At 65.4% G+C, this 54,873-nt stretch carries 59 protein-coding genes, 1 tRNA gene and 1 other annotated feature (2 of these 61 running past the window's edge); of the genes, 40 read left to right on the top strand and 20 right to left on the bottom strand.

What is annotated here, in order from left to right; all coding sequences use genetic code 11:
• Window positions 1-717, top strand: the 3' portion of a protein-coding gene (locus tag ACVXZ4_RS14395) for an HNH endonuclease signature motif containing protein (protein WP_461795504.1). The gene continues 642 nt to the left of window position 1, outside the view; the window shows 717 of its 1,359 coding nt (coding positions 643-1,359); its start codon lies off the left edge, out of view; its stop codon occupies window positions 715-717.
• Between the two features lie 157 nt (window positions 718-874).
• Here ACVXZ4_RS14395 and ACVXZ4_RS14390 read toward each other — a convergent pair whose 3' ends face one another.
• Window positions 875-1,471, bottom strand: a complete 597-nt coding sequence (locus tag ACVXZ4_RS14390; RefSeq protein WP_461795503.1) for a helix-turn-helix domain-containing protein — start codon at window positions 1,469-1,471, stop codon at window positions 875-877.
• A 76-nt stretch (window positions 1,472-1,547) separates the two neighbouring features.
• Between ACVXZ4_RS14390 and ACVXZ4_RS14385 the strand changes: the two genes are divergently transcribed.
• Window positions 1,548-2,468 carry an NAD(P)/FAD-dependent oxidoreductase gene (locus ACVXZ4_RS14385; protein WP_461795502.1) on the top strand — a complete coding sequence of 307 codons (921 nt, stop codon included), beginning with the start codon at window positions 1,548-1,550 and terminating at the stop codon, window positions 2,466-2,468.
• Window positions 2,469-2,509: 41 nt separating this feature from the next.
• Here ACVXZ4_RS14385 and ACVXZ4_RS14380 read toward each other — a convergent pair whose 3' ends face one another.
• Window positions 2,510-3,265: an SDR family NAD(P)-dependent oxidoreductase gene (locus ACVXZ4_RS14380; protein WP_461795501.1), complete on the bottom strand. Its 756-nt coding sequence runs from the start codon at window positions 3,263-3,265 to the stop codon at window positions 2,510-2,512.
• Between the two features lie 105 nt (window positions 3,266-3,370).
• Entirely contained in the window at window positions 3,371-4,204 is an 834-nt protein-coding gene (locus ACVXZ4_RS14375; RefSeq protein WP_461795500.1) for a DUF1206 domain-containing protein, read from the bottom strand.
• Window positions 4,205-4,279: 75 nt separating this feature from the next.
• Between ACVXZ4_RS14375 and ACVXZ4_RS14370 the strand changes: the two genes are divergently transcribed.
• Complete coding sequence (locus tag ACVXZ4_RS14370) at window positions 4,280-5,731, top strand: MDR family MFS transporter (protein ID WP_461795499.1); 1,452 nt, start codon at window positions 4,280-4,282, stop codon at window positions 5,729-5,731.
• Between the two features lie 18 nt (window positions 5,732-5,749).
• Here ACVXZ4_RS14370 and ACVXZ4_RS14365 read toward each other — a convergent pair whose 3' ends face one another.
• On the bottom strand, window positions 5,750-7,750 hold the full coding sequence (locus tag ACVXZ4_RS14365; protein WP_461795498.1) for an acyltransferase family protein: 2,001 nt from the start codon (window positions 7,748-7,750) through the stop codon (window positions 5,750-5,752).
• A 163-nt stretch (window positions 7,751-7,913) separates the two neighbouring features.
• A complete protein-coding gene (locus ACVXZ4_RS14360; protein ID WP_461795497.1) occupies window positions 7,914-8,684 on the bottom strand; it encodes a CPBP family intramembrane glutamic endopeptidase in 771 nt (256 codons plus the stop codon).
• Between the two features lie 76 nt (window positions 8,685-8,760).
• Here ACVXZ4_RS14360 and ACVXZ4_RS14355 point away from each other — a divergent pair, with 76 nt between their 5' ends.
• From ACVXZ4_RS14355 to ACVXZ4_RS14315, 9 genes are all read left to right on the top strand, one after another.
• A complete protein-coding gene (locus ACVXZ4_RS14355; protein WP_461795496.1) occupies window positions 8,761-9,450 on the top strand; it encodes a MazG family protein in 690 nt (229 codons plus the stop codon).
• 306 nt (window positions 9,451-9,756) lie between these two features.
• Window positions 9,757-10,368: a TetR/AcrR family transcriptional regulator gene (locus ACVXZ4_RS14350; RefSeq protein ID WP_461795495.1), complete on the top strand. Its 612-nt coding sequence runs from the start codon at window positions 9,757-9,759 to the stop codon at window positions 10,366-10,368.
• Window positions 10,361-11,671, top strand: a complete 1,311-nt coding sequence (gene hisS, locus ACVXZ4_RS14345; RefSeq protein WP_461795494.1) for a histidine--tRNA ligase — start codon at window positions 10,361-10,363, stop codon at window positions 11,669-11,671. The genes ACVXZ4_RS14350 and hisS overlap by 8 nt, the downstream gene beginning before the upstream one ends.
• A 74-nt stretch (window positions 11,672-11,745) precedes the next feature.
• A complete protein-coding gene (gene eno, locus ACVXZ4_RS14340; RefSeq protein ID WP_461795493.1) occupies window positions 11,746-13,026 on the top strand; it encodes a phosphopyruvate hydratase in 1,281 nt (426 codons plus the stop codon).
• Between the two features lie 19 nt (window positions 13,027-13,045).
• The gene (locus tag ACVXZ4_RS14335) at window positions 13,046-13,606 is read left to right on the top strand and encodes an FtsB family cell division protein (protein WP_461795492.1); all 561 of its coding nucleotides are present in this window, start codon (window positions 13,046-13,048) and stop codon (window positions 13,604-13,606) included.
• Window positions 13,607-13,617: 11 nt separating this feature from the next.
• Complete coding sequence (locus tag ACVXZ4_RS14330; RefSeq protein WP_461795491.1) at window positions 13,618-14,115, top strand: DUF501 domain-containing protein; 498 nt, start codon at window positions 13,618-13,620, stop codon at window positions 14,113-14,115.
• Window position 14,116: 1 nt separating this feature from the next.
• On the top strand, window positions 14,117-15,382 hold the full coding sequence (locus tag ACVXZ4_RS14325; RefSeq protein ID WP_461795490.1) for a S8 family peptidase: 1,266 nt from the start codon (window positions 14,117-14,119) through the stop codon (window positions 15,380-15,382).
• 10 nt (window positions 15,383-15,392) lie between these two features.
• Entirely contained in the window at window positions 15,393-16,712 is a 1,320-nt protein-coding gene (locus ACVXZ4_RS14320) for an NAD(P)/FAD-dependent oxidoreductase (RefSeq protein WP_461795489.1), read from the top strand.
• 45 nt (window positions 16,713-16,757) lie between these two features.
• A tRNA-Leu gene (locus ACVXZ4_RS14315) sits at window positions 16,758-16,831 on the top strand.
• 53 nt (window positions 16,832-16,884) lie between these two features.
• On the opposite strand, the gene ACVXZ4_RS14310 is transcribed toward ACVXZ4_RS14315, so the two are convergent.
• Window positions 16,885-17,007 (bottom strand): hypothetical protein, encoded by a 123-nt coding sequence (locus ACVXZ4_RS14310; RefSeq protein ID WP_461795488.1) that lies wholly within the window; start codon window positions 17,005-17,007, stop codon window positions 16,885-16,887.
• Between the two features lie 323 nt (window positions 17,008-17,330).
• Here ACVXZ4_RS14310 and ACVXZ4_RS14305 point away from each other — a divergent pair, with 323 nt between their 5' ends.
• Both ACVXZ4_RS14305 and ACVXZ4_RS14300 read left to right on the top strand, forming a co-directional pair.
• Complete coding sequence (locus ACVXZ4_RS14305; protein ID WP_461795487.1) at window positions 17,331-17,537, top strand: hypothetical protein; 207 nt, start codon at window positions 17,331-17,333, stop codon at window positions 17,535-17,537.
• 922 nt (window positions 17,538-18,459) lie between these two features.
• Window positions 18,460-19,185 (top strand): hypothetical protein, encoded by a 726-nt coding sequence (locus ACVXZ4_RS14300; protein ID WP_461795486.1) that lies wholly within the window; start codon window positions 18,460-18,462, stop codon window positions 19,183-19,185.
• A 55-nt stretch (window positions 19,186-19,240) separates the two neighbouring features.
• Here the strand turns inward: ACVXZ4_RS14300 and ACVXZ4_RS14295 are convergent, their stop codons facing one another.
• Entirely contained in the window at window positions 19,241-19,702 is a 462-nt protein-coding gene (locus ACVXZ4_RS14295; RefSeq protein WP_461795485.1) for a hypothetical protein, read from the bottom strand.
• Window positions 19,703-19,867: 165 nt separating this feature from the next.
• On the opposite strand from ACVXZ4_RS14295, the gene ACVXZ4_RS14290 reads away from it, so the two are divergent.
• Window positions 19,868-20,317 (top strand): hypothetical protein, encoded by a 450-nt coding sequence (locus ACVXZ4_RS14290; protein WP_461795484.1) that lies wholly within the window; start codon window positions 19,868-19,870, stop codon window positions 20,315-20,317.
• The gene (locus ACVXZ4_RS14285; protein ID WP_461795483.1) at window positions 20,314-20,886 is read left to right on the top strand and encodes a DUF6036 family nucleotidyltransferase; all 573 of its coding nucleotides are present in this window, start codon (window positions 20,314-20,316) and stop codon (window positions 20,884-20,886) included. The genes ACVXZ4_RS14290 and ACVXZ4_RS14285 overlap by 4 nt, the downstream gene beginning before the upstream one ends.
• A 502-nt stretch (window positions 20,887-21,388) precedes the next feature.
• Here ACVXZ4_RS14285 and istB read toward each other — a convergent pair.
• Both istB and istA read right to left on the bottom strand, forming a co-directional pair.
• The gene (gene istB, locus ACVXZ4_RS14280; RefSeq protein WP_461795240.1) at window positions 21,389-22,228 is read right to left on the bottom strand and encodes an IS21-like element helper ATPase IstB; all 840 of its coding nucleotides are present in this window, start codon (window positions 22,226-22,228) and stop codon (window positions 21,389-21,391) included.
• Window positions 22,225-23,532, bottom strand: a complete 1,308-nt coding sequence (gene istA / locus ACVXZ4_RS14275; protein ID WP_461795241.1) for an IS21 family transposase — start codon at window positions 23,530-23,532, stop codon at window positions 22,225-22,227. The genes istB and istA overlap by 4 nt, the downstream gene beginning before the upstream one ends.
• Window positions 23,533-23,676: 144 nt before the next feature.
• Between istA and ACVXZ4_RS14270 the strand changes: the two genes are divergently transcribed.
• The 3 genes from ACVXZ4_RS14270 to ACVXZ4_RS14260 all read left to right on the top strand — a co-directional run bounded on the left by ACVXZ4_RS14270 (window position 23,677) and on the right by ACVXZ4_RS14260 (window position 25,259).
• A complete protein-coding gene (locus ACVXZ4_RS14270) occupies window positions 23,677-23,826 on the top strand; it encodes a hypothetical protein (RefSeq protein ID WP_461795482.1) in 150 nt (49 codons plus the stop codon).
• 241 nt (window positions 23,827-24,067) lie between these two features.
• A complete protein-coding gene (locus ACVXZ4_RS14265) occupies window positions 24,068-24,760 on the top strand; it encodes a hypothetical protein (protein ID WP_461795481.1) in 693 nt (230 codons plus the stop codon).
• A gap of 253 nt (window positions 24,761-25,013) precedes the next feature.
• Window positions 25,014-25,259, top strand: a complete 246-nt coding sequence (locus tag ACVXZ4_RS14260) for a hypothetical protein (protein WP_461795480.1) — start codon at window positions 25,014-25,016, stop codon at window positions 25,257-25,259.
• Window positions 25,260-26,254: 995 nt separating this feature from the next.
• Here the strand turns inward: ACVXZ4_RS14260 and ACVXZ4_RS14255 are convergent.
• The 3 genes from ACVXZ4_RS14255 to ACVXZ4_RS14245 all read right to left on the bottom strand — a co-directional run bounded on the left by ACVXZ4_RS14255 (window position 26,255) and on the right by ACVXZ4_RS14245 (window position 29,601).
• Window positions 26,255-27,427 carry an IS30 family transposase gene (locus ACVXZ4_RS14255; protein ID WP_461797992.1) on the bottom strand — a complete coding sequence of 391 codons (1,173 nt, stop codon included), beginning with the start codon at window positions 27,425-27,427 and terminating at the stop codon, window positions 26,255-26,257.
• 561 nt (window positions 27,428-27,988) lie between these two features.
• A protein-coding gene (locus ACVXZ4_RS14250; protein WP_461795327.1) for an IS3 family transposase occupies window positions 27,989-29,253 on the bottom strand; the annotation gives its coding sequence in 2 pieces (ribosomal slippage) (window positions 27,989-28,950 and window positions 28,950-29,253; 1,266 coding nt in all).
• Window positions 28,820-28,954, bottom strand: a sequence feature (AL1L pseudoknot). Its footprint overlaps the gene before it by 135 nt.
• A 69-nt stretch (window positions 29,254-29,322) precedes the next feature.
• The gene (locus ACVXZ4_RS14245) at window positions 29,323-29,601 is read right to left on the bottom strand and encodes a hypothetical protein (RefSeq protein WP_461795479.1); all 279 of its coding nucleotides are present in this window, start codon (window positions 29,599-29,601) and stop codon (window positions 29,323-29,325) included.
• A gap of 841 nt (window positions 29,602-30,442) precedes the next feature.
• Between ACVXZ4_RS14245 and ACVXZ4_RS14240 the strand changes: the two genes are divergently transcribed.
• Window positions 30,443-31,033 (top strand): hypothetical protein, encoded by a 591-nt coding sequence (locus ACVXZ4_RS14240; RefSeq protein WP_461795478.1) that lies wholly within the window; start codon window positions 30,443-30,445, stop codon window positions 31,031-31,033.
• 314 nt (window positions 31,034-31,347) lie between these two features.
• Here ACVXZ4_RS14240 and ACVXZ4_RS14235 read toward each other — a convergent pair whose 3' ends face one another.
• Both ACVXZ4_RS14235 and ACVXZ4_RS14230 read right to left on the bottom strand, forming a co-directional pair.
• The gene (locus tag ACVXZ4_RS14235) at window positions 31,348-32,067 is read right to left on the bottom strand and encodes an SDR family oxidoreductase (RefSeq protein ID WP_461795477.1); all 720 of its coding nucleotides are present in this window, start codon (window positions 32,065-32,067) and stop codon (window positions 31,348-31,350) included.
• Between the two features lie 29 nt (window positions 32,068-32,096).
• The gene (locus ACVXZ4_RS14230) at window positions 32,097-32,795 is read right to left on the bottom strand and encodes a type 1 glutamine amidotransferase domain-containing protein (protein ID WP_461795476.1); all 699 of its coding nucleotides are present in this window, start codon (window positions 32,793-32,795) and stop codon (window positions 32,097-32,099) included.
• 114 nt (window positions 32,796-32,909) lie between these two features.
• On the opposite strand from ACVXZ4_RS14230, the gene ACVXZ4_RS14225 reads away from it, so the two are divergent.
• Window positions 32,910-33,800 carry a LysR family transcriptional regulator gene (locus ACVXZ4_RS14225; RefSeq protein ID WP_461795475.1) on the top strand — a complete coding sequence of 297 codons (891 nt, stop codon included), beginning with the start codon at window positions 32,910-32,912 and terminating at the stop codon, window positions 33,798-33,800.
• 27 nt (window positions 33,801-33,827) lie between these two features.
• Here ACVXZ4_RS14225 and ACVXZ4_RS14220 read toward each other — a convergent pair whose 3' ends face one another.
• On the bottom strand, window positions 33,828-34,586 hold the full coding sequence (locus ACVXZ4_RS14220) for an SDR family NAD(P)-dependent oxidoreductase (RefSeq protein ID WP_461795474.1): 759 nt from the start codon (window positions 34,584-34,586) through the stop codon (window positions 33,828-33,830).
• Between the two features lie 172 nt (window positions 34,587-34,758).
• Here ACVXZ4_RS14220 and ACVXZ4_RS14215 point away from each other — a divergent pair, with 172 nt between their 5' ends.
• The 11 genes from ACVXZ4_RS14215 (at window position 34,759) to ACVXZ4_RS14165 (ending at window position 42,638) form a co-directional block, all read left to right on the top strand.
• Window positions 34,759-35,685, top strand: a complete 927-nt coding sequence (locus tag ACVXZ4_RS14215; protein WP_461795473.1) for a LysR family transcriptional regulator — start codon at window positions 34,759-34,761, stop codon at window positions 35,683-35,685.
• Window positions 35,686-35,846: 161 nt separating this feature from the next.
• Window positions 35,847-36,155, top strand: coding sequence for a tautomerase family protein (locus tag ACVXZ4_RS14210; protein WP_461795472.1), 309 nt, complete (start codon window positions 35,847-35,849; stop codon window positions 36,153-36,155).
• Window positions 36,156-36,308: 153 nt separating this feature from the next.
• On the top strand, window positions 36,309-37,148 hold the full coding sequence (locus ACVXZ4_RS14205) for an oxidoreductase (RefSeq protein ID WP_461795471.1): 840 nt from the start codon (window positions 36,309-36,311) through the stop codon (window positions 37,146-37,148).
• A 160-nt stretch (window positions 37,149-37,308) separates the two neighbouring features.
• Window positions 37,309-38,667 (top strand): FAD-binding oxidoreductase, encoded by a 1,359-nt coding sequence (locus ACVXZ4_RS14200; RefSeq protein WP_461795470.1) that lies wholly within the window; start codon window positions 37,309-37,311, stop codon window positions 38,665-38,667.
• Window positions 38,664-38,786, top strand: a complete 123-nt coding sequence (locus tag ACVXZ4_RS14195) for a hypothetical protein (RefSeq protein ID WP_461795469.1) — start codon at window positions 38,664-38,666, stop codon at window positions 38,784-38,786. Before ACVXZ4_RS14200 ends, ACVXZ4_RS14195 begins: the two co-directional genes overlap by 4 nt.
• Entirely contained in the window at window positions 38,783-39,169 is a 387-nt protein-coding gene (locus ACVXZ4_RS14190) for a nuclear transport factor 2 family protein (RefSeq protein WP_461795468.1), read from the top strand. The genes ACVXZ4_RS14195 and ACVXZ4_RS14190 overlap by 4 nt, the downstream gene beginning before the upstream one ends.
• 75 nt (window positions 39,170-39,244) lie before the next feature.
• On the top strand, window positions 39,245-40,270 hold the full coding sequence (locus ACVXZ4_RS14185) for an SLAC1 family transporter (RefSeq protein ID WP_461795467.1): 1,026 nt from the start codon (window positions 39,245-39,247) through the stop codon (window positions 40,268-40,270).
• Window positions 40,267-40,611, top strand: coding sequence for a nuclear transport factor 2 family protein (locus ACVXZ4_RS14180; RefSeq protein ID WP_461795466.1), 345 nt, complete (start codon window positions 40,267-40,269; stop codon window positions 40,609-40,611). The genes ACVXZ4_RS14185 and ACVXZ4_RS14180 overlap by 4 nt, the downstream gene beginning before the upstream one ends.
• 43 nt (window positions 40,612-40,654) lie before the next feature.
• Window positions 40,655-41,473 carry an NAD(P)H-binding protein gene (locus ACVXZ4_RS14175; RefSeq protein WP_461795465.1) on the top strand — a complete coding sequence of 273 codons (819 nt, stop codon included), beginning with the start codon at window positions 40,655-40,657 and terminating at the stop codon, window positions 41,471-41,473.
• Between the two features lie 32 nt (window positions 41,474-41,505).
• Window positions 41,506-41,727 (top strand): PLD nuclease N-terminal domain-containing protein, encoded by a 222-nt coding sequence (locus ACVXZ4_RS14170; RefSeq protein WP_461795464.1) that lies wholly within the window; start codon window positions 41,506-41,508, stop codon window positions 41,725-41,727.
• 47 nt (window positions 41,728-41,774) lie between these two features.
• Window positions 41,775-42,638, top strand: a complete 864-nt coding sequence (locus ACVXZ4_RS14165) for an alpha/beta fold hydrolase (RefSeq protein WP_461795463.1) — start codon at window positions 41,775-41,777, stop codon at window positions 42,636-42,638.
• A 253-nt stretch (window positions 42,639-42,891) separates the two neighbouring features.
• On the opposite strand, the gene ACVXZ4_RS14160 is transcribed toward ACVXZ4_RS14165, so the two are convergent.
• Window positions 42,892-43,278, bottom strand: a complete 387-nt coding sequence (locus ACVXZ4_RS14160; RefSeq protein WP_461795462.1) for a RidA family protein — start codon at window positions 43,276-43,278, stop codon at window positions 42,892-42,894.
• A 216-nt stretch (window positions 43,279-43,494) separates the two neighbouring features.
• Between ACVXZ4_RS14160 and ACVXZ4_RS14155 the strand changes: the two genes are divergently transcribed.
• The 5 genes from ACVXZ4_RS14155 to ACVXZ4_RS14135 are packed head-to-tail and all read left to right on the top strand — an operon-like array spanning window position 43,495 to window position 49,218.
• A complete protein-coding gene (locus ACVXZ4_RS14155) occupies window positions 43,495-44,628 on the top strand; it encodes a glycosyltransferase family 4 protein (RefSeq protein WP_461795461.1) in 1,134 nt (377 codons plus the stop codon).
• Window positions 44,629-44,654: 26 nt separating this feature from the next.
• Window positions 44,655-45,473: an SGNH/GDSL hydrolase family protein gene (locus ACVXZ4_RS14150; protein ID WP_461795460.1), complete on the top strand. Its 819-nt coding sequence runs from the start codon at window positions 44,655-44,657 to the stop codon at window positions 45,471-45,473.
• A gap of 21 nt (window positions 45,474-45,494) precedes the next feature.
• Window positions 45,495-46,136, top strand: a complete 642-nt coding sequence (locus ACVXZ4_RS14145) for a DedA family protein (RefSeq protein WP_461795459.1) — start codon at window positions 45,495-45,497, stop codon at window positions 46,134-46,136.
• Between the two features lie 43 nt (window positions 46,137-46,179).
• Window positions 46,180-47,952 (top strand): aspartate--tRNA ligase, encoded by a 1,773-nt coding sequence (gene aspS / locus ACVXZ4_RS14140; protein WP_461795458.1) that lies wholly within the window; start codon window positions 46,180-46,182, stop codon window positions 47,950-47,952.
• Window positions 47,953-47,958: 6 nt separating this feature from the next.
• Window positions 47,959-49,218, top strand: a complete 1,260-nt coding sequence (locus ACVXZ4_RS14135; RefSeq protein WP_461795457.1) for a D-arabinono-1,4-lactone oxidase — start codon at window positions 47,959-47,961, stop codon at window positions 49,216-49,218.
• 13 nt (window positions 49,219-49,231) lie between these two features.
• On the opposite strand, the gene ACVXZ4_RS14130 is transcribed toward ACVXZ4_RS14135, so the two are convergent.
• From ACVXZ4_RS14130 to ACVXZ4_RS14120, 3 genes are all read right to left on the bottom strand, one after another.
• Window positions 49,232-50,011 carry an ATP-binding cassette domain-containing protein gene (locus ACVXZ4_RS14130; RefSeq protein WP_461795456.1) on the bottom strand — a complete coding sequence of 260 codons (780 nt, stop codon included), beginning with the start codon at window positions 50,009-50,011 and terminating at the stop codon, window positions 49,232-49,234.
• Entirely contained in the window at window positions 50,008-51,072 is a 1,065-nt protein-coding gene (locus ACVXZ4_RS14125) for an ABC transporter permease (protein ID WP_461795455.1), read from the bottom strand. The genes ACVXZ4_RS14130 and ACVXZ4_RS14125 overlap by 4 nt, the downstream gene beginning before the upstream one ends.
• A 103-nt stretch (window positions 51,073-51,175) precedes the next feature.
• On the bottom strand, window positions 51,176-52,180 hold the full coding sequence (locus tag ACVXZ4_RS14120) for a substrate-binding domain-containing protein (RefSeq protein ID WP_461795454.1): 1,005 nt from the start codon (window positions 52,178-52,180) through the stop codon (window positions 51,176-51,178).
• Between the two features lie 171 nt (window positions 52,181-52,351).
• On the opposite strand from ACVXZ4_RS14120, the gene ACVXZ4_RS14115 reads away from it, so the two are divergent.
• The 3 genes from ACVXZ4_RS14115 to ACVXZ4_RS14105 are packed head-to-tail and all read left to right on the top strand — an operon-like array spanning window position 52,352 to window position 54,762.
• On the top strand, window positions 52,352-53,461 hold the full coding sequence (locus tag ACVXZ4_RS14115) for a LacI family DNA-binding transcriptional regulator (RefSeq protein WP_461795453.1): 1,110 nt from the start codon (window positions 52,352-52,354) through the stop codon (window positions 53,459-53,461).
• Window positions 53,458-53,772, top strand: a complete 315-nt coding sequence (locus ACVXZ4_RS14110; protein WP_461795452.1) for a putative quinol monooxygenase — start codon at window positions 53,458-53,460, stop codon at window positions 53,770-53,772. Before ACVXZ4_RS14115 ends, ACVXZ4_RS14110 begins: the two co-directional genes overlap by 4 nt.
• Window positions 53,773-53,790: 18 nt before the next feature.
• Window positions 53,791-54,762 carry a carbohydrate kinase family protein gene (locus tag ACVXZ4_RS14105; protein ID WP_461795451.1) on the top strand — a complete coding sequence of 324 codons (972 nt, stop codon included), beginning with the start codon at window positions 53,791-53,793 and terminating at the stop codon, window positions 54,760-54,762.
• Here ACVXZ4_RS14105 and ACVXZ4_RS14100 read toward each other — a convergent pair.
• Window positions 54,759-54,873 carry the end of a hypothetical protein gene (locus tag ACVXZ4_RS14100; protein WP_461795450.1) on the bottom strand. Its footprint extends 2,159 nt past the window's final position, so the window shows 115 of its 2,274 coding nt (coding positions 2,160-2,274); the start codon falls outside the window, past its right edge — the gene reads right to left on this strand; the stop codon is at window positions 54,759-54,761. The genes ACVXZ4_RS14105 and ACVXZ4_RS14100 overlap by 4 nt on opposite strands.

Here is a 54,873-nt window from a genome sequence, read left to right as displayed (position 1 = left end):
GACCCTGCGGGATCCGCCTACCTCGACGCGGCCATCGACGCGCAGGTCGGCCAAGTCATCCGTGCCCCGCGGTTTTGCGGGTCAGGCTCTGACAACTCGGACGACGATACCTCTGAGCCCGATCCGGTTCCCGACTCCCGCGCTCTCGCCCAGATCGCCGCGGATGCCGTCGTGGAGATGGCCCGACATGCCATCTCGTGTGACGATGCATCGGTGCCGCTGCCCTCGGCCACGATCGTGGTGCGCATGACCCTCGACTCGCTGCTCAACGGACACGGCGAGGCGCAGATCGACGGCATCGAGCAACCGATCTCCGCCGGCACCGCACGTCACCTCGCAGCAGACGCGCACATCATTCCCACCGTGTTGAACGGACTGGGCGAGGTGCTCGATTTCGGGACATCTCGACGACTGTTCAGCAAGGCGCAGCGCCTGGCACTCGCCGAACGGGACGGCGGATGCGCCGTGGCCGGCTGTTCGCGCCCGCCGAGCCACACCGAGGCTCATCACCTGCGCTGGTGGTCGCACGGCGGCAAGACAGACCTGGCCAACGGCATCCTGCTCTGTGTCAAGCATCACCACACGGTTCATCGCGACGGCTGGGGCATCGAGGTGATCGACAACGTGCCGTGGTTCACGCCGCCGTCATCGGTGGATGTCTATCGTCGACCACGTCGAGGCGGGCGTCCACCGGTGCCGATCGTGCGGCGGCAGTGATCGTGCGGTGGCAGTGGCAGTGGGAGTGCAGCGGCAGCGATGTTGCAGCCGCAGTGATGGTGCGGTGGCAGTGACGCAGCAGCAGCAGCAGCAGCAGCGAGTGCGTGCGACAGGTCCGCGATCAACGAAGGCGCTACGGCGATGCCGACACCCGAGTTCACCCCCAGCTCTGTTTCTGCGGAGCGCCAGTGCTCACCGCGACGTGCATCCGCTCGCCCTGCTTGCTGAAAAGGGTCAGATACTCCACCCGACCCTGGTCAGCACTGCCGAACCAGTGCGGCACCCGGGTGTCGAACTCCGCCACCTCGCCGGGTACCAGCGTGAGATCGTGAGGGCCGAGCACGAGCCGCAGCTTTCCGCTCAGCACATAGAGCCACTCATAGCCCTCGTGCACGCCCGGACTGGGATGCCGCACCTCTTTCGACGCCGCGATCACCTGCTTGAAGGCGGCGATCGCCGACGGCTCGCGGCTGAGGGGAAAGGTGGTGACACCCAAGCGGTGCGATCCGCGGGTCCGTACTCGGGGATCGGCGACCGGATGCGGAGTCACGAGGTCATCGAGAGTGAGCTGGTGAGCGCGGGCGATCGGCAACAGCAGCTCGAGGGTCGCTTTGCGCTGGCCGGATTCGAGGCGGGACAGTGTGCTCATCGAGATGCCCGTGGTGGCAGCCAGTTCCGCGAGGGTGAGACCCCTCTCGGTGCGCAGGGTGCGGAGGCGCGGGCCAACCTCATCGAGGATTGCGGAATCGGACATCCTTCAAGTATCACCCGCATTGCCGGAACAGCAACTTGGTTTGCTTCTCCGGCACTCCGCGCCGGATGCTCGAGGGATGACGAATCCAGAACCCCAGAACGCAGCGACCCCGAACCCCAACCACACCAGCGGTACCGCCGCCACCAGTGCCCCCGACTTCGACTCGATCGTGATCGGCGGTGGAGCCGCCGGGCTGGCGGCCTCGATGGTGCTGGCGCGCGCTCGCCGCCGGGTGCTGCTCATCGACGCCGGTGCCCAGAACAACCTACGCACCACCCACGCTGGCGGGGTGTTCCTGCATGATGGGGAAGCCCCCGCGGCTCTCTACGCGCGGGCGCTCGAACAGTTGGGCCGCTACCCGACCTTCGAACGGCGGCAGGCGACGGTGGCCTCGACGGAGATCATCGATGGCGGCTTCCGGGTCATCAGCCAAGCGGAGGGTGCGCAAGCGGAGGGGCTCACCGCGAAGACGATTGTTCTCGCCCAGGGGGTGCAGTTCTCGCCGTCGACGATTCCCGGTGCCGATGCGCTGTGGGGCACGAGCGTGGTCAATTGCCCGTTCTGCGACGGCTACGAGTCCCGCGACCTGCGTGTCCTCGTCGCCGGAACGAGCGACTACCTCGCGCATATGTCTGCGATGCTGCCCGCGTGGGTCGACGACCTCAGCTACGCGGAGGACACCGAGATCGCGCGGATGATGCACGCGGGCGACGGACTCGCGGTCACTTTCACCGACGGCCGTAGTGAACTCTTCGGTCGTGCCTTCGTGCAGCAGGAGTGGGCCCAGCGCACTGAACTCGCCGATGCGCTCGGCTGCGCGCGCCGCGACGACGGACTCCTCGAACTCGAGGGCTTCGGCCAGACCAGCGTCGCTGGAGTCTTCGCGGCGGGCGACCAGAGCGCCAACGCGATGCAGGTCAACCTCGCGGTGGGCTCCGGTCACGCCGCCGGCACCGGAGCGGTGTTCGCGCTCGTGGTGGGACCCGCGACGCCGTAGCAACGCGCCCCCGTCACTGCGGAAGGCGCACGGTGCCGCAGCTACTGTGCCACGTAACCGCCATCGACCAGGTGGTAGCTGCCCGAGATGAACGACGCGGCATCAGAGGCGAGGAAGCAGACGAGCGCCGAGACCTCCTCGGGGGTGCCGAGACGACCGAGCGCGTGCTTGGCGGCCAGGAATTCCTGGGTGGCGTCATCCAGGGCGCTATCGACGAGCGGAGTGTGGATGAACCCCGGGCCCACCGCATTGGTGCGCACCTTCTTCGCGCCGTACTCCAGCGCGGCGTTCTGGGTGAGTCCGAGCAGGCCGTGCTTGGCAGTGACATAGGCGCTGGATGTCGGGAACCCGACGCTTCCGAGAATGGAGGCCATGTTGATGATCGATCCGCCGCCGTTCTCGGCCATCGACGGCAGCTGGGCCTTCAGACCATAGAACACCGCGTTGAGGTTGACCTCGATCACCCGGCGCCAGCCATCGAGGGAGTAATCAGCGATCAGGTTCTGCTCGCCTCCGATTCCCGCGTTGTTGACGGCGATTCGCAACGGGGCGAGCGCGTTCGCATCCGCAACGCAGGCGATCGCGAACTCGGGATCGGAGACATCCCCGACGATCTTCTCCGCGGTTCCCCCAGCGGCACGGATCTGCTCGAGGAGTGTGACCAGCGGCGCGTCCGTGATATCGGCGACGATGACCGCGGCGCCGTTCGCAGCGAGTTCGAGCGCGATCGCCCGGCCGATGCCCGATCCGGCACCGGTCACGATGGCCGAGCGATGAGCGACGTCGTAGGTTGCCATGGGAATCTCCAGTCGTTGAGGGATGACACTTCATCCTGATCCCACGGGAGGTGCATCGCACGGGCCTTTCGTCCCGAAAGGCGCCGCGGTGCCCCAGAGCTCGCGCTACAGCTTCGCCAGCCGTGCCCGGGCGAAGCAGTACAGCCCGTAGGCGATGACACCGAGGCCGACGACGACGAGGATCACCGCGCCGAACGGCAGCCCCAGCAGGGCCTTCAGCGCACCATCGAGTCCGGTGGCCTGGGACGGATTCGCGGTAGCGGCTGCGACGATGAAGAGGATGCCCACCACCCCGACCGCGATGCCCTTGGCCACATAGCCCACGACTCCGAGCGCGACCACGGCCTTTCCGGCGGTGCCACCGGGCACCCGGATGTGCGTGGTGAACGACTGCCGCACGCCCCGAACCACGAAGACCACGCCGATCGCGAGAACTCCGAGGCCCACCACCACGAGCAGGAAAATTCCGCCGGGGCTCGCCAGGAGCGAGGCGCTGAAACTCGATGTGCTCGACGCGGAATTGCTGCTTCCTCCGCGAGCGAACGTGAGCGCGGTGGCGGCGATAGCGAGGTAGGCCACCGCTTTTCCCAGTTCGCCGGCGATGTGCGCTGCCCTCTTTTTGACATCCGACTCGCGAACCAGCGCGGCCGAGAGCAACTGCCAGATGCCGAGCGCGGCGAGTCCCACGACCACGACCCAGAGTACGAACACCCCTCCGGGCGCGGAGGCGAGTGCGCCGAGTGCGCCCGACTGGTCCGCTTCGCCCGCGGATCCCGCACCCGCTCCCGACGCCACCCCGATGGCTATCCCGCCGATAAGCAGGTGAAGGATGCCGTTCACCGCATAGCCGGTGCGCGCGAGCGCCGAGAGTACCGGGCTGTTCTTCGCCTGGCTGGCGACGCCCGCGGCGGAGGAACCGGAGATGGGGGAGGGAGACATGCCACGGAGTGTACGCCGATGGCGCGGTTTGGCGTCACAGGGAATGTCGCGGGCGATCGGTCGCTTACAGGGTTAATGACTTCTTCGGCAGACACCCTCGACGTGGGATTCCGATCCGAACGCGGCCCCATCCTCATCGCGCTCATGGTGACGACCGGGCTCGTCGCGATCGACTCCACGATTCTCGCGACCGCGGTGCCCTCGATCGTGGCGGATATCGGCGGGTTCTCCGCGTTCCCGTGGCTGTTCTCGATCTACCTGCTCGCCCAGGCGGTGTCGGTGCCGGTGTATGCGAAACTCTCCGACACCCTCGGGCGCAAGCCCATCATCCTGATCGGCATCGGACTCTTCCTTCTCGGATCCATCCTGTGCGGCTTCGCCTGGAGCATGCCGGCCCTCATCGCCTTCCGGGTGATCCAGGGACTCGGCGCGGGGGCCGTCCAGCCCATGGCGATCACAATCGCCGGGGACATCTACACGGTGGCCGAACGCGCGAAGACCCAGGGCTACCTCGCGAGCGTCTGGGCGGTGTCTTCCGTCGTCGGACCGACCCTCGGCGGTCTCTTCTCGCAGTTCCTGTCCTGGCGCTGGATCTTCTTCGTGAACGTGCCGCTCTGCATCCTTGCGATCGTGCTGCTGGTGCGGGTGTTCCACGAGAAGATCGAGCGCACCACCCACAAGGTCGACTATCTCGGCGCCACCCTGCTCACGGCGTCCCTCAGCCTGATCATCCTCGCCGTGCTCGAGGGCGGCCAGGCCTGGGCGTGGAACTCCGTGCAGAGCATCGGCGCCTTCGCACTCGGCGCCCTTCTGCTCGCGGCCTTCGTGGTCGCCGAGAAGTATGCGGCCGAACCGGTCCTCCCCCTCTGGGTCTTCTCCCGTCGGCTGCTGCTCACCACAGCCTTCATCTCCCTCGGGGTCGGTGCGGTGCTCATCGGACTCACTTCGTACGTGCCCACCTACCTCGAGCGATCGGTGGGCGCTCCGCCTCTCGTCGCGGGCCTCGCCCTCGCGGCGTTGACCATCGGATGGCCCATCGCGGCCTCGCAGTCGGGCCGGCTGTATCTGCGCATCGGCTTCCGCAGCACCGTGCTGATCGGCATGGCCGTGGCGGTGTCGGGCACCCTGGTTCTTGCCCTCACCAGCCAGTCTCCGAGTATCGCCGTCGTCGCCACGAGCTGCTTCATCGTCGGACTCGGCATGGGGCTCGTGGCCACCCCGAGCCTCATCGCCGCCCAGGCGAGCGTGCAGTGGAATGAGCGCGGCGTCGTCACCGGCACCAACCTGTTCTCCCGGTCGATCGGCAGCGCTCTTGGCGTCGCCATCTTCGGCGCCATCGCCAACGGCATCTTCCAGTCGATCGGCGGAAGCGAGAAGGTGCCGTCGACCGTGGAGGCGGCATCCGGTGCTGTGTTCATCGCAGTGGCGATCGCCGCGGTTGCGACCGTCGCCGCGGCGTTCGCGATGCCGCGCACCACCGTGGAACAGGTCGAGGCGCGGGATGCCGGACTCGAGCCGGCCACCTGACCGGAGCACCCCTCTCGCCTACCCGGCGATCAGCTTCTTGACCTGCGCCCCAACCACGGCGCTCAATCCGGCGCTGAAGGTCGCCGTCATGTGGTGCGAATCGCGGTAGACGAGGGTGCTCCCGATAACGGCCGGGCAGGTCCGCTCGTCACAGAAGTAGCCGATGAAGTCCAAGTATTGCGCCCCCTTCTCCGCCTGTTCGACGGCGCGGACGTCCTTGTTGATCGCCTCATTGGCCGGCCGGGCGCACTTCGTCGCATCCTCGAGGTGCGAGGACAGGCAGATCGCCGGAGGGGATCCCATGTCCGGAGTGTCGGAGAGGATCGCCACCTTCGTGGGCGCGAGCGCATCGATGGTCGTCTGAAGCCCCTTGCCCCAGGACTCCGCGAACCTGTCGGGCGAGCCGCCGATATCCGCCCGCCCGTAATTGGCGAGAAGCACCGCCGCGGGCGCCTCCGCGGTGAGACGCTCGATGACGGCGGCCCTCCAGCGCGTGCACTCGGTGTACAGGGAGCCGTCGCGTCGCACGTCGATCGATACCGAGGGGCACGAACTCTTGGTATTCACGTCGAGCCTGATATCGCCGGCTTCTGCCATCACCGCCAGCGCGGGGTACCACTGGGCCGCATGCGAGTCGCCGAACAGCGCGACTATCGGCGCGGACGGGTTCGTGCCGACGAGGCATCCTGAGGCGTCGACCGAATCGAATTCGCGGTGGCATCCGTTCGCGTAGATCACGGGATTGTCGGTGTCGGCATCCTGCAGGGACGGCTTCAGGTTGGACGGAACGTACGCGGTACCGAGGGGCTTGAGGCTCGCCTCGCTGGATGCGGCCGTGCGGTTGGTGCTGAGGGTGGAGGTGGAGATCACGGCGAGCGAGCCGGCGCTGAGCCCCAGAACCGCCACGGAGGCGATGAGGCCGCTCACCAGCGTGCGCCGCGGACGGGCCTTCGCCCAGAACTCCGCGGTGCGCGCCGGGTTCTCCACCAGCAGGTAGAGGAAATAGGCGACGGGAATCGCGAAGAGCGCGAGCCCGATCTTGGACGTCAGCAACAGCGGCTCCTGCAGCCCGATCGCGGCCTGAGCGAGCATCAGGATCGGCCAGTGCACCAGGTAGAGCGAGTACGAGATCATTCCGAACCACTGGAGGGGCGCGATGCTCAGCGTCCGTGCCGGACTCAGCGCATGGCCCGCGGTGCCGCCGATGATGAGTGCCGCGGTGGCGAGCACCGGGAGCAGCGCGTTCACGCCCGGGAACACGGTGCTCTCGTTGTACGTCGCAGCGAGGGCGAGGAGCCCGATGAGGCCGACCCATCCGAGGATCGCGACCGGCGCACCCTGGGCCCAGCGCGCACCCTTCGAGAGGGCGAAGGCGACAAGGCCGCCGACTCCGAGCTCCCAGGCTCGCGACGGAAGCGAGAAGAACGCCCAGGGCTGCGACTGCTGCAGCTGCCACACACTGAACGCGAAGGACGCGACAACAAGCACGGCCATCAGGATGAAGAGGCCGCGCCTCGATCGACGCACAAGGAAGTAGCCGAGGCCGAGGAGCGCGGGCCAGAACAGGTAGAACTGCTCCTCGATTCCGAGGGACCAGTAGTGCTGGAACATCGAGGGCGCTTCTGCCGCGAGGTAGTTGGTGCCCTGGATGGCGAACCAGTAGTTCGGCACGTAGAGGGCGGTCGCGAGGGCATCCTGCATCACCGCCACTCTCTGCAGCGGGGGCACGAGAGCGATCGCGCCGAGCACCGTCAGCACCAGCACGACCATCGACGCCGGCAGGATCCGTCTCACGCGCCGGGCGTAGAAGTTGACGAAGTCGATGCGGGAGTTGCGCTCGAGCTGGTTGAGCAGGTGACCGGTGATCAGGAATCCGGACACGACGAGGAAGATGTCGACGCCGATGTAGCCTCCGGGCACCACCGCGATGCCCGCGTGGTACACGAGTACCAACAGCACGGCGATGGCGCGAAGGCCCTGGATGTCCGGCCGGAACGTGCGGGCGCTAGTCGTACTCAAGATCGTCTCCCAGTTGAAATTGATCGGCCGCGGGAGCACGAGGGTGGTGAATGCCTGAAGGGTAAGCGGGCATCTTTCGACCTAAAGCCTTACATGCTCCGCGGCGGCGTGTGACCACTTCGGGGATGGTTTACGTGCCGTTAACACCGCCGTCCCACGATGGTTACCCGCGAACGCGGTGCACGCCGAAAACCAGCATCGGGATCAGCACGAGCGACCTGAGGTCGATCAGGGCGTGCGCAACGATCGCCACGAGGATGCTGCCACTGGCCAGATACAGGGCCATCAGCAGGGCTCCGATCACGGTCGCGCCTACGATTCCCGGCCAGCCCTGGTAGAAATGCAACGCCCCGAAGAGCAGCACACTGCCGATCACTGCGGCGGACGCACTGCCGGTCGCGCCGAAGACGAGGGCGGGGACGGCGAGGCGGAAGAGGAGCTCTTCCACGACTCCGGCGTTCACCGAGAGCAATGCTCCGAGCACGAGTTCCGGCCGGTTGCGGGGCAGGAGCGCCCCGATGTCGCCGATCGTCGGCACGGACTCCGCCCGGCGGGCGAGGGCGACCGCAGCGATGGTGCCTCCGACGAGTGCCACCGCGAACCCCGTCGCGAGGCCGGGAACGAGGCCCCCGGTATCGGCGAGTAGTGAGCGCCACCAGAGCCCGACCGGCCACCGTGCGACCTGTTGCGAGAACAACGGCACGAACTGCGCGGCGAGCAGCAGGATGACCACGGCCGCACCGCCGAACATCGAGAGGGAGTCGAGCAACCACTTACGCATCATCCGCTGTCGGTTGCGGGTGCGTTCGAAGCGCTTGAACCGCTGGAACTCGGTGCGATCCTTTCTCACCGCGCGGTACACGAGGAGCGCGATCAGCCCGGCGAGAACGACCAGCAGGATGGCTCGCACGGCCGGGGAATCGGGGGAGATCACGCCCCATTGTGGCCCGGATGGCCCGGGGGAAGCTGTGCGATCTGCTGGGCATGCTGAGGGGCGGCAGGATAGAGCCATGAGCGAATCCCCGGCCGCACCACCCGCCCCACCGCATCCGAAGCTCGACGAACTGATCGACGTGCTCGCCCGCCTGAGGGCGCCAGGCGGATGCGCGTGGGATCGGGAACAGACCCACGAATCGCTCGTGCAGTACCTGGTCGAGGAGACCTACGAGTTGGTGGATGCCCTCGAGCTGCCCGCCGATTCCCCGACGCGACGCGGGGAGCTCATCGAGGAGCTCGGCGACGTGCTGTACCAGGTGATCTTCCACTCCGATCTGGCCGCCGAGGCCGGCGAGTTCACCATCGAGGATGTCGCGGCGAACATGACCGCGAAAATGATCGGGAGACATCCCCACGTCTTCGGCGACGCCACCGCGCACACCTCCGACGAGGTGGTCGCCCTCTGGGACGTGCGCAAGGCCGAGGAGAAGCCGCACCGCACGAGTGTGCTCGACGGCATCCCGCAGGGCATGCCCTCCCTCGCGCTCGCCGACAAGATCATCGGCCGAGCCCAGAAGGTGGGGGTGCTGGAGGCGGATTCGACAGGCTTGGTGCCGGTCGCGGACGAGGAGCAACTCGGCGCCCTGTTGCTCGCCATCGTCTCGTCGGCGAAGGCCGGGGGACTGGATGCCGAGCGCGCGCTGCGCTCGAGGCTGCGGGCGTTGCAGGACGAGATCCGCGACGCCGAAGCAGCCGACGAGTGAGATGGTGCCCCCCTCAACCCGAATGAGAGGGGCACCGCAGTCCGAAGCAGCATGTTTTACTGGGAATTCCGCAGTGAAAAGCCGCTTCGAACACGGGCCAACGAATTACCCGATCCGATGGCCCTGCTTGTGGGCACCGCGACTGCCGAGCAGATCTGCGGTGGTGTGTGTGGTTAGGTCGTGCTCTATCTATTGTGCAGTGACTGGGCGAGCACTGGATTTCCATCGACGGCGCTGGCGCTTTCGTTCCTCCCTGGAGTATAGCCACTCTGGCGCGATTCTTCAAACGTACGTTATGTTTATCGCGTGGCGCGCCCCAAGGACCTCGATCGCAAGCCGGCGCTGCTCGTCGCCATCATCGACTACCTGCTCGACAAGCCCCTTTCCGGACTGAGTTTCCGCACCCTCGCGGAGGGGCTGTCCGTGAGCACGTACACGCTCGTCTATCACTTCGGCACCCGTGCCGAGCTCGTCCGCGAGGTGGTGCAGGCGGTGTCCGAGCGTCAGAACTACGTCGTGCGCACGGTCGACGAAGAGACCGGCCTGCTCGAGCAGCACCTCGAGAACCTGCGCCACTCGTGGCGTCTCTCGCTCGACGAACGCAGTCTCCAGCTGCAACGACTCGAGTTCGAAGCGGCGATGCTCGAATCCCGCGAGTTGCGCACCGACCGCATCACCCTTGCCTCGTTCGAGCGCTGGAACCGATCGGGGGTCGACGCCCTTGTGAGGATGGGGGTGGCCGTCGACGATGCCGAGGTGGAGGTGCGGATCATCGTCGTCACCCTCTATGGGTTGCATTACGACCTGCTGGTGACCCGGGATGTCGAGCGCACCACTGCGGCGTTCGAACGGGTGCTCGACCATTACGCGCGTCGCATTCAGGACCTGATGGTCGTGGAACAATCGAGGCATGGCTAGCCCGGTAAACCCCCCGCGCGGAATGCGCGACTTCCTTCCCGCCGACAAGGCGCGACGGGAACGCGTGCTGGCGGTCATCCGCTCCGTCTTCTCCTCCCATGGTTTCGACGAGATCGAGACGCCGGTGATGGAGGATTCCGCACGGCTTCACGCCGGACTCGGCGGCGACAACGAGAAGCTCGCGTTCGGGGTGCTCAAGCGTGGTCTGACCGCCGAGGATTTCGCCGCCGCGAAGGATGCGCTCGACCTCGCCGATCTCGGGCTGCGTTTCGACCTCACGGTGCCTCTGGCCCGCTTCTATGCGAGTCACCGGGCAGAGTTGCCGACGGTGTTCCGCGCCATCCAGGCGGCGCCGGTGTGGCGAGCGGAACGCCCCCAGAAGGGACGGTACCGCCAGTTCGTGCAGTGCGATATCGACATCATCGGGGAGGCCGGCCCGCTCGCCGAGATCGAGTTGCTCACGGCCACCGCCGATACCTTTGCGGCCCTCGGCCTCACCGGCTGCACCATCCGCATCAACGACCGGCGGCTGCTCATCGGCATGCTGGACACCCTCGGCTTCCCGGCCGGGGCGCACGACCAGGTGCTCATCACCATCGACAAGCTGGACAAGGTGGGCCAGGACGGGGTGATCGCCGAGCTGCGCGATCGGGGAGTGGATGCCTCGGCGGTCGACGCTCTCGAGACCTTCTTCCGCCGCCCGCAGACCATGGAGTACCTCAGCTTCGGCGAGCGGGCGGTCCGCAGGGCGCTTCCGGCCGGAGCGGATGACGCGGTGGTGGCCGAGCTCGTGGCGATCGGTTCTGCTGTCGGTCGAGTAGCGAGCGACGAAGGAGCCCGCGTGTCGAGACCCGCCGCGGTCGAGTTCGACCCCTTCCTCGTGCGCGGCATGGGCTACTACACCGGCACCATCTTCGAGATCGTGCACCCCGACCTGCCCTATTCGCTCGGTGGTGGCGGCCGCTACGACGGCATGATCGGACGCTTCCTCGGTGTCGAAGTTCCGGCAGCGGGCTTCTCGATCGGGTTCGAGCGCATCGTGGATCTCGTGCAGCTGCAGGAAGACGGCACTGCCGGCGGTGTGGCCCTCGTCTATGACAGTGATGTGACATCCGAGACGCTCATGGCGTTGAAGGCCGAGCTCATTTCGAGAGGCCGGCGAGTGCGGTTGGAGCGCGCCCCGCGCAATCTGAAGCCGTTGCTCGCGCAGCTGGGCGCGTCCGGATTCGTGGAGATGGCGACGGTGTCGCGTGGCGCCGAGACTGTGGCCGACCTGCGGATGCGCACCCTCGCCGTCGAGTAGTCCGGGGCTGATCAGACCGGGGGCCGCCGAGTAGGATGGCGAACGCAAATCCCCCAATCCAAAGGAGTCCCGTCGTGGCTTTGATCGAAGCAGTAGGCGCCCGCGAAATCCTCGATTCCCGAGGTAACCCGACCGTGGAGGTCGAGGTCCTGCTCGAAGACGGCATCGTCGCTCGCGCATCCGTTCCGTCCGGTGCCTCCACCGGCGCCTTCGAGGCCTACGAACTGCGCGACGGTGACAAGAAGCGTTACGGCGGCAAGGGCGTGCAGAAGGCCGTCTCGGCTGTCATCGACACGATCGGGCCGGCGCTCGAGGGATTCGACGCCACCGACCAGCGCCTCATCGACCAGGCCATGATCCAGCTCGACGGCACCGACAACAAGAAGAAGCTCGGCGCCAACGCCATCCTCGGCGTCTCGCTCGCCGTGGCCAAGGCCGCCGCGGACTCCGCCGACCTGCCGCTCTTCCGCTACGTGGGCGGACCGAACGCGCACACCCTCCCCGTGCCCCTGCTCAACATCATCAACGGCGGATCGCACGCCGATAACGACATCGACGTGCAGGAGTTCATGATCGTGCCGCTCGGAGCATCCTCGTTCAGCGAGGCACTGCGCTGGGGCGTCGAGACCTACCACTCGCTCAAGTCGCTCCTGCAGTCGAAGGGCCTGTCCACCGGCCTCGGCGATGAGGGCGGTTTCGCGCCCAACCTGTCGAGCAACCGCGAGGCTCTCGATCTCATCGCCACCGCCATCGAGCAGGCCGGGTTCACCCTCGGCCACGACATCGCCCTCGCGACGGATGTCGCCGCCACCGAGTTCTACAAAGACGGCTCGTACCACTTCGAGAACAAGCAGCTCTCGGCCCTCGAGCTCACGGCGTACTTCGCCGACCTCGCTGCAAACTACCCGCTGGTGTCGATTGAAGACCCGCTGCAGGAAGACGACTGGGAGGGCTACCAGCATTTCACCGCCGAGCTCGGCAACAGGGTGCAGATCGTGGGCGACGACCTGTTCGTCACCAACCCGGTGCGCCTGCAGAAGGGGCTCGACCTCTCCGCCGCCAACTCGATCCTCGTCAAGGTCAACCAGATCGGCACCCTCACCGAGACGCTGGATGCGGTATCTCTCGCCCAGCGAGCGGGCTACACCGCGATCCTGTCGCACCGCTCGGGGGAGACCGAAGACACCACCATCGCCGACCTGGCCGTCGCGACGGATGCCGGACAGATCAAGACCGGAGCCCCGGCTCGCAGCGAACGCGTCGCCAAGTACAACCAGCTGCTGCGCATCGAGGAGGAACTCGCCGAAGCCGCCGTCTACGCGGGTCGCAGCGCGTTCCCCCGCTTCAAGGGCTAGTCGCGCTTAGGCTCGAAGCATGACCAAGGACAGCCGCACCCGGCACCCGCGCGCATCCACGCAGCGGGTGCCGGTGCAGCAGGTGCCGGTACAACTGCCACCGGAGGCTCCGTCGGGGCAGTGGCTCCGCAGCATCCGCCTGTCCGGATTCGCGATCACGGCGCTGGTGCTCATCGTGATGTTCATCGTGGTGCTCGCGCCATCGTTGCGCATCCTGGTGGAGCAGCGGCAGCAGATCGCGGCGCTGCAAGCCGAGGTCACCGCCTCGAAGTCGGCGGTACAAGACCTGAAGAGCCAGAAGGCCCGCTGGAGCGACCCCAAGTACATCGAGGCGCTCGCCCGCGAAAGGCTCGACTACGTGTTCCCCGGCGAATACAGCTACCTCATCACGGATGCCGCCTCCGCGACCCCGACTACGGCGAACGGCCAGCCCATCAGCGACAAGCTCCAAACCACCCAGGTCGACTGGGTGAAGACCATGTTGTCGTCGGTCTTCACCGCTGGTCTCACGGATGCCCCGGCGAACAAAATCGTCGCCCCGGTCATCTCCGGCCAGGGCGAACCCGGCCAGGCGAAGTAGCGGAACGAGCAGTGACCACTCCTCCCTTCGCGCCTCCTACCGAGGCGGACATCGACGCCGTATCCCGCCAGCTGGGGCGACCGGCCCGCAATGTGATCGGCATCGCCGCCCGCTGTGTCTGCGGCAATCCGACCGTCGTAGCCACGCGACCACGGCTGGACGATGGCACTCCGTTCCCGACGCTCTACTACCTGTCGCATCCCGCGGCCACCGCCGCCATCTCCACCCTCGAGGCCAACGGCGTCATGGCCGAACTGCAGCAGCTGCTCGCGGATGAACCGATCGCCGCTCACTACCTCGCTGCCCACTACGCCTACCTCGCCGACCGCGAGGGCCTCGAGGTCGTCGAAGAGATCGCCGGAATCTCGGCCGGGGGAATGCCCGTGCGCGTGAAATGCCTGCACGCTCTCGCAGGCCACTCCCTCGCCGCCGGACCCGGAGTGAACCCGATCGGTGACCTCGCTCTCGAGCAGGCGGACTGGTCGCCCCTCGTCTGCCAGTGTGAGTGACATGGCCTCTCGGCGAGCGCTGAGGGCGGTGGCCGCCGCCCTCACGCTGGGCATCGCAGCCTCCGTGCTCATCGCCGCGCCGGCATCCGCCGATAACATCCGCGACAAGGAATACTGGCTCGCCGGCTACGGCGTGCAAAAGGCCTGGGCCACCACCAAAGGCGCCGGCATCACGATCGCGGTCATCGATACGGGAGTCGACGGATCCCATCCCGACCTCACCGGCACTGTGGTCGGAGGCACGGATGTCTCGGGTGTCGGCTCCGCAGACGGCCAGACCGCCATCGGCACCGACAGCCAGCACGGCACCATGGTGGCGTCCCTGCTGGCCGGGCACGGCCACGGATCGGGCGATGGAATCCTCGGGGTCGCACCAGAGGCCAAGATCCTCTCGGTATCGGTCGGTTTCGGAGTGGGCACCGTCGGATCCGACGACCAGATCGCGGAGGCGGTGCGCTGGTCGGTCGATCACGGCGCCGACATCATCAACATGTCACTCACCCGCAACACCCTCGACTGGCCGCCGAGCTGGGATGACGCGTTCCTCTACGCCATGGAGAAAGGCGTGATCGTGGTCGCCGCCGCCGGCAACCGCGGCAGTGGCACCACCGAGGTCGGCGCCCCCGCCACGATGCCCGGGGTCGTGGTCGTCGCCGGAGTGGACCAGGCCGGCAACGCCAGCTTCGACGCCTCCTCGCAGGGGATCACACTCTCCGTCTCCGCGCCGAGCGAAGGCCTGGTCGGGGCGGCTCCCGGCGGGGGGTACTACAGCTGGGCGGGCACGAGCGGAGCGACTCCGCTCGTCGCGGGAGTGCTCGCGCTGATCAAAGCCTCGCACCCCGGCCTGAGCGCGGGGAACGTGATCAATCGCCTCACCGCGACGGCCCGATCCAAGGGCAACCCGATCGTCTACGGCAGCGGACTTTTCGATGCATCCGCCGCCGTCAGCGCGACTGTGCCGAGCGTAGCGACGGATCCGGCAGACGAACTGAAGGACTGGATCCGCCTCAACCGCCGGGCAGTGGCGTCGGCCTCGCCCACTCCGACCACCGCGCCGAAGGCCACGGCGACGCCCGCACCTACGGTGATCGCGGCGCCGGTGAGTCCTTTCGGCAGGGTGCTGCCGGCGGTCGGCGATCTTCGCGACATCGGTATACCGGTTCTGGTCTACGCTGTGTTTGCGACGTTGCTGATTCTTGTGCTGCGGAGCATTTTCCGCGAGTTCCACCGCTTTCGAGAGTCCAAGGGGTCGCGGCGCAGGCCATAGACTTACCGACGTGCCTAAAATCCTGATTGTCGGCGGCGGCTACGCCGGTTTCTACACTGCTCTCAAGCTGGAGGGTGCGCTGCGCCCCGGTGAGGCCGAGGTCACCATCGTTGATCCGCTTCCCTACATGACCTACCAGCCCTTCCTTCCGGAGGTCGCGGCCGGGTCGATCGAGCCGCGTCACGCGGTGGTCTCCCACCGTCGTCACCTCGAGAAGACCACCGTCATCACGGCGAAGGTCACCGGCATCAGCCACGCCACCAAGACCGCGACCATCACGCCGGAGATCGGCGACCCATGGGAATTCGAGTACGACATCATCGTCGTCACCGCCGGCTCCGTCTCGCGTACCTTTCCGATTCCGGGAGTCGCCGACCAGGCAATCGGGCTCAAGACCATCGAAGAAGCGACCGCGATCCGCGACCGGGTGCTCACCAACTTCGACAAGGCTGCCCTGCTTCCGGCCGGTCCCGAGCGCGACCGCCTTCTCACCTTCACCGTCGTCGGAGGCGGCTTCGCCGGCATCGAGATCTTCGGTGAGCTGCGCAGCCTCGCGAGCGCGCTGCTGCGGTACTACCCCACCATCACCTTCGACGACACCCACTTCCACCTCATCGAGGCGATGGGCCGCATCATGCCGGAGGTGTCGCTCAAGACGAGCCTCTGGGTCATCAAGAACTACGCTCAGCGCGGCGCCCAGATCCACCTCGAGACTCAGCTGACCTCGGCGGTCGACGGTGTCATCCAGCTCTCGACCGGCGAGACTTTCGAGACCGACCTCATCGTCTGGACCGCCGGCGTCATGGCCAGCCCGATGCTGCGCAACACCGACCTTCCCGTCGAGGAGCGCGGTCGTCTTCGCGTGCAGCCCGACCTCCGGGTCATCAACGACGACGGTGTGGTGGCGGATGCCTGGGGTGCCGGCGATGTCTCCGCGGTTCCCGACCTCACGGGTGCCGGCGTCGGGGGCTACTGCGTTCCGAACGCCCAGCACGCCGTGCGCCAGGGCAAGCTCATGTCGAAGAACATCATCGCGACTCTTCGCGGGGACCTGCCGAAGGACTACTTCCACAAGAACCTCGGGGCCGTCGCCGGCCTCGGACTCGGTGAGGGTGCGTTCCAGTCCGGCAAGATCGGCATCACGGGCATCCCCGCCTGGTTCATGCACCGCGGATACCATGTGCTCGCGATCCCCACCTGGGAGCGCAAGATCCGGGTCTTCAGCGGCTGGGTGGACAACTTCCTTCTCCGTCGCGACGTGGTGTCGATCGAAGCCCGCGAGACTCCGCGCGAGGCCTTCGAGACCTTCGCGTCGCGCCCCAAGGCCTAGCGCCGCGTCCCTTCGCCGCACGGACTGGCAGACTGGTTGCTGCTCGCCCCCATAGCCCAATCGGCAGAGGCAGACGACTTAAAATCGTCCCAGTCAGGGTTCGAATCCCTGTGGGGGCACCTGTGCTCGGGCGTAGGAAGCCCGAGAATCCGGGCTTCCTACGCCCATCAGTTCACTTCGCTGGGCCGCGTGCCCACATTTTGCCCACATCTGAGCGCAACGCCTGATCATTCAAAGCCACTGCAACACCGTCTAAATCATCATCGAAGAGGTCGGCATAGGTGTCGAGCGTCATGCTCGCGGAAGCGTGACCGAACATCCGTTGAACCGCTTTGACGTTGGCACCGGCGCTGATCGCGAGGCTCGCGGAAACTCGGGGTCGGCCTTCTGAGCGGCCTTTACCGCGGCGACGAACCAGCCGTCATGAGCAGACGGCGTAGCCAGATGGATGTTGCCCTCCCCCAACAGGAGCTGGTCGGATGCCTTGCCCTCGGCGCCCTTTGCGAGATGCACCGTCAGCAACTCAGGAAACGGCACCGACCTCGTCGCGTGCGTCTTGGGCGTCCCGACCAAGATCACGCCACCGACGCGGACAGCGTTCTCTCGGACGTTGAGTCGATGCCGAAGTGGGTTGAGATCCCGAACTCGAAGGCCAACGGCTTCGCCCCAGCGGAGACCCGTGTACGCAAGCGTCAGCACGAGGGTGCTCTTCTCGCCGGCGTGCTCGGCCAGCAGGCTGACCTGGTTGTGCGTCAGGTAGACGTGCGGCTTCTTGACCTTGGGCGGGAGCGAGACACCTCGAGCAGGGTTTACGAGATGCGGTGATCGCGCAGAGCTACGTCGAGGATTGCAGCCAGAACACCATAAGCACGGATGACGACGGTGGCACTCCTCGGGCCAGCGTCGTGAGCGGTCTTCGCGTCACCAGTACTCAGCTGCGAAACCCAGGTCTGCACTGAGCTGTGCTTGATGTCGCCGACAGCTCTGTCTCCCCACATTGGATCGACGAAGAGCCGCCATGCGATGTCGATCGCGTCACGTGACGACGGCTTCAGATGAGTCTGCGACTTTAGCCAGGTCGTGCCGAGCTCGTAGATAGTGACGCGCGCTGCGCTCGCGTCGACGTAGTCACCCCGGGCCTTGCTGATCTCGACCGAGGCCAGGAAGAGCTCAGCTTCGCGCTTGGTACGAAAACGGCGCTTGTCGGTCTGACTCTCGTCCGCTTTCGGCAGCGAACGCGATAGCGCTTGCCGGCTGCTGTTTCGTAGGAATTGATCGAGCCCATCGCTGCTCCATGCCGATCATTCGGCCACTTCTGGGTCGGGTGGGGCCGATTCTTAATCACGGTACTTCGCGCTTCCCACATTCCGTAACCTCGCGAAGCCGTTCCTGGAATATCGAGCGCGCGCAAGTGGGCCAATCTGGTTTGCCTGACGGCGAAGAGACCATCGCCCGAGTCGCGCGATCAAGCGAAAAGCAGACGTCAGTCACCCTCCGCTAGTTGTTCAACTGCGAGAGCAGGCAGGCGGGGTGTCGTCCCTTTTGAACCAATATGATCACAGCCCTGAACTGGCCAAGCGCTTCAATGACCTACGGGGACCTTCCTTCAGCCGACCAGGACGTAGCGAGACTGTTCCTAGACTCTTTTGCTGACGCTGTCACCGCTCGGCTCGGAGCAGAAGGTCTCTCAAATTTCACCTCTCCGCTATGGAAATCTTGGAGCTTATTTGTGGGGAAAGGTCACGACGTGTACGTGGCGGTTTTCACTCCGGGCGCGGGTTCAATGAACGAACTACGGTGGCACACGCTCACCGGCCCAGTTCCGACGGCGGCCGCAGTCGCTGAATTTGTGGAACGAGAGCTCGGGTGGACACCTTTTCTGGCGGTTGCATGGAAAGGGGCAGGCTCGCCTGGCGAAGCTGCTGATGAAGCCAACAGACATGTCGCAGGAATCGTTCGAGAGCAGGCTTTCAAAGACGTCGGGGACATGGCTGGCCTCGGACACCTGGAACATCCCTTGAAGGACTTCATGAATGATCATCCGCGCTTCGATCGGAACGTATTTGTGATGATGCGTTTTGCGGCGCATGCGCAACTCACCGCTGTCTACGCGGCGATTAAGTCCACATTGGCAAGCCGAGGATTTGATGAGGTCCGTGCGGATGATCGCGATTACACCGGCGAACTATGGACCAATATCCAGACCTACATGCACGGAAGTAAGTATGGGATTGCGATCTTCGAAGACTTCGCGGGAGTTCGTGAATTCAACCCAAACGTGTCTCTGGAATTGGGCTATATGGTTGCGCGCCAGAAGCGCACTTCGATTTTGAAAGAGCAAACACTGCCCTCTATGCCAGCGGACGTGATGCACCGGTTGTATCGACCATTTAAAATGTTTTCGATCGGATCGACTATTGAGAAGCAGGTCGGTCAGTGGGTGGACGTAGATCTCGGTCTAGCAAGCCCGTAACGACAGTTAGCCAGATGGCCGCGCGCGCCGCACGAAAATGATCCGATGGTAAGAATCAGAAGTTCTCATGTGGCCCGAAATCGTTTGCTCTCAGACCAGACCAGCCCTCCGGGCTGGCGAGTCCCAGAAGCCAGCTGTGATCGCTCGGATCAGAACGACGAAGGCCGTAGGGCGCGACGACGAGGAGATCGTGCCCATCGACATTAATGCGAGCACGACTTGGCCCAAGGCCGCCAGTGAACATCTCTTCGTCGAACCAGATGAGCAGTTGGCCAACCCAGTCGTTTGAATCCTTCGGCACCATATAAAGCCAAGGCGCGATGGCATTAGAAGACGGCAACGCTACGTCGACTGATCCTTCGAGAGTTCCTTGGAGAAACTGGACCCGCACCCGGCCCCCACCGGCTTCGAGCACGCGAACGTCGCAATCACAGTTCGGCTCGACTGAGCGCGGATCCATGATTCGTCGCTGCGCTGTGCGCAGGCGTTCGACGATCTCCTCGTCGCGGGTGGACATGACGCCAAGATGTCATAGGCGCGGGACTGGCAGAAGCTTGGGTTTGCCCTTTGGCTGAGTGTATAGTTGTAACTATACGGAGGGCACCAGTCGATGACTATGACAAGCACACTACGCGCGGCGCGCATTGCTCACGGCGTCGGAGTGCGAGAACTCGCCAGACGCATGAACGTCACTCCGGGAGCTGTTTCACAGTGGGAGCGATCGGAAGCTCATAACACGATTCAGGCCAACACCCTTCGGCGTGCTCTCGAGGCTCTTCGTGAAGATCCCAAGTCAACGATCGCGGAGGAGCCGGCGCCGCTCGACCGTCGCGAGGATCGGGTTGCCTTTGAGCTACATCGTGCTGTCGCGAAAAAATTGATGGACGCGCCAGACGCAGTGCGGGCTGCAATCCCGGTCGGCATCGAGCGCATTCGACCCAACATTCGCGGGCCGCTTGCCGAGGGTTGGCTCGACGAATGGCTAGCGCTCTCAAGCGGCTCAACTGGAGCTCTCGTGGACGTCCTCATCGGGACGGACGAGCATTCGATTGAGATGCGACAAAACTCCCCGTTCCTGGGCGTGCTGACTCAGGACGAACGGCTTGAGGCGATCGCGCGGGCGACGACGTGAAGCGGTCACAGCTCGAAAAGGCCATCACCGCGGCAACGGCGATCGTTCGTCAGGACCGCGTCTACATCATTGGCAGTCAGTCGATCCTGGGCAGCTTCGATGAGTCCCAGCTGCCAGATGCGGCGACGTTCTCAATCGAGGTCGACATAGCTCCGATCAAGGACGACGCGGCTGAGACCTTGGCGACCCTGCTCGATGCGCAAGTCGGCGAGCTATCCGAGTTCCATTTCGAGCACGGGTTTTATATCCAAGGCGTTGGAAGGCGCACAGCCAACCTCCCAACAGGATGGCAGGACCGGCTGGTCGAGGTCCGTCCGCCTGGAGTGCGGCACGGCATTGGCCTCTGTCTGGATCCGCATGATCTCTGCGCGGCCAAGCTCCTAGCGAACCGCGAGAAAGACCTCGGTTTCGTTAGCTCGCTCTTGGAGGCTGGGCTAATCAACTCGGCGACCTTGAGCGAGCGTGTCGATCTGCTCGATCCGAGAGGTGTGTCGGGCGACAGGATCGCGGTCGCGCAGAACTGGGCAGCGTGGGCAGAGGGACAATATTCATCCAAAAATCTCTCCTGAAGTGGGGGTCTGAATTTTGGTACCCAACCGCAAACTAGTCGGAGCAGACCGGTCGCACGCGGGTATTCGCCGAACGCTTCACCCATCGCGAATGGTTTAGCGAAGGGTTTTGCCCGGCTTTCGCCTGTCCTGCCGCCGCCGCCTGGCGACCCCAGCTTTCCAACCTCCCGCACTCTGCAAGCATCGTGAGGGAGGTTGGAAAGTAAAGCGGCGGCGGCAGGACAGGCGAAAAAGAACATCAAGCAAGCACGCGAAGAGTCGCGGGATGGCTCTTTGACGTCAGGCGCGCCGACGCGCGTTTGAGGTATCCTCTGGGACAATCAGGCCACGTAGAAGCAACGAAGAACCATCTTAAGTCATCGACGTGCTGGTCAGCGAGCCGGTCGATATCCGCTCCGAATTGCATCTCCTAACTACAGTGCTGCGATCTAAGAGGTGTTGACGGCGCTCAGCGAATTTCCCCAGTCTTGATCGTTGAAACTCCCCAGGTCGCGGGGTTAGGTTAGCGCAGGTTTGTGCCGGTGGTGATGCGGCGTAGTTCGTCGGATGCTGCGGTGTGGTTGCGGAGCCGGTAGGAGGCTCCGTCGAGGGTGATGACGACGGAGCGGTGGAGGATTCGGTCGAGCATCGCGGCGGCGACGGTGGTGTCGCCGAGGATCTCGCCCCAGGCTCCGACGGGCCGGTTCGTGGTGATCACGATCGACGTTTTCAGGTAGCGCTGGTTGATGACCTGGAACAGGGCTGACGCTGCCTCGGCTGGCAGCGGAAGGTAGCCCAGTTCGTCGATGACGAGGAGGGTGGGACCGGCGAAGAAGCGCATCATCGTGCCCCACTTGCCCTCGATCGCAGCCCTATGGCAGCGGGCGGCGAGGTCGGCGGCGGAGGTGAAGTAGGTGCGGTAGCCGGCCTGCACTGCTGCGTGTCCGAGGCCGGTGGCGAGGTGTGTTTTCCCGACGCCGGGCGGGCCGATGAGGAGCACGTTCGTCGCGGTGTCCAGAAACCGGCAGGTGCCGAGCTCGGCGAGCAGGGACCGGTCGATGCCGGAGGCGGCGTCGAGGTCGAAGTCGTCGAGGGTGGCGCCGGTGGGGAGGTTGGCGAACCGGAACCGGCCAGCCAGGCGGCGGGCGTCGGTGGCGGTGACCTCGACGGCGAGCAGGTGCTCGAGCGTCTGGGTCAGCGACCAGCCCTCGGCCTGCGCCTGGTCGAGGACGCGCGGCAACGCCTCGGCTGCGTCGGCAAGCTTCAGTTCGGCCAGGTGGCCCTTCAGCTGCTGATAGATACTCGCCGACGTCGCGGTGGTCATCGTGGTCGAGGCGGTCTGGGGTCTCGTCGGTGTTGTCATTGGAGTGTGTTCCTGTTCTTCGCGGCCTGCTCGTAGGCGGCCAGGTTGATCACGGTTGTGGTGGGGGCTGGGGTGCCGGCAAGTTCAGCGGCGGCGGCGCGGGCGCCGGTCCCCGGTGGGATGCGTTCCTTCTTCCGGTGCGGGCGCCCGGGAGGCGCCGACGCCAAGGCGATCGCTTCGAGTGCGGTGACGTGTCCGCTGTCGCGGATCGTCACCCCGAGCCCCGGCTCAGCAACTTGGTGGCGGGCGAGGACCACACCAGAGACTGTGGCGATATCGATGGTGTTCGCGCCGAGCCGTTGATAGACGACAACCTTCGTCGCGGCCAGCTCGGGCGGGACCGAGTACCGGTTGCCACGCCAGTCGATCAGCGCCTGCCGGGTCGCAGTGCGCTCTTCCGTCACGACGACGGGGAACAACGTCGGGGGCAGCGGGGCGAGGCGTTCCGCGGCGAACATGACCGCCGCGGTCGTGGACCCATCCCGGCCCTCGCGGCGCCGCCCGTCCTGGCGGGAGGCGAAAGTGGTGAGGCTGTGCTGCGCCTGCTCGGGTGTGAGCTCATCGGCCAAGTTTCGCCACCACCGCTGCGCCGCGGTGTGGTTGTTCTTCTCCACCACCCCTTTCCGGTTCCCGGAGCGGGGCCGGCATGCGACCACGCTGACGGCATGATGTTTGGAGAACGCGGCAAACATCGGCGTTAGATCACTCGTCCCGGCCTTCAGGACCGTGCTCATCCGGTCGAACCGCCAGGTCTTCGTCACACCGCCCAGCAGGCCCAGCAGCACCGTCATCGCGGCCAGCAGGTGCGGCTGGTCCATCGATGGTGAGATCACCGCCCGCCAAACACCGGAGTGCGCCAGCGACCCCACGAGGACGTAGGCGCGTTTCGTGGGAAACACCCACCCAGTCGGCGCGTCGGGCAACTCGACCCAGTCGAACTGGGTCTCTTCCCCGGGCGGGTGCTCGATGATCGCGTTCGGTCGTTTCGTCACATGCGCGCAGGCCGTGCATGTAGGCCGCAACCCGCGATCCCGAACCTGGCGAGTCAGCGTCGGGTAGGAGCCGGTAAAGCCCAGCGGTCGTAACTCGTCGAGCAGTGTCACCGCCCAAAGGTGCGGATCTTCGGTAAGCCTCGCCGCAACATAGGCGATGAACTTGTCGAACAAGTCCGGAGTGGCACGTTTGCGTTGCCCCGGAGCGGTCTGTCGGGCCAGATAAGCCCGGATGGTTTTGCGGTCGTGGTCGGTGCGGCGGGCAATCTCACTGATCGTCATCCCTTGTCGTTTGAGCGCGTGGATGTCCACGTCGTCCTCCTCTGAAAGCATAGGAGCAGGGCCTTTCTCGAGCTGGTGTGTGGTCGAAGACCATCAGCATCGAGGGAGGCCCGCTTCTATGTGCGGAAGCGACCCGGGGTGGGGAATTTCGGTGAGCAGAACTGGGGAATTTCAGTGAGCGCCGTCAAAGCCGGCCTTATCGATTCGGCGACGCTTACGGAACGCATCGAGCTGCTCGACCCCAGCGGAGTATCCGGTGACCGCATCCAGGTCGCGCGCGATTGGGCAGCGTGGGCGGCAGCCAAGTATCCACCGATCGGATGACCGGCTATTCGTTCGCTTCTACCGCGGCGGCGAATAGGCAAACGAATAGTTGTGGGGTGTTTTGCCCTTGTCCCACCGCCATCCCCGAGCGAGCTCGCTTCCCGACCCCACACCCTCCGCAAGCTACGAGTACGGGGTCGGGAAGTAAAGGGATGGCGGTGGGACAAGGGCAAATGGGTTAAGGAATGTCAGGGGGTGGTGGCTGGCTGTCTGCAGGAAGGAAGGCGGTCAGGCAGTGCAGATGACGGAGCGGGATGAGGCGATGCTGGACTGGCTGTCAGTGGTGCGGATCGCGGACATGAGTGCACTGCGGTTCGCATTAGCCGGTCTGGCCGGGTCGTCGGCGCCGGTGAGTGAACGGCGAGTGCGGCAGTGGGTCGCCCGACTGATCGAGATGGGTCTGCTGGAGCGAGAGCGCATCTCGCTGAAGGAGGATTCGATCGTGTGGGTCGCCCGGCGATGGAACGGGGCGAAGCGTCCCCACCTGATTGGGCAGATGACCCGCCACGAGCTGACGGTCGCCGCAGTGTCCGCGCGCTATCTCACCCGGGGGTTCTCGTGGGAGCGTGATCGGAAGCCGACCAGCCTGTTCGAACACCAGACCGACGGCGTGGCCCGGCGCGGCGCGCAGGTCGACTTCGTGGAATTGGAGCTGACCGCGAAAACCCCGGCCCGGTATCAGTTGATCTTCGCTAGCCACGCCTTCCGGCTGCGGGAATCCGAGATGGCACGGGTCGTGTACCTGTGCACCCCGAACGCGGCGCGAACTGTTCGACGGGAAGCGGCACGGTGGATGCCGGCGGAGGTGCTCCCGCAACTGGTGGTGCTCGAGGTGTTCGACGTCCGAGGGCGTATCACAACCGATCCGCGTCAGCTGTGGGATGACGGGTCGGTTGGAGCGCTCTCGCCTCCTGGGGACGTGAGCCAGTTGTAGCGTTTGACGCCCCGTCACCGAGAATCTTTCCGGGCGGGTCTTACGGGACATCATCGTCGAGTGGCGACGAGCAGGTCTGAGAATCCGGAGGAGTATCCGTTAGACGTCCCGCATACGGGCGTTCGAGAATCCGATGCGCGACCTTTAATTGGCCTGCGAGGCGTGGGGTATCCCCGGCTGTTGTTGACGGCCACGGCCCGGAGATATGGCTCCATACGCAGGCAATACGCACCGCGTATCCGAGAATGGCCACATGGCCGAAATTTCCGACACCTTTATCGTCGAGTTGCAATATGACGAAGTTGTTGTGCTGTTCGCACTGCTTCATCGACTAGAGGATCAATCGGCCCTCGAGAACATCTCTCAGGACCGGGCCGAGCTCATCGCACTGCAGTCTTTGACTTCCGCCCTCGAGCCCTTGATCAATGAGGTCTTTTCGCCGAACTTCGCAGAGTTTATAGTCGCAGCAAAAGAGAGACTCACAGGCCTTGACGAATGACGTTCCCAAGTGAGACGGAATTTGGCCTGGAGACCGTCCCATTCACGCGCCCGTAGAGTGGGCAAAATCTGTCGTGCGGCGATGCGGTGAATGGCATGTACTTCGACGAGGGGGATGATCTCTTTCGAGACCCGTTCGCTTCCGCTTTTCTTGCGCGGCTTCGCAGTCGAGCAGCAGCTTGGACGACGGATGTGCGCCCTACCGACACTGGCGTGGAAACGATGGCAAATCCCGTCGCGACCAGGGTCGACGTCGCCGGACTGTCCGGCACCTCGACGGCACTCTGGGTGTTGTGTCGTCACGATCCCGGGCGACCTCCCGTCCTTCAAGGCTCGTGGGGCGACCGGGCGTACGTCGGAGACGACTACGGCCCTGACGCCCTTCCCCTTCTGACACAGACCGTTCAGGCTCGCAAGCATCAGCCATGCCAAGGCGCGTGCATTCACGCTTGACGGCTATCCGCTTAGCGAAACGGACAGTTTGGAGCGGAGACGCGCCTGGGCCAAACGGCTATCAGAATCAGGCTTCGATGGGGTGGTGTTCTCGTCAGCCCTGCCAGGTTCGTCCCATATCGTCGCACTGTTCGAGAAGTTCAACGGTTCGGTCACGATGCCGCCGGCGGTCGCCTAAGGGCCTCCCACCCCGGGGGTTGAGGCCGCCCTTATGTCCGGGTTTAGCGTCGACGCTAAGCATTCACGATCGCAAATCGACCTGATCTGACACCTGCAGCCGCACAACGGGGACGTGACAAGTCTTCAGTATTGGAGTTAGCATCGGCTATGCCCGATCCCAGCCCCGCACCCGGCCGCTCCTCCGGCCGATTGAATCAGGTGCATCCAGACGGCGGATACGACGAGGTTCTTCAATTTCCTAACGGCACCCGCAGCTACCTTTTGAACGGCCTGCTTGAACGGCCTGTTTCACCGGACCGACGGGCCATCTTTCGTAGGTAAAAAGGGGTCAGCTCACGATACGGAATAAATAACACGGCGGATTCAAGCAGTGATCGCACCAGTGAGCGTTTTGATCATCTCATCTGGGGTGGCGTAGCCGTTCCGTTTCCTGGGCCGTCGGTTGATCTGAGCCGCGACGACGTCGAGTTGTTTTTGGCTGTCTTGGCGAAGCTCGGTGCCCTTCGGAAAATATTGCCGTAGGAGCCCATTCATGTTCTCGTTGCTCCCTCGTTGCCAGGGTGATCGGGGCTCACAGAAGTAGATCGGCAACCCGATCGCAGCGGTCACGTCCGCGTGTTTGTGCATTTCTACTCCCTGGTCCCAGGTGAGTGAACCACGAAGCGTCTCGGGCAGCGCACCGAACAAGCGGATGAGACCATCGCGGACGTGTTCGGCGCGGTGTTTCGCGTCGGGAACGTGCATCAGCATCACGGTGCCGGTGCCTCGCTCCACGAGGGTGCCGATCGCTGACTTGTTCGCCCGGCCGATGATCAAGTCGCCCTCCCACGCGCCAAGAATCGTGCGGTCTTCCACTACGGCTGGCCGTTCGGTGATCAGAGTCATGTTCCGAATCCGACCCCGGCGTTCTGTCGCCGTTCTGCGTCGTTTCCGAGCGTTCCGTCCGCTTCTTATCGTTGCATCTGCGCTGCGGTGGAGGGCGCCCGACGTGCTCGCGTACAAAGCTTTGTAGATCGTTTCGTGGGACACCCTCATTGAAGGCGTTTCCGGGAAATCGACCACAAGTCGCCCGGAGATCTGTTCCGGAGAGAGCCGGTCTTTCAGGCCTGCCTGCACACGGCCACGCAGCTGATCGACGTTGGTGAGTTTCCCCGGGCGTGGCCGGCGGGCGGCGTCAAACGCCATCCGGTGGGCGGTCATCGCCCGGTACCGTTGCCGCGGTGTTGCATTGCGGCGCAGTTCACGACTGATTGTGGAATGTGACCGGCCAAGGCGTCGCCCGATCTCTCGGACGCTGAGGTGATGTGATTTCCAGATCATGATTTCCTGCCGCTCTTCGAACGACAACGACCGGCCCTTCAAATTCCGCCCCCACCTTGGCCGGATCCCACCATGCTCCTCGAGATGCGCGAACACGGCCGTCTTCTTCCAGCCCAGCAGAACCGCTATTTCTTCGCCCGTCCGCCCAGCCTCGCGGAGGTCCCACAGCTTCGTAACAACATCAGGGAGCATCCGCTCGGAGAACCGTCCAGACATATCGATCAACACCATCCACAGAGTAAGTGGTGCGATCACTGCTTGAATCCGCCCACGCGAAGGATTCCCGGGGCGTCTGAGGGGTCGCAATCTCCCGCCTTTCGGTTGGCGAGGGTTGTTCCCGGTGTAGTCGCCGGTGAGGTTGATGTGTTCCCAGCCGAAAACCCAGATCACGCCCAAGCGACCCAGCATCCCCAAGCCGACCGGTGGATCGAAGCTAAGAGCCGCACCGAGCATTCAGCAAGTCAGGAAGTCAGCCGTGACTGCGCCTGGCCACTCTGACCCCGGCGCGATTGAGCCAACTGAACTCGGGGCAGTCCCAAACGTCCTCATCGCCACGCTCGGCATCACGAGCAGTACCGTCCGCCGCGGTCGAGTAGCGCGAGTAGTACCGATTGGCGTCAGCCCCCGCCACTCCACGCCCATCCAACAGAATATTGACGCTTTAGCTGCCCTTCGGCGACGGAGCATCCCGGTATAGCAAACCGGCCGCCCACCTGATTCCAGGTGGGCGGCCGGTTTTGTCTCAATGAACCGCTCTGGGTTTGATGGAGACTCGCGCTATTTGATTTCGACCGCCTGCTGGTGGTCGGTTTGTTCAGCATAGAACGCTGTCTCGAACTCAGCGGGTGGGATGTCGCCGAGGTAGCCGTGGAGTCGCTGCGTGTTGTGCCAATGGACCCAGCCGAGGGTGGCTAGTTCGAGATCTTCCACCGTTTTCCAGGGGCCCGGGCGTGCGGGCCCTCGGACGAGTTCGGTCTTGTAGTAGCCGTTCACCGTCTCGGCGAGGGCATTGTCATACGAATCGCCGACCGTTCCGATTGAGGGTGTCGCGCCGATCTCGGCGAGACGTTCCCCGTAGCGAATAGACGTGAATTGACTGCCCGCGTCGCTGTGACACCGCAGGTCCTCATGGTGGGTGCCGCGACCCCACCGAGCCATCTCGATTGCGTCCAGGACCATGTCCGTGCGCATGTGACTGGCGCACCGCCAGCCAACGATCATCCGCGAGAACACGTCGACGATGAAGCAGACATACGCGACTCCGGCCCAGGTTGGCACGAAGGTCAAATCGGTGACCCAGAGCCTGTTCGGGCTGGTCGCGCTGAACTCACGGTGGACAAGATCCGGGTGACGGGACGCGGCAGGATCAACCCTCGTTGTCTTGACCCGTTTTGTCCGAGTTGCGCCCTCGATGCCAGCCGCGCGCATCAACCTGCCCGTCTGGTCACGGCCAATATCGATACCGGCCCGACGTGCAGTCTTCCAGAGCTTGCGGACCCCATAGACGCGGTAATTGTTCTCCCAAATCGTCACCAACTCCGGAACCACGACGGCGTCGCTGACCGCTCGCGCCGATGGGGCGCGATCTTTCGCGGCGTAATAGGTGCTCGGAGCCATCTGCAACAGACTGCAGATGGGCTCGACTCCGAGCCGGCGACCTTCGAGGACATCGTCCTTGTTGGTGTCAATGAACGCGACTACTTCCGGTGTTGGCGGTCGAGCTCCGCCCCGAAGAAAGACGCGGCCCGCTTGAGTATCTCGTTGGCCCGCCGAAGTTCCCGGTTCTCCTGCTCGAGCTCCCGAACACGCCGCGCCTCCACCGTCGTCACACCCGCCACGTGACCGTCGTCAACATCGGCCTGCTTGACCCACATCCGCACCGACTCGAGCCCGTAACCGAGCTGCAACGCCACGCGTTGAACTGTCCCATGCTCGGTTCCCAACTCCGCTCGCAACGTCCGCACCATCCGGACCGCTGAGGCCTTCTCCTCTGGCGAATACCGACGTGTCGTCGGCTTCCCCACTGATCGTTCTTTCGACATAAACCCATCCTCGTTTCCAAGGTCAGGAGTCTCCAAGAAACCCAGAGCGGTTCACAAGCTGGCATTCAGTCAACTGGTGACGGTATTGATCAGCGCCGTGCTCTCGATTGCGACGACCAGAACTCCAAGCACGCTAACGGCGATCGATAGCCAAAGTAGGACAGATGCCCCGCGCGGCCGAGGCCGTCGAAGCCCCAGAATCGAAAGGATGGTGACCACCACGCTTCCTATGATTCCGAACGGCGCGACAATCGCAATCCCAGCGAAAAGCACTGCGAGAACGAGGAGTATCACAGAGGAACGAAATGTGGTGTGCTTCAGCACTTTTTGAGTGTCAACTGCGACCATGGTGTGCCCTTCCTAGATATTGACGAGCGTCTCACTGACGATCCCCGGACCGTTGGTAACTATGGTCATTCTCTTGTTGCCGTTGAATCCAGAACCCTTGTATGCCAAAGACAAAGCGAAGTCTGTGATGCAATACCCCCGGCCCGAGGAGACATACCTGGAGTTGCTGGTTGAAACGGACCAGAACCCGGAGAATCCATTGTAGGTTCCGCTGCAATACTGAGTCGTTAGAACAATGCCGTTTCCGGTTTGATACCGGAATGTCTGGTTGAAAGATCCGAGGACTACGCCAAGAAAAACACTATTCGCGCTCCAGGTAGCGGTCACGTTGTAGACAGTGGCAGCCGGGGTCACTGCCGCGGCCGTTGCGAGCGTGGTAGGGGCGGCAATCCTGACAACGTTCGACTGGATTTCGTGTGTAACTTCCGGCGCGTCAAGCGGATTCGGGCTGGTGATGATCTTGACGAATCTGGCTTGCTGATTGGGCGTAAGTTTTTCGAATTGACTGGAAGCTTGGGCTGCCGCGGCGTTTGTCTTTGCCGCAACGGCGAGCTTGGCCTCCCAGGTGGCGACTTCTCCGGGGGGACTGATGTCGATCTGGTTGACTCGAGATTTGTCGCGTACGACGTTCCGCCTACAGGCAAATCTTCCTGCGCCCGTCGAAGATCCAGGTCTCTGACGTTACGCGAGAAGCTCCCGCGCAGCTCTGTGCGGCGAGTGCTTGTGGGCCCGTCGCGTTGAGGGCGGAGTTGTCCGCTGGGAGAATGGACGCATGGCAGATTTGCGGCGAAACACTCCCGAGCCTCCCTTGGGGAGACCGAGAGTTGAGATGAGGCCCGGGATGGCGGACGAATTGATGCGGGAGCTCGCGCCGCTCTTGGCGGAGGACGGAGTCGACATCAACGATTTCCGCGACATCGACGCGCTCAATCGTGCCATCCAGAAAGCGACCGAGCGGCGCAATCTGGAACTGTTCACGCCGGTCGGTGCCCGCCGGGATCAGGCCACCACACTCCTCATGCTGGTGGTGGCCGCGACCGCCGACGACAGGACGGAACTTGCGGGCCGACTGATTGATAGCGCTCAGCCGGAGTCGCCGGACAATACCGCCGCCGAGGTGTCGAGTTGCATTGGAATGGCGTTGGGGTTGCTCGACGACTGGTTGTCCGGCCAGCATCCGGACGCGCCCAGCGACCTGGCCGATACCGTTCGTCTTCCGGCAGGCCACTGGTTTGGAGAGCGCGCTGCGATCAATGTCCTCGCACTCGCCCGCAAGGGTCGAGCATTTGGATCGCTGGGCTCCCTGATCACCAAACAGGGCAGCCACCAACTGCAGGCCGGTTCCGCTCTAGCTCTCGCTGGTGCGGTTATCGCCTGGTCCCGATCCAGCGGAACGCCGGTCGGAAATTTGCTTCCGACTGTCATTCGCTAGGCCGTTACGCGGCTCGGAATCTTTCGGTCGTAGGACTGCCCGCTGGATGGCTTTCGTAACGGTGACCGGTCTCGACGAATTGGGCTTGCGCTGCTCCCACTCAGAGCATCGGTATTTGCGGTGCAAATGGATTTGCCGCGTGCCCACATTTTGCCCACATCTGAGCGAAAATGACGCCATTCTCAGGTGATGACAGTGGTCAAAAATCCCCGAATCTCCGGGGTTCTTGCCCGTAGTCTGCGGCAGCCGTAGGCCTGAATACGGGTTCGAATCCCTGTGGGGGCACCTGGTACAGCCGTCGAAAGACCCGGGGCTCAGGCGATGACTGTGCCCCCGTCGACCGGGAGAACCACGCCGGTTCCGTAGTCCTGCATCATGGCGTAGACGAACGCCTCGGCGACATCGTCCACGTCACCGACTCGGCCGAGGGGGAGTGCCGCACCGACGCTGTCGTACATGGTCTCTCTCTCGGTCTCGGTCATGCCGCCCCATAGGGGGCTGCGGAGCACTCCCGGTGCGATCGCGTTGACTCGAAGCGGCGCCAACTCGATTGCGAGGGCGCGGGTGAGGGAGTTGATCGCCCCGCAGATGCTGGCTCCGAGTGCCCACCCGGCCCCGGGGCGGTCGCCGGCGCTCCCACTCGTGAGCGTGACGGATCCTCCGGCCCGGATCGACGGAACGAGCGCGCGAAGCACCGTCAACGCCCCGACGTACCGGGTGGCGAAGAACGACTGGGCGATGTCGGGAGTGATATCGGCGAGATAGCGAAGGGACAGCGGCTCGCCGGCGGTGTACGCGAGATGATCGATCGCCCCGACGTGCGCGGAAAGAGCGGCAACCGAGACCGGGACTGCCAGATCGACGGTGGCACCTTCGGCGGACCCGCCGAGCTCGGCGAGGGCGCGGTCGACGCTCGACCGGTTGCGTGACACGACGATGGGGGTGGCGCCGCGGGCCGCGACAGCCTTCGCGATGGCGAGGCCGATTCCGGAGGTGCCTCCGACGATGAGCACGCGAGTATTGGCGAGATCCATGAGCATCCTTTGTTGGGTTGGTGGCTGGTTCAGGAGAGTGAGGCGGCGAGCTGGCGTGCGACCTCGGCCGCGGAGGCCGGGTTCTGGCCGGTGATCAAGTTCCGGTCGGTGATCACGAAGGGAGTCCATGCGGCGCCGGAGACGTAGCGGGCACCCTCATCGCGAAGTCGAGTTTCGAGAGTGAAGGGGGCCGCGTCGCCGGGGCCTCCCAACTGCTCCTCCTCGTTGGAGTACCCGGTCATCTCGTAGCCGCCGAAGATCCAGCGACCCGCCTCGTCGCGGGCGGAGAGCAAGCCGATAGTTCCGTGGCACGCCGCAGCGATGAAGGAGTGGCGGGCCTGCAGACTGCTCAGGATTCGCCCGAGGGCGGAGTCGTTGTAGAGGTCTTCCATCGGGCCGGTACCGCCGGGGATGTAGACGGCGTCGATGCTAGCGCTGTCCAGCTCGTCAAGGGAGAACGGATGAGCGAGCTCGGCTTCGATCTCGGAGAGGGCGCGGCGCAGCTGTTCGGTCCGCTCCGGCGAGCCGGTCATCGCCCCGTCGAGGCTGTAGTGCTGCAGCGATGCCGCTCTTCCGCCGGGAGTGGCGAACCTGACTGCCATTCCGGCACCGGTGAGCACTTTGTACGGTTCGATGACTTCCTCCGCCCAGAACCCGGCGGGGATGGTGGATCCGTCTTTCATCGTCCAGAAGGGAGATGAGGTGACGGCGAAGAGGACTGTAGGCAATGGAGCTCCTTGATGCAGTGATTCCGGCGACCTGTTTGGTGCGCTTTATTCAGCTTCGTCGGGCGTGCGTTTTCTGTCCAAGACCGAAAGTGGGGGCGGTGATACGGTTCGGGCATGACCATTCGGGCTCTGTACCTCAACCAGGACGCGGAGATCGACCTGCGGAAGGTCCGCTACTTCCTCGCAGTGGCATTCCACCTGAACTTCGGGCGCGCTGCCGACGAACTGCTGGTGGCGCAACCCGCGCTGAGCCGGGCGGTCAAATCTTTGGAAGACGACCTGGGGGTGCCGCTGTTCGTCCGCGACAAACACAGCGTCGTCCTCACTGAGGCGGGGCGCGCCCTGGTGGTCGAAGCCGACGCTCTGTTGGCTCTGGCGCAGGCGGCTCGACGGAGGGTCAGGGCGGGAGGGGCGGTGTCGACCACGCTGTCGATCGGATTCCGCCCGGGCATCATCATCACTCCGGTGGTGCAACAGTTCACCCGGGAATTCCCCGACATCGTCGTCGTGGCGCATCGGATCGAATGGGACGAGCAGTCGGCAGCGCTACTGGACGGACGCGTCGATGTGGCCTGGGTTCGGACTCCGATCGCGGACGGTGGCCTTCGAGTCGTCCCCCTTTTCGATGATGCCGAGATGGTCGCGGTCCCTGCGGCGCACAGGCTGGCACACGAAGAATCGATCGAAACCGGCCAGCTTGCGGACGAAGCGATGCTGCATTACGACACCGCCCCCATCCACACCGTTGGCCGCCCTGCCGAATTCGACGGGGTCAGGACAATGGAAGGAAAGTTGGAGGCAGTCGCGATGGGTCGCGGAGTCGCGCTGTTGCCTCAGTCCGCCGCCAGGTACTACCAGCGCGCGGACATCGTCTATATTCCTGTCACCGACGGAGCGCCGTACCACGTCGCACTCGCCACAGTGGCGGCCGCGTCGAGACGGCCGGAGGTCGAGGCATTCATCGCTGCCGCTCGCTCACTGTACCCGGCCCCGGGTGCGGCATAGTCCGTCGGCTCGACTGTGCGGCACAGGCTAGGCGGCAAACCCCCCATCCACGGCGAGATGGGCGCCCGAGATGTAAGACGCCTCGTCCGACAGCAGAAACAATGCCGCCGCGGCCACTTCGGCAGGCTCGCCCACGCGGTTTGCCGGGATGCTTCCTGACAGCACGCGAAGATCCTCACGCAGTTCGGATGCCCGACGTGTCGGGCACGAGTTGATGGCGCCAGGCTGGAGTTCGTTGATTCGCACCCCTCGACCGCCCCAGGACCTTGCGGCAAGACGGGTCAGGTTGCGTACCCCGCTCAGGGCATCGGTAGTGTCGGTAGGCGCGGGGGAGCCCCACTCTCCGTACACGGAGGACACGTTGACCACGGCACCTCCGCCCGCGGCTTCGATGGCCGGAAGCTCGACTCGCATGGCATAGAACAGGGCTGAATGATCGGCGCTGATGATATCCCCCCATGAGGTCATTCCCCCGGCTGGCGAGAGCATCGATGACACCGGAGCAGCGATATTGACCGCGAAGTGCAGGGCACCGAATCGTTCGACTGTCGCGGTCACGACACCCTGCATGGTGTGCAAGTCGTGGATGTCGGCGACCAGGCTCAACGATGGTGACCCCGGACCGTCGAGGGTCGAGCACAGTGCGTGGAGCGCCAATTCATCGCGTCCAACGAGCGCGAGCCGCGCCCCGTTCATCGCCAGGGCTGCCGCTACCGCGGCTCCTATCGTCGTGTCGGCCGCCGTGACGATGGCAACCTTCTCCGAGAAACGAAGTGTGGGCTGCATCCCCATCACGGGCTGGCCATGAAGGCGACCGGGCCGCACGCGGAGGGAGATCCGACGCGTTCCGCAGGACCCGCACCGGGACGACGTGTGTTTGGTGTCATAGCCGAAGCCTGCGCCCTCGATTGATCGATGTCTATTTACTTTTCGTTCGCAATCGACTAAATCTGGTTTTGTGTTAGACGTCCGGAAACTGAACATGCTGGCCGAGCTCGATCGGCTGGGGACCATTGCCGCCGTAGCCAAGTCGCTTAACCTGACTCCGCCAGGCATCTCGATGCAGCTCAGCGGGCTGGAGCGAGAGCTCGGAATCCAGCTGACCGAGAAGCGCGGGAGGCGCATCGTCGTCACGCCGGCTGGCCATCTGCTCGCCCGCCACGGCAGTGCCATCGTCGACATGCTGGCGGTCGCGGAGATGGAGGCCGCCGCGCTGCGCGATGGAGCGGTCGGCACCTATCGGGTTGCCGCGTTTCCGACCGCAGCGAGGGCGATCCTTCCGGTGGCCTGGAAGATGATCGCGGACGAGAGTCAGTCCGGTGTGCAACTGAGGCTGTTCGAAATGGAGCCGAGCGTCGCACTTGCGGCGCTTTTTGCGGGAGACATCGAATTGGCCGTCGCACACCACTACTCCAACATGCCGCCGCTGACCGGACCCGGGTTGGCGTTCACGCCCATCCACGACGAAGTGGTCCGGCTCGCGGTCAATGAGCAGGACTGGTCCGATTCCGCGGGGACCGTGAACCTCGGGGAGTTCGCCGATCACGCCTGGATCGTCCCCAACCGGGAGTGGACCTGTTACGACATGGTTCATCGCGCCGCCGACCTTGCCGGATTCGAGCCGAACACCGTCGCCGAGGCTACCGATTTCCAGGTTCAACTCGCGCTCGTGGCCGCGGGAGTCGGCGTTGCGCTCGTGCCGGAACTCGGCGCAATGGATGTTCCCCCCGGTGTCCGGATGCTCGATCTGGAGGCCCCGATCCACCGGAAGATCCTGGCGGTCTCCCGTCGAGGGTCCTCTTCCGATGCCGGTCTTCGACGCATTCAGTCCGCCCTGGTCACCGCAGCGGGACTGTTGCTGCCGTCCGCCATCCCGGAGTCGTAGCCGTCCGGGGGCGATCGAACCGGGCGGTCGAACTCTCGATCCTCGGCCATGCCGCAAATGCATCACCGTTTCGATTTTCGGTCTTGGACGCGGGGATGCACCGGGGCGGAAGCTAGGGGCAGCCGAGGGAACCTCCCCCCGCACAATCGAAGGATCACCAGATGCCGCTCGTCAGGGTCACACTCGTTGATGGAGTTTTCAGCGAAGAAGAGAAGCACGCGATGGCTGCCGAACTCACGGACGTCATGCTGAAGTACGAGGGCTCAGAAGCGTTCCGCGAAGTCGTATGGGTGCTCCTCGAAGAGCTGCACACCGACGGCTGGCACATGGGCGGACTGCCGTTCCGCGGGCCGGCCACCATCGTCGACCACCTCGAACGATCGAAGGCCGCGTTCGACAGTATCGAGGGCCACCCGGTCACTCGTCCCGAGCTGGCGAAGGCCGCACCGGTGGTCCAAGTTAGCCGGTAGCCACGAGGAGACGCTCAGCCTCCACAACCATCGCTCGTCGGCGGTAGGGCGACCACATCGTGCAGGGGCACTCCGTCCGGCCGTTCGCGTTGGTACCAGGTCGCCGGCCTCACGAACGACTGTTTAGCTACTTAGCCGAAAGGGACGTTGGACATGACGAAGACATGGCTCATCACGGGAAGCTCGAGGGGATTCGGCGCGGAGCTATCCCGCGCCGTACTCGAAAGCGGGGATCGCCTCGTTGCGACGGCACGCCGGCCCGAGCAGCTCGCACACCTGATGGACTCCTTCGGCGCAAGCGTGCGCACGGTCGCCCTCGACGTCACGGATGTCGGATCGGCGGAGGCCGCCGTCGCATTCGCGCTGCGGGAGTTCGGGTCGGTCGACGTGGTGGTCAACAACGCGGGATTCGCGAACAGCTCTCCCATCGAGGAGACGACCGACGCCGACTTCCGCGGGCAGATCGAGGCCAACCTCTTCGGCACGGTGAACGTGACCAAGGCCGTCCTGCCGGTCATGCGGGCGCAACGCTCGGGGACCATCGTGCAGTTCTCGTCTGTCGGCGGCCGAGTGGGCGGCACTCCCGGAATGGGCGCGTACCAAACCGCGAAATTCGCGGTCGAGGGATTCTCCGAGGTGCTGGCGAACGAGGTCCGCCCGTTCGGGGTGAGGGTCATGATCGTCGAGCCGGGGGCTTTCCGCACCGACTGGCAGGGGTCCTCGATGATGCTGCATCCGGTGGGTGTGGACTACGAGGAGACGGTCGGGGCGCTGAACGCGTACCGGGCGGCCAACGCCAGCAACCAGCCGGGAGACCCCGCGCGGGCCGCCCGGGTGATCGTTAGCACCGTGAACGGCGAGGATCTGCCGATGCGTCTGCTTCTGGGTGCGGGCGCAGTGAGCCTGGTTCGCACCGCGGCGGAACTTCGCGCGGCCGAGACCGAGAAGTGGGCAGCCATCAGCGCCTCCGCCGACTTTCCCGCCCGCGCCTGACCTGCCGCCGACACTTCGAACCCCGGGATTACGACCCCGCGAAGCTGACCGCCCACACCACCGACTTCGGTCGGACCTGATCGTTGAGATCGGAATCGACTACTAATGGGTTACGGTTAAGAAATCCATTAGCCCTGACGCCCCCACCAGAGGACAAGACATGACCCTCCGCTCCCAGCCCGGCACGAGTCCCGCTCACCCGGGGGATGCCGAGTATTCGGACGCCACGGCGAGCTACAACCTTCGGTCAGACATAACTCCGATGGTCGCCGGCGTCGCCCGGACCGCCACCGAGGTGCAGAGCCTCATCGATTTCGCGCGCAACGGTTCACTGAAAGTGCGGGTGCAGACCACCGGACACGGATTCAATTCGGTCCTGCCCATGGGTGACGCGGTCCTGATTCGTACCGAGATGAGCCTCCCCGTCTCCGTGGATCCCGTGAGCAAGACGGCCGAGGTGCCGGCCGGAGCGACCTGGGGAGATGTCGTCGAGGCGGCTGCCCCTCACCACCTTGCTCCACTTCACGGTTCAAGCGCGACCGTCGGGGCGATCGGCTATCTCCTCCAGGGCGGCATCAGTTTCTACGGCCGCAAACACGGTGTCGCAGCGAATCTGATTACGTCGATTAGCCTCGTCCTAGCCGATTCGTCGATCGTCACGGTCGACGCGCAGCACAACCCCGACCTGTTCTGGGCTCTGCGCGGCGGGGGCGGCGGATTCGGAATCGTGACCTCCGTCACCCTCGGCCTCGTCGACGTCCCCTCGGTGGCGACCGGATCCACGTTCTGGCCGGCCTCGGCCGCACAGACCGTTCTCGAAGCGTGGGACGACTGGTGCCGCACGGCGCCTGACGCCGCCTCCACGGCCTTTCGACTCATGCATATCCCCGCCCAACCGGGCCTGCCCGCCGAGCTCACCGACGGACCGGTCGTCTGCATCGACGGAGCCGTGCTCGACGGGGAGGGCATCACCGGTCTCGAACTGATCAACCAGTTCCTGGACCCGCTCCGGCGTCGCATCGCGCCGATCCTGGATACCTGGCACATCGGCACGGCTGCTGAGGTGGCCGTCACCCACGCCGACCCGCCGACCCCTGTCCCGTTCTTCGGCGACCACGTGTCGCTCACACGGTTGGGAGCAGAGGCCATCACGGCGCTGGTCGCTGCGCTGGCCGAACCATCCGCCGCGATCCTCACGATCGTCGAGTTGCGCCAGCTCGGCGGTGCCCTGTCGACCCCGGATCCGATCGGGGGAGCCGTAAATTCCGTCCGCGGAGAGTATGGATTCTTCGCTGTCGGAATTGTGGCCGGGCCGAACACCGCGGAGGATATCGCCGCGGAACTGGACCGTGTCCGCGCCGTTCTCCGCCCGTGGACATCCGACTTCACCATCCCCAGCTTCGTCGAACGGGTCGGAGTGCCCCAGAAGTCGTTCGATGATGCGACCGCCCTGCGCGTCGAGGGGATTCGTCGCCGGTTCGACCCCGATGGGATTTTCGCCGGAGATGTCGCCCGATGAGCATCGACAACCTCGACTCCGAGCTCGACCCCGCCTTCGCGGAACACTTCCTCGAAACGATCGTCACCGAGGTCATCCACAATCACGAACTGATCGCTATCGAGGGAGACACGCAATGAACACCTATGAGAGTCGCGCAGAATTCGTCGACAACCTCCGATCGGCGCTGTCGACCGCCGACCGCTCTCGCCTCACCGAACTGGTGATCGACGACTTCGTCTGGGTGCTTCCCGGCGACAACGCCGTCTCCGGCGAGACGATCGGTCTCGACGGCATGTTGGGCCGACTGGAAAAGCTCGCCGGCTTCGAGGTGAACATCGACATTCAACGGGGATTGGTCAGCCCGGACGGCGTCGCCATGATCCTGCACAACACCGGCACCCACAACGGCCGCGTCCTTGACGAGTACCTCGTGTCGGCGGTCACGCTCGACGACGGCAAGGCGAGCCGCATCGACACCTACATCAGCGACATCCCCATGATGAACGCCTACTTCGTGTAGCCCATCCCCCCGCGCAATGAGCTCGCGCCGCGACTCATCACCCACAACGAACCCACAAAGCAATCGGAATCGGACATGACTTCCTCGAACACAATCACGCGCATCCCCCTGAACACCCTCGCTATCCCCTTCGGCCTCTCGGGGCTTGCCGCGGTCTGGACCGACGCCGGCGGCGATCTCGGCTGGACGGAGGGCGTCGGCGACGCCCTCTGGGCCATCGCCGGGATCGCCTGGGTGTGGATGATCGTCGCCCATTCGATGCGCGGGGCGAAGAGTGCTGACACTCTCGCCAGCCAGCTGCGGCATCCCGCCCAGGGGCCGATCGCCGCCCTCGTCCCGATCGTCGGAATGCTGCTCGGGGCCAACCTGTTCCCTCTGCTTCCGTGGGCCGGGACAACGCTGGTGATCGCCTCGATCGTCGCCGCGGGCCTGTTCGCCGGGTGGATGCTCGCCTCCTGGACCACGGGACGGTTGCAGATCGACGCCGTGCATGGCGGATACTTCCTCCCGACCGTCGCGGCGGGCCTGGTCGCGGCGACGGCGTCGGCCGACGTGGGACTGATGTCTCTCGCCGTCGGAGTCTTCGCCGTCGGCATCCTCTTCTGGGTGGTGATCTTCGCTCTCCTGCTGGGCCGGCTGGCCACCCGCCCGGAGCTGCCCCCGGCGCTCGCGCCGACGATGGCGATCATCGTCGCCCCGCCCGCAGTGGCGGGCACGGCCTGGTTCGCCATAACCGGCGCACGCGTCGGACCCATCGAATACGCCCTCGCCGCAGTCACAGTGGTCATGGTGCTCATGCAGCTGTTCCTGATTCCGCGCTATCGGAAGTTGCGGTTCAGCCTCGGATTCTGGTCGTTCACATTCCCGTTCGCCGCCGTCGGCGGATACGGGATCGAATGGCTGGAGCTGGTGCGCCCCATCGGCTGGCAGGTCATCGTCGTGGCCATCGTCGCCGGCATCTCGGTGCTGGTCGGCACTATCGGCGTGAAGTCCGCGATGCTCTTCTTCGCCTCCCGCCCGCACGCCGAACGGTCACTCACCGCCGCAGATGATGTCGTGGAGACCGTGCAGGGCGCGTCCGTCCCGGTGCCCGCATCATGACCGCCGTCGACATCAGCGACCTTCCGGGGATCGTCATGTCCTACCTGACGGCATCACAGGGCACGGATCCCGGATCGGCGGTCGCCCTGTTCACCGCCGATGCGACAGTGACCGACAGCGGGTCGCACTATGCGGGCACCGTCGAGATACTCGACTTCCTGGAACGCGCCACGACCGAGTTCGAGTACACCAGCACCCTCATCGGCGCCGAACGGGCGGGGAATACCGCAACGGCAATCAACCGGCTGGAGGGCAACTTCCCCGGCGGCATCGTCGAGCTGCGATACGTCTTCAGCCTTGACGACGGTGAGACGGCGATCACCCGGCTCAGCATCTCCTAGTCATCCTCTCCACCACCACCACGCCGAAAGTCGGATCACTCCCATGAATACCTACCTCATCATCGGCGGCACCGGGAAGGTCGGTTCCCGTCTGGCGCAGATCGTTCGCACCACCGGCCACGGCGCGCGGATCGCCAGTAGAACCGGCGGCGACGTGCGGTTCGACTGGCGGGACAGCACCACTTACCGCGAGGCACTGACGGGAGTCGACGCCGTATTCCTCGTCGGGCCCGGAAGTGCGACCGATTGGTCGAGCCTGCTCGCGGAGTTCCTCTCCGTCGCCGACGCCGAGGGCGTCCAACGCGCCGTGTTCCTCTCCGCCCGCGGAGTCGAATTCCTTCCCGGCGGTGCTGTCGACCGCGCCGAGGACGCCCTCCGTGCCGGACCACTCGGCTGGACCATTCTGCGCCCGACGCATTTCGCTCAGAACTTCACCGAGGCGATGTTCGTGCCGGAGGACGGGAGAGTGCACGCCCCCGTTGCAAACGGTCGGGAGCCGTTCATCGACATCGAAGACCTCGCCGAGGTGGCCGCCGCCGTGCTCATCGACCCGGCCTATGCCGGCGACACGGTCGAGATCTCCGGTCCGGCCGCGCTGGGCTTCGAAGAGGCGGTGGCCATGTTGGGCCGGCACGCCGACCGCGAATTCACCTTCGTCGACGAACACCCATCCCTCCACGAGGACCGGCTCCGTGCTGCCGGGACTCCCGAGGGGTACATCGCGTGGCGGATGGCCATGCTCGGAGGCATTCGACGCGGCGAAGACGCCTACGTCAGCGACGGGGTACAGCGGGTGCTCGGCCGCCCCGCGACCTCCTTCGGCGACTGGGCGCGGCGCGAAGCATCCGCTCTCTCGGCCTGATTCCCTTCCTCCTCCACAGATAGGACTCCCTCATGAACAGCAACCTCGAACATCTGGCTGTACTCCTCCTGATCGGAGCAGCCTCGCTCGCATTCTGGATCAGCGCGGTCTTCAGTGTGCTGCACCGCGCGGCGGTCTCGTCCTTCGAGCGCGGCGTCTGGATCGTGGTCGCGATAGTGCTGCCCTTCCTCGGGCCGCTGGCGTGGTTCGTCTGGGGTCGCAACCGAGTCCGACAGCCCGGCCCCCAGGCCTGAGCGCCAACGGACGCCACCGCCCCACGACAGCGAAAGCAGGAAAACTCATGACGGTCCATCACCGTTTCGTGCGAATCGACGGTCGGCAGGTGTTCTACCGCGAAGCGGGGGACCCGTCCGCACCGCACGTGCTCCTTCTTCACGGGGCGCCGGCAAGCTCACACATGTTCCGTGACCTCATCCCGCTGCTGGCGAAACGATTCCACGTGGTCGCGCCGGACTACCTGGGGTTCGGTTTCTCCGATTCCCCGACGATCGACGAGTTCACGTACTCGTTCGATTCGATCACCGGAGTGGTCTCCGGGCTGGCGGACCACCTCGGCCTCGGAAGTTACGCGATCTACGTGCAGGATTACGGTGCGCCCGTCGGCTGGCGCCTCGCGCTCGCCGATCCGACGAGGATCACAGCGGTCATCAGCCAGAACGGCAACGCCTACGTCGAGGGATTCGGCGACCTCTTCTGGGCCGACCTCTGGGAGCACACCGAGCGTCCGACGGCGCGAAACGAAGGGCCGCTCCGGGCCGGACTCACGCTCGACAGCATCCGCGACCAGTACGTGACCGGTGTGGGCGACCCGTCGCTGGTGAGTCCCGACACCTGGCACTCCGACTTCGCAAACCTTCAGCGACCGGGGAACGTGGATGTCGCGCTCACCCTGTTCCGGGACTACCACACCAACGTCGAGCTGTATCCGGCGGTACACGAGTGGTTCCGTACCAGCCAACCTCCGTCCCTGGTCGTGTGGGGCGCGGGAGACCCGATCTTCGTCCCGGCTGGTGCCGAGGCGTTCCGTGCAGACCTGCCCCAGGCCGAGATCCATCTCCTGGAGGGCGGGCACTTCCTGCTCGAGACACACGCGCATGAGGTGGGCGCGTTGATCAACGACTTCCTCGACAGAGTCCTGAGCTAGGCCGCCGTCCACGACACGAGGAGCGCACACAATGCCCGACGCAGTCAGTTCACCCATCGACACTGATCCGGTGATGTTCACGGTCGAGCGTCGAGAAGACGGCGTTGCGCTCATCACGATGAATCGTCCGGACAGGAACGCGCTGGCAGAATCGAGGCCTGACCCTCTCCGTTCGCATACCGGTTCAAAGCGGCCTCGCGGCAGTAGCCGCCTCGGTGTCGATGCGCTGAGAACTGGCGGGGTGATCGAGTCGCTAGGTGCGGCCGGCTACCGCCTGAATCTCGATCTTCGCCCCGAAGGGAAGGGCGCCGGCTTGGAAAGTGAAACGTGCCGGCGCGGTCGCTAGGTCCGGGAACTGGCCGCGCCACCAGTCATTCAGAATGGCGTAGTCGCCGATATCTGCGACGACGCATTGGACGTACACGATTTCATCGACTCCGTATCCTGAGGCCGCCGCAATGGAGACGATGTTGTGCCATGCAAGCTCGGTCTCTTCCCGGAAGGTGCCAGGCACGAACTTCCCCTCGGGGTCGAGGGCAGGCATACCGCTGATGAAGCAGGTGCCGTTCGTCTCCGCGGAGAGGCTGAAGGGCAAACCAGCCGGGAGTCCGTCACCGGTGGCGGTTCGAGCGATGGTCATCGTGTGATCCTCTGATCGGCGATAGCAGCGTGGTGTTGAGCCGTGTCTCTTCTCACCCAGTGAACACGATGAGGGTGCACCTTCGGTGCAAGAGAGCTGGATGCCCTCGCTCACCGCGTCTGTCGACTACGCGCGCACCCAAGAGTTCACCTGCCCCTCAGCCGACAGACACCCAAAACGGCGTCGCTCAAAATCCGCGGATGACAGCCTCGGGGCATGAGGATCGCGATAGTCGCCGAGACCTACCTCCCCCTCGTCAACGGAGTCACGCATTCGCTGCAGCGCGTACTCGAGCATCTCGCCCGCCGGGGCGACGAGGTGCTGGTCATCGCCCCGGCGGCGGTCGGGTCCGACGACATCGATCGCCGCGACGGCGTGCGCGTCGTGCGATTGCCCTCCGTCTCCGTTGCCGGATACTCCGACGTGCGCCTCGCCGTGGGAGGGGTCTCGCGGGTGCGCCGGATCCTCGCGGCATTCGCACCGGATATCGTTCACCTCGCCTCCCCGTTCGAGCTCGGGCGCCGGGCTATGCGCGCCGCCGAGCAACTCGGGATCCCCGCCGTCGCGGTCTACCAGACGGACGTGCCCGGATACCTCGGCAAGTACGGCCTTCCGTTTCTCGAGGCCCTGGCGTGGCAGCGGGTGGTGGGAATCCACCAACTCGCGACCCGTACCCTCGCCCCGTCACTGTCTGCGGCGCGCCAGCTCGAGCAGCACGGCATCCCACGGGTGGAGCTGTGGGGGCGAGGAGTCGACACGACCCGATTCCACCCCGGAAAGCGGAGCGCGGCATTTCGTGCGGAGGCCGCGCCGAACGGCGAGATCCTCATCGGCTACGTGGGGCGACTCGCGGTCGAGAAGCAGGTCGAAGACCTCGCCGCCCTCAGCGGCATCCCCGGTACCCGGCTGGTGATCGTCGGGGAGGGGCCCGAACGCGAGACACTCGAGGCCCTGATGCCGGCCGCCTTTTTCACCGGCTTCCTCGGCGGTGAGCAGCTCGCCGCGGCCCTCGCGAGCGTCGACCTCTTCGTGCATCCGGGTGAGCTCGAGACCTTCTGCCAGACGATCCAGGAGGCGATGGCATCCGGACTGCCGGTGGTGGCGACCGGGCGTGGTGGCCCGGTGGACCTCGTCGACTCCTCGCGCACCGGCTGGTTGTACACGCCCGGCGATCTCGCCCAACTGCGCCGCCACGTGGTGGACCTGGTCGGGGATGACGCCAAGCGCGCCGCCTTCGCCGAGGCCGCGTTCCAGAGTGTGCAGGGTCGCACCTGGCCGGTAGTCTGCGAATTGCTGCTCCACCACTTCGAGACCGCGATCGCCGAGCACGCGCTTCTGATGCGGCGGTGACAGGGGCGGCAGTGACAAGGGCGGCAGTGACAGGCGCAGACACGCAGAGGCGTCTCTACGTCGCGCTCGGAGATTCGTTCACCGAGGGCGTGGGGGATCCGGATCCCCGCCTGCCGAACGGTGTGCGTGGCTGGGCCGACCGAGTGGCTGAGAAGCTCGCCAAGGCCGAGCCCGGCTGGCAGTACGCGAACCTGGCGGTGCGCAGCAAGAGGCTCCGGGAGGTCGTCGACGACCAGCTCGCCGTGGCGCTGGAGCTTCGCCCGACCCTGATCACGCTCTACGCCGGGGGCAACGACGTGATGGACCCGGGTACCGAGATTCGCTCCCTCCTCGACGACTACGAGCGTCTCGTGGTCGCACTGTCCGGCACGGGCGCGACCCTGCTGCTGTTCACCGGCTACGACGTCCCCCTCTATCCCGTCGTCTGGTTGTTCCGTCGCCGAAATCACGCCTACAACGACGGGGTGCGCCGCATCGCGAAACGGTATGGTGCGACCCTCGTGGACTACTCGAGCTTCGATGGCTACGAGGACCGGAGGATGTGGTCAGCCGACCGCCTGCACCTCTCGAAGAATGGGCACAAGGCGCTGGCCGCGAAGGTGCTGGATGTGCTCGCCGTCGAACATTCGATCACGGTGAAGCATTTCGCCCCGGTCGAGTCGCGATCGACGGGGCGCTGGCTGGTCGAGCAGGGACTGTGGGTGCGGGACTGGGTGGTCCCGCTGGTGCACCGCAAGATCCGGCGGGTGACCCTCGGTGATTGGATGAAACCGCGCTGGCCGAATCCGGTGGAGGTTCCGCGTAAAGGCGGGCTTCGTCGATTCGTGCGAGACCGGCCATCATGACCGACGCCAAGGGCGGCATCTGTGGCTGACGTCGCCGGTGTGGTCTACGCCCTGGCCCAGTCGCCGTGGGCCCTTGCGGCGCTCGTCGCGCTCCTCGTGATCGATGGGTTCTTCCCGCTCGTGCCGGGGGAGACGATGGTGGTGACGCTCACCGCGCTCGGAGCCGCGGGACACGGCCCGAGCCCGCTCGCGGTGCTGCTCGTCGCCACCGGCGCGACGATGGTCGGGGACGGGATCGCGTTCCTGATCGGACGGTCGGTGCATCCGGACCGCTGGCCCTGGATGCGAAGACCGAAAGCGCAGAGCGCGCTGCGGTGGGCATCCGCCCGCATCGACCGCAACCCCGGCGTGATCCTCATCGGCGCGAAGTTCCTCCCCTTCGTGCGTGTTGCCGTCACGATGACCGTCGGGGCGAGTGGCCTTCCGGTGCGGAGGTACCTGGTCTTCTCGTTCCTCGCCTCGACGATCTACACCGGCTACCACGTCGCGATCGCGCTCACGGCGGGAGGGCTGTTCACCGCGAACCCTCTGCTCGCACTCGCGGCCTCGATCACGTTCGGCATGCTGTCGGCGGCGGTGATCGGGGGTGTGCACCGGCTCGTGACCCTCCGGGAGGGTCGCGCGCGCCCGGCCACGCCCTCCGCCGACCGGCCGGTGTCCTAGGCTGGTATCCGGTCTTGCGACCGCCGACAGCCCAGGGATACCCATGTACAGAACCACCTACGCCTCCGCTCTGAAGCGAACGGATGCCGGCACCGAAGTCACCCTCTCTGGTTGGGTGGCGCGGATCCGCAATCACGGTGGTGTGGTGTTCATCGACCTCCGGGACTCCTCGGGCATCGCCCAGGTGACCTTCCGTGACGACCAGGTGGCCACGGCCGACAGCCTGCGGGCCGAGTCCTGCGTGAAGATCACGGGCATCGTGCGCGAGCGGCCCGCGGGCAACGTGAACGCCGCGATCGCCTCCGGTGAGGTGGAGATCGAGGCGACGAGCCTCACGGTGCTCGCCGCGAGCGACGTGCTGCCGTTCCAGCTGGACGACGAACCGGGCGAGGAGACCCGCCTGGCCTACCGCTATCTCGACCTGCGCCGAGAGTCGGCCGCCTATCCGCTGAAGCTCCGCTCGAAGGTATCGGCTGCCGTGCGCAACGTGCTGGTCGACCGCGACTTCGTGGAGGTGGAAACCCCCACCCTGACGCACTCCACCCCGGAGGGCGCGCGCGACTTCCTCGTGCCCGCTCGTCTCAAGCCCGGCGCGTTCTACGCCCTGCCCCAAAGCCCCCAGCTCTTCAAGCAGCTGCTGATGGTCGGTGGATTCGAGCGCTACTTCCAGATCGCCCGCTGCTACCGCGACGAGGACTTCCGCGCCGACCGCCAGCCCGAATTCACCCAGCTGGACGTCGAGATGGCCTTCGTCGATCAGGACGACGTGATCGCGCTCGCCGAAGAGGTGCTCGCGGCGATGTGGGGCACGATCGGCGTCACCCTTGCCACCCCGATCGCCCGGATGACGTACGCCGACGCGATGCGCCGCTACGGATCCGACAAGCCGGATCTCCGGTTCGGGCTCGAGCTCGTCGAGTGCACCGACTATTTTGCGAACACGGAATTCGGGGTGTTCAAGGCTCCCTACGTCGGCGCTGTCGTCATGCCCGGGGGAGCAGACCAGCCGCGACGCACCCTCGACGCCTGGCAGGAATGGGCGAAGCAGCGCGGCGCGAAGGGCCTGGCCTACGTGCTCGTCGGCGAAGACGGCGAACTGCGCGGTCCCGTCGGTAAAAACCTCTCCGACGCGGAACGCGAGGGCCTCGCAGCCCACACCGGCGCGCAGCCGGGGGACTGCATCTTCTTCGCCGCCGGGGCGGTCAAAGCCTCGCGCGGCCTGCTCGGAGCGTTGCGCGGAGAGATCGCCGCACGCCTCGACCTGATCGACCCCACCGCCTGGGCCTTCACCTGGATCGTGGACGCTCCACTCTTCGAGCCGGCCGGGGATGCCGTCGCGAGCGGCGACGTCGCGGTCGGCGCGGGCGCCTGGACGGCTGTGCACCATGCCTTCACCTCTCCGAAGGACGAGTACCTCGACACCTTCGACACCGACCCAGAGCCCGCACTGTCCTGGGCCTACGACATCGTTTGCAACGGCAACGAGATCGGTGGCGGCAGCATCCGCATCAACACCCGCGAGTTGCAGGAGCGGGTGTTCCAGGTCATGGGCATCTCGCACGAGGAGGCGCAGGAGAAGTTCGGATTCCTGTTGCAGGCCTTCGCGTTCGGCGCGCCCCCGCACGGCGGTTTCGCCATGGGCTTCGACCGCGTCGTCTCGCTGCTGGCCGGAACGGACTCGATCCGCGATGTGATCGCGTTCCCCAAGTCGGGAGGTGGCAACGACCCGCTCACCGGGGCGCCGGCCGAACTCGAGGCCGCCCAGCAGACCGAGCTCTACCGCACCCTCGGCGTGCGCGCCATCGCCCGGGGCTGAATCCCGGTGACACGCGTCGGCGCCAACTGGGCGGGCAACTATGAGTTCCGGGCTCCGGAGCTGGTGACCCCGGCGACCGTCGAAGAGCTGCAGGAGCTCGTGGTCGCGAGCCCGCGCCTTCGCGCCCTCGGCACCCGGCACTCGTTCAATGACCTCGCCGACAGCGCCGGCGCCCTCGTGTCGCTCGTGGACCGGGATGCGGAACCGCGTCTCGACACCGTCGCGATGACGGTCTCGGTGGCAGCAGGAACCCGCTATGGGGTGCTCGCCCGCTGGCTGGACGCCCAGGGTTTCGCACTGCACAACATGGGCTCACTTCCGCACATCTCCGTGGCCGGTGCCGTCGCGACCGGCACCCACGGTTCGGGCAACGCGCTCGGCAATCTCGCCACGGCGGTCGCCGGACTGCAGCTGGTGACCGGGGAGGGTCAGCTGATCGACGTCGACCGCACCCACCCGCAGTTCGACGCAATGGTCGTCTCGCTCGGGGCGCTCGGGATCGTCACCCGCGTGACCCTCGACATCCAGCCGACCTTCGATGTGCGCCAGGACGTGTACCGCGACCTGCCCTGGGAGGTGGTGCTCGCCGAGTTCGAGGAGATCACGTCGAGCGCCTATAGCGTGAGCCTGTTCACGGACTGGCGGGGCGACACCCTCCAGAGCGTGTGGTTCAAGACCCGGCTGGCGCCGGGGGAGTCGGGGTCGATGCCTCCGACGATGTTCGGCGCGACGGCGTCGACCACCGAGGCGTCCCTCGCCGAGGGCGAGAACAACACCACGGTGCAGGGCGGCATCCCGGGCCCGTGGTCCGAGCGGCTGCCGCATTTCCGGCTGGATTCGACTCCGAGCAACGGCGACGAGCTGCAGACCGAGTACTTCGTGGATCGCCGCAAGGCGCCCGACGCGCTTGCAGCGGTCCGCGCCCTTCGCGATTCGGTCTCGCCCCACCTGCTCATCACCGAACTGCGTACAGCGGCGGCGGATGACTTGTGGTTGAGCCCGGCGAACGGACGCCCGAGCCTCGCCATCCACTTCACCTGGAAGAACGAGCCGGAGGCGGTGGCGCGGCTCGCACCGCAGATCCAGGCCGCGCTCGCGCCCTTCGATGCCCGACCGCACTGGGGCAAGGTGAACACCCTGACCGTCTCCGATCTCGCACCGCTCTATCCGAAGCTGCCGGAGTTCGCCGCTCTGGCGGAGCGGATGGACCCGCAGCACCGCTTCCGCAACGCCTACCTCGAGCGGGTGCTCGGCCTCCCCGACTGAGGAGCTGACCGCGCTACTCCTGATCGATTGTGGGGATTGCCTCGGTGATCAGCCCGGTGATCGTCCCGAGGAGCGAGTCGACCGTGAAACTGGAGGTCGGCGCATCGTGAACGACCCTGCCGAGGCGCAGCACCACGACCCGGTCCGTCACCTCGAGGATGTGCGGGAGCGTGTGCGAGATGAAGATCACGCCCAGTCCCTTGGTCTTGGCGGCGCGGATCACCTGCAGCACCTCCTTGGCCTGACGGGCACCGAGGTGGTTGGTGGGCTCGTCGAGGATGATCACCTTGCGCGCCCACGACACCGCGCGACCGATGGCGACGGCCTGTCGCTGTCCACCGGAGAGCTGCGCCACCGGGCGGTTGGAGGCCGGCACGGCGATGCCGACGCGCTCGAGGTCGGCGTGAGCCACGGAATCCATCTTCTTCTGGGCCAGGAATCCGAGCTTGCCGAGGATGCCGGGCACCACGATCTCGCGACCGAGGAAGACGTTGGATGACACGGAGAGGTGCGAGGCGAGGCTGGAGTCCTGGTAGAGGGTCTCGATGCCGGACTCGAGGGCGTCATGGGGGCTCTTCCAGCGGCGGGGCACCCCGTCGAGCAGGATCTCGCCGGTGTCGGGCAGGTGGGCTCCGGAGAGGGCTTTCACCAGGGTGGACTTGCCGGCACCGTTGTCTCCGACCAGGCCGAGCACCTCGCCGGCGCGCACCTGGAGGCTGACGTTCTCGAGGGCGACGACGCTACCGTAGCTCTTGGAGATGTTGCGCACTTCGTAGAGCGGGCTGTCGGTCATGAGATTCTTCCCTTCGAACGAAGTGCCTGGAGCGAGACGGCCGCAGCGATGAGCACGGCCACCACGACCTGCTTCCAGTTCGGTGCCACACCGATGATGATGAGACCGCTGGTGACCGTCGCGAGGATGAGCGACCCGAGAACTGTGCCGGACATTCGACCGATTCCCCCGGAGAGGGCGACGCCACCGATGACGACGGCGGCGATCGCGTCGAGCTCGTTGCCTGCTCCCGAGGTGGGGGCGCCCGAGCCGAGGCGAAGGTAGAGGAACATGCCGGCGAGGCCGGAGAGGAAGCCCGAGAGGGCGTAGATCTTGGTGAGCTGGCGCTTCACGTTGATGCCGGCCGCGAGGGCGGCGAAGGGGTTGGAGCCGATCGCGAAGGTGTAGCGCCCGAAGCGCGACTTGTGCAGGTAGAGACCGGTGATCACGACGATGACGATCACGACGATGCCCGGCCAGGAGAGCGGGCCGAGCCACGGCACGCTGAGCGCGATGGCGGAGGGCGGGCCGTTGCCGATCGGGGCACCGCCGGTGAGCACGATCGACATGCCGCCCGCCGCGCCGAGGGTGGCGAGCGTGGCGATGAACGGCACGAGGTGTGCCCGATTGATGAGGAGGGAGTTGACGAGTCCGACGCCGATTCCGACGGCGGCGGCCACGAGCGTTCCGAGGAAGAGGGTGAGGCCGTCGGGCAGGCCCGATCCGGTCATCGCCTGCATCGCGTAGGCCGCGATGACACCGGCGAATCCGAGGGTGGCGCCAACGGAGAGGTCAATGCCGCCCGAGATGACGACGAAGGTCTCTGCGACGGCAATGAGGGCGATGGGGCCCCAGTCGAGCAGGATGTTGCCGAAGACATCGGTCGAGAAGAACACGGGATTCAGCACGGAGAACAGGATGATCATGCCCACCAGGACAAGGAGCAGGATCGTCTGCTGATTGGAGAAGGCCCGGCCGAGGCGCCCGGCAAGCGGCGAGGGGGCCGCGCCCGCGACCACGGACGGCTCAGTGGATGTGGGGCTCGCCGGGTTCCGGCTTGCCGTCTTGTGACTGGGTGGCATGATCGGCCCTTCGCTTCGTTGCGTCTGCACTGGTGTTACAGGGTGGGGAGGCGCCCGGTGCCCCGGACTCGAAGTCTCGTGGCACCGGGCGAAAGGGGGCTACCTACTGTACGTAGGTGTACTTCTTGAGGTCCGCTGCGGAGGTGGACTTGTCGAGCAGGATGTTCGGCAGGGTGACCGCCGCGGTGATTCCGGACTTCGACTTGGTCTCGATGTACGTGACGCAGGTGTCGACGGCCTGGCGCGCTTCCTCGGCGGGGTCCTGGGCGATGAGCGCGGTGAAGACGCCCTTGCCGATCAGATCGACGTTGGTCTGGTACGCGTCGTAGCCGATGAGGGCGACCTTGCCGCTGAGGCCCTTGGCCTGCAGAGCGGATGCCGCGCCGGTGGCGTTCGTGCCGTCGATGGCGAAGATACCGCTCAGGTTCGGGTACTTGGTGAGCCAGTTGCTCACAGTGCTGTTGGCCGTGGCCGCCTGGGACTGGGAGTATGCGGTGTCGACGAGCTCGATGCCCGGGTACTTCGACGCGAGCTGCGACTTGAAGCCCTCGAGCCGGTCGACGTTGGTGGTGGCGGTGGCTGATGTGAGGCCGGCGACGACCTGGTACTTGGTGCCGTCGGTATACTTGATCGCCTTGGCCATCGCGTCGGCAGCGGCCTCTCCACCCTGCTTGTTGTCACCGGTGATGAAGGAGATCACGTCGCTGAGGTCTTCGACATGGGTGTCGACATTGACGACGGGGATACCGGCGGCTTTCGCCTTGGTGACCGATGCCTGGAGGGCCTTGGGGTCTGTCGGGATGAGGACGAGGCAGCTCGGCTTCTGGGCGAGCACCTGGTCGACGATCGGGATCTGGGTGGCGGGGGAGTAGACCGAGGGGTCACCCTGCCAGACGAGCTTGGCGTTCTTGGCGGCGGTCTCGGCTTCGGCGCCGACCTTCATCGCCTTGAAGAAGGGGTCGGCCTCCGCGCCCATCACGAATGCGATGGTGAGCGTCTTGGACGCCCCGTTGGAGCTGGTGCCGGCGGTGGAGCTGCAGGCGGACGCTCCGAGCAGGAGGGTCGCTGCGACCCCGAATACACCCGCGGATTTAACGATTCGATTCATTGGTGGTAACTCTCCTTTGAGTGCATGGTCTCGAGTGCACAGCCTGAGCGCTAGCGAGTGCGCATAGTCTCTATGAGATCGATCTCAAAACTTTTGTGAGAACGATCTCGCTGATGTGGGTATGATCATCACACCGTTCAACGCCACTGTCAAACGCACAGGAAATCCGTCATGAAACAATCGGGTAACGAAGCCCCCCTCACGATCAGGGATGTCGCCCTGCATGCGGGTGTTTCTCGTGCAACCGCCTCGCGCGCCCTCTCCGACTACGGGGTCGTCAACTCCGAGACGCGGGAGAAAGTGCGCCAGTCCGCCGAGCTGCTCGGATATGTGCCCAACGTGCTCGCTCGCTCGATGCGAGCGGGAAAGACGCAGACGATCGGGCTGATCATCACCGAGGTCGGGCTGAGCGTGTTCGACCTTGCGATGCGCGCCGTGATCGAAGCCGCTCATCTCAAGGGCTACCAGGTGCTCGTCGCCAACACCAACGAAGACCTTACGGCCGAGCGCGACTCCGTGCGGGTGATGCTCGAGAAGCAGGTGGACGGGGTCATCCTCGTGCCGAGTTCGGTCCACGACCTGCGGTTCATCAGCCCGGATGCGCTCAAGGGCAAGCCGATGACCCTCCTCGACCGCACACTCGAGTCCCTCGACATCCCGAGCATCACCGCCGACAACCGACAGGGGGCGCGGGATGCCCTCGACCACTTCCTGCAGCATGGCCACACCCGCATCGGCCTCGTGGTGGTGACCGCGAACATCCGCGGGGAGACGCCCGTGCGCCCGGACGGACTCGTCTCGACCCTGCACGATCGCACCGAGGGCTACCTCGAGGGCATGGCGGCCGCCGGGCTGAGCGTGCACGACGACTGGATGTGGTTCGCGGCGGACGGGGGAGAGTGTGCGCGGCAGGCCGTGCGCAACCTCCTCGACTCTGCGGATCCGCCGACGGCGATCCTGGGGTCCAATGCCAACGTGTCCCTCGCGATGCTCAGCGTCGCCAAGGAACGGGGCCTCCGGGTCGGCGTGGACATCTCGCTGATCGGATTCGACGATGCGCCCTGGGCCACGGTCGTGACACCGGGCCTGAGCGTCGTCGACCTCCCGATCGAAGCGATGGCCGAGGCCGCGGTCGAGAACCTGGTGGCGCAGATCACGGCGAGCGAGGTCAATACCGCGACGGCCGACTCCATCGTGCTCCCCATGCACCTGATCGTGCGCGGATCAGTCGGACCGGCGCCGGGGAGTGGATCCTCCGCCGTGCCGGCCGGGAACTCATGACGATCGCCCTGTTCGCGGAATTCACCGCGACGGACGGCAACCGGGCTCTCGTCACGGAACTGATCGCCGAGTTCGCCGCGCGCGTGCGCGCCGAGCCGGGCAACCTGGCCTTCGACCCGCACCATCGGGTCGATTCGCCCACTACGGTATTCGTGTACGAGGCCTATCGCGACCAGGCCGCGTTCGATGAGCATCTCGCGAGCCCGCACGGGCACGTCTTCAACCGCAGACTGGGCGACCTGGTCGTCGGGGGCGGTTCCCGCCTGACCATGCTGTCGCCGATCCCCGTCGGCTCGCCGGTCGAACCCTGATCGAAAGGACAGTTGACGATGACCAGTGCCGATGCGGCGCCCTCCTCCACCGTGCTCGTCATCGGCGAGTCGCTGATGGATGTCGTGAGCTCACCGACCGGCATCGACGAGCATGCGGGCGGGTCGCCGATGAACGTGTCGGTCGGGCTCGCTCGACTCGGGTGCCCGGTGCACCTGCTCACCCGGATCGGCTCCGACGAGCGCGGATCCGTGATCGCCGAGTACCTCGCCACCGCCGGAGTACCCCTCGTCCCCGGGTCGATCGTCGACGGGCGCACCTCCACCGCCACTGCCACCCTCGACGGGAGCGGTTCCGCCAGCTACGAGTTCCTGATCGACTGGTCCCTCGGGTTCGTGAGCGACCTGCCTCCCGGCTCGGTGGTGCACAGCGCTGCGATCGTTCACACCGGGTCGATCGCCGCCTTTCTCGAGCCAGGGGCATCCCAGCTGGAGACCCTGCTCGAGGCCGCCGCGGCGCGGCGGGCGATCGTCACCTTCGATCCGAACATCCGCCCCTCGATCGTCGGGGCGAAGACGGAGTCCCTTGCCGTGGTGGAGCGCCTCGCCGCCCTCGCCACGGTCGTGAAGGTCAGTGACGAAGACGCCGCCTGGCTATTCGGCGAACTGACTCCCGACGAGGTGATCGATCGCCTGCTCGCGATGGGCGCGACCCTCGCGATCGTCACGCTCGGTTCGTCCGGGGCAGTGCTCGCGACCGCCCGTGATCGCGCCACGGTGCCGGGTCATACGGTCGCCGTAGCCGACACGATCGGCGCGGGGGACTCCTTCATGAGTGCCGTCGTGCAGCGGATCTCCGCACTTCTCGCCTCGGGAGTGGAGGCCGAAGCCATCGCCGACGGAAGCGCGATCGGTGCATCCGTTCTCGCTGACATCGGAGACTTCGCCGTCTCCTGCGCCGCCGTCACGGTCTCCCGCCCCGGCTCCAACCCGCCGACGATGGCAGAGGCGATCGCGGAAGCGACCCCCTAGGCGCGAGCCTCCGGTACGGCCGGGTCGACGAAGCGTAACCATCCCCAGACCGCCACGCTGAGGGCGGCGAAGGCCCCGGCGCCCAGCACCGCGCCAACGATCGGGAAGGCG

The organism is Lacisediminihabitans sp. FW035, assembly GCF_054880895.1.
The sequence above is the reverse complement of the archived record's forward strand: the minus strand, read 5'-3'. Positions and strand labels throughout refer to the sequence as shown.

What these genes read in the sequence shown, in the direction of transcription:
- ACVXZ4_RS14390 (WP_461795503.1), bottom strand. Translation starts at nt 1,471, where the DNA reads ATGTCCGATTCCGCAATCCTCGATGAGGTTGGCCCGCGCCTCCGCACC.
- ACVXZ4_RS14385 (WP_461795502.1), top strand. Translation starts at nt 1,548, where the DNA reads ATGACGAATCCAGAACCCCAGAACGCAGCGACCCCGAACCCCAACCAC.
- ACVXZ4_RS14380 (WP_461795501.1), bottom strand. Translation starts at nt 3,265, where the DNA reads ATGGCAACCTACGACGTCGCTCATCGCTCGGCCATCGTGACCGGTGCC.
- ACVXZ4_RS14375 (WP_461795500.1), bottom strand. Translation starts at nt 4,204, where the DNA reads ATGTCTCCCTCCCCCATCTCCGGTTCCTCCGCCGCGGGCGTCGCCAGC.
- ACVXZ4_RS14370 (WP_461795499.1), top strand. Translation starts at nt 4,280, where the DNA reads ATGACTTCTTCGGCAGACACCCTCGACGTGGGATTCCGATCCGAACGC.
- ACVXZ4_RS14355 (WP_461795496.1), top strand. Translation starts at nt 8,761, where the DNA reads ATGAGCGAATCCCCGGCCGCACCACCCGCCCCACCGCATCCGAAGCTC.
- hisS (WP_461795494.1), top strand. Translation starts at nt 10,361, where the DNA reads ATGGCTAGCCCGGTAAACCCCCCGCGCGGAATGCGCGACTTCCTTCCC.
- ACVXZ4_RS14335 (WP_461795492.1), top strand. Translation starts at nt 13,046, where the DNA reads ATGACCAAGGACAGCCGCACCCGGCACCCGCGCGCATCCACGCAGCGG.
- ACVXZ4_RS14325 (WP_461795490.1), top strand. Translation starts at nt 14,117, where the DNA reads ATGGCCTCTCGGCGAGCGCTGAGGGCGGTGGCCGCCGCCCTCACGCTG.
- ACVXZ4_RS14310 (WP_461795488.1), bottom strand. Translation starts at nt 17,007, where the DNA reads ATGACGCTCGACACCTATGCCGACCTCTTCGATGATGATTTAGACGGT.
- ACVXZ4_RS14305 (WP_461795487.1), top strand. Translation starts at nt 17,331, where the DNA reads ATGCCGAAGTGGGTTGAGATCCCGAACTCGAAGGCCAACGGCTTCGCC.
- ACVXZ4_RS14295 (WP_461795485.1), bottom strand. Translation starts at nt 19,702, where the DNA reads ATGTCCACCCGCGACGAGGAGATCGTCGAACGCCTGCGCACAGCGCAG.
- ACVXZ4_RS14290 (WP_461795484.1), top strand. Translation starts at nt 19,868, where the DNA reads ATGAACGTCACTCCGGGAGCTGTTTCACAGTGGGAGCGATCGGAAGCT.
- istB (WP_461795240.1), bottom strand. Translation starts at nt 22,228, where the DNA reads ATGACAACACCGACGAGACCCCAGACCGCCTCGACCACGATGACCACC.
- ACVXZ4_RS14265 (WP_461795481.1), top strand. Translation starts at nt 24,068, where the DNA reads ATGACGGAGCGGGATGAGGCGATGCTGGACTGGCTGTCAGTGGTGCGG.
- ACVXZ4_RS14260 (WP_461795480.1), top strand. Translation starts at nt 25,014, where the DNA reads ATGGCCGAAATTTCCGACACCTTTATCGTCGAGTTGCAATATGACGAA.
- ACVXZ4_RS14255 (WP_461797992.1), bottom strand. Translation starts at nt 27,427, where the DNA reads ATGTCTGGACGGTTCTCCGAGCGGATGCTCCCTGATGTTGTTACGAAG.
- ACVXZ4_RS14245 (WP_461795479.1), bottom strand. Translation starts at nt 29,601, where the DNA reads ATGGTCGCAGTTGACACTCAAAAAGTGCTGAAGCACACCACATTTCGT.
- ACVXZ4_RS14240 (WP_461795478.1), top strand. Translation starts at nt 30,443, where the DNA reads ATGGCGGACGAATTGATGCGGGAGCTCGCGCCGCTCTTGGCGGAGGAC.
- ACVXZ4_RS14235 (WP_461795477.1), bottom strand. Translation starts at nt 32,067, where the DNA reads ATGGATCTCGCCAATACTCGCGTGCTCATCGTCGGAGGCACCTCCGGA.
- ACVXZ4_RS14225 (WP_461795475.1), top strand. Translation starts at nt 32,910, where the DNA reads ATGACCATTCGGGCTCTGTACCTCAACCAGGACGCGGAGATCGACCTG.
- ACVXZ4_RS14220 (WP_461795474.1), bottom strand. Translation starts at nt 34,586, where the DNA reads ATGCAGCCCACACTTCGTTTCTCGGAGAAGGTTGCCATCGTCACGGCG.
- ACVXZ4_RS14210 (WP_461795472.1), top strand. Translation starts at nt 35,847, where the DNA reads ATGCCGCTCGTCAGGGTCACACTCGTTGATGGAGTTTTCAGCGAAGAA.
- ACVXZ4_RS14205 (WP_461795471.1), top strand. Translation starts at nt 36,309, where the DNA reads ATGACGAAGACATGGCTCATCACGGGAAGCTCGAGGGGATTCGGCGCG.
- ACVXZ4_RS14200 (WP_461795470.1), top strand. Translation starts at nt 37,309, where the DNA reads ATGACCCTCCGCTCCCAGCCCGGCACGAGTCCCGCTCACCCGGGGGAT.
- ACVXZ4_RS14195 (WP_461795469.1), top strand. Translation starts at nt 38,664, where the DNA reads ATGAGCATCGACAACCTCGACTCCGAGCTCGACCCCGCCTTCGCGGAA.
- ACVXZ4_RS14190 (WP_461795468.1), top strand. Translation starts at nt 38,783, where the DNA reads ATGAACACCTATGAGAGTCGCGCAGAATTCGTCGACAACCTCCGATCG.
- ACVXZ4_RS14185 (WP_461795467.1), top strand. Translation starts at nt 39,245, where the DNA reads ATGACTTCCTCGAACACAATCACGCGCATCCCCCTGAACACCCTCGCT.
- ACVXZ4_RS14180 (WP_461795466.1), top strand. Translation starts at nt 40,267, where the DNA reads ATGACCGCCGTCGACATCAGCGACCTTCCGGGGATCGTCATGTCCTAC.
- ACVXZ4_RS14175 (WP_461795465.1), top strand. Translation starts at nt 40,655, where the DNA reads ATGAATACCTACCTCATCATCGGCGGCACCGGGAAGGTCGGTTCCCGT.
- ACVXZ4_RS14170 (WP_461795464.1), top strand. Translation starts at nt 41,506, where the DNA reads ATGAACAGCAACCTCGAACATCTGGCTGTACTCCTCCTGATCGGAGCA.
- ACVXZ4_RS14165 (WP_461795463.1), top strand. Translation starts at nt 41,775, where the DNA reads ATGACGGTCCATCACCGTTTCGTGCGAATCGACGGTCGGCAGGTGTTC.
- ACVXZ4_RS14160 (WP_461795462.1), bottom strand. Translation starts at nt 43,278, where the DNA reads ATGACCATCGCTCGAACCGCCACCGGTGACGGACTCCCGGCTGGTTTG.
- ACVXZ4_RS14155 (WP_461795461.1), top strand. Translation starts at nt 43,495, where the DNA reads ATGAGGATCGCGATAGTCGCCGAGACCTACCTCCCCCTCGTCAACGGA.
- aspS (WP_461795458.1), top strand. Translation starts at nt 46,180, where the DNA reads ATGTACAGAACCACCTACGCCTCCGCTCTGAAGCGAACGGATGCCGGC.
- ACVXZ4_RS14130 (WP_461795456.1), bottom strand. Translation starts at nt 50,011, where the DNA reads ATGACCGACAGCCCGCTCTACGAAGTGCGCAACATCTCCAAGAGCTAC.
- ACVXZ4_RS14125 (WP_461795455.1), bottom strand. Translation starts at nt 51,072, where the DNA reads ATGCCACCCAGTCACAAGACGGCAAGCCGGAACCCGGCGAGCCCCACA.
- ACVXZ4_RS14120 (WP_461795454.1), bottom strand. Translation starts at nt 52,180, where the DNA reads ATGAATCGAATCGTTAAATCCGCGGGTGTATTCGGGGTCGCAGCGACC.
- ACVXZ4_RS14115 (WP_461795453.1), top strand. Translation starts at nt 52,352, where the DNA reads ATGAAACAATCGGGTAACGAAGCCCCCCTCACGATCAGGGATGTCGCC.
- ACVXZ4_RS14110 (WP_461795452.1), top strand. Translation starts at nt 53,458, where the DNA reads ATGACGATCGCCCTGTTCGCGGAATTCACCGCGACGGACGGCAACCGG.
- ACVXZ4_RS14105 (WP_461795451.1), top strand. Translation starts at nt 53,791, where the DNA reads ATGACCAGTGCCGATGCGGCGCCCTCCTCCACCGTGCTCGTCATCGGC.